Source organism: Christiangramia portivictoriae DSM 23547 (assembly GCF_000423045.1).
Lineage (GTDB): Bacteria > Bacteroidota > Bacteroidia > Flavobacteriales > Flavobacteriaceae > Christiangramia > Christiangramia portivictoriae.
Map to the genome: position 1 here is coordinate 57,672 of NZ_AUHF01000007.1, position 57,671 is coordinate 115,342.

General features: G+C 37.9%; 45 protein-coding genes, 1 tRNA gene and 1 pseudogene (1 of these 47 only partly in view). 26 read left to right on the top strand and 21 right to left on the bottom strand.

Annotated features, from left to right (window positions below; translation table 11 throughout):
- The 5 genes from G529_RS0105295 to G529_RS0105320 all read right to left on the bottom strand — a co-directional run.
- Positions 1-720, bottom strand: the 5' portion of a protein-coding gene (locus G529_RS0105295; protein WP_026914555.1) for a hemolysin family protein. It extends 567 nt beyond the left edge of the window; only the first 720 of its 1,287 coding nucleotides appear in the window; it begins with the start codon at positions 718-720; the stop codon falls past the left edge of the window.
- Positions 721-909: 189 nt separating this feature from the next.
- Complete coding sequence (gene lptC / locus G529_RS0105305) at positions 910-1,482, bottom strand: LPS export ABC transporter periplasmic protein LptC (protein WP_026914557.1); 573 nt, start codon at positions 1,480-1,482, stop codon at positions 910-912.
- Between the two features lies 1 nt (position 1,483).
- The gene (locus G529_RS0105310) at positions 1,484-2,851 is read right to left on the bottom strand and encodes a tetratricopeptide repeat protein (protein WP_026914558.1); all 1,368 of its coding nucleotides are present in this window, start codon (positions 2,849-2,851) and stop codon (positions 1,484-1,486) included.
- An 18-nt stretch (positions 2,852-2,869) separates the two neighbouring features.
- Positions 2,870-4,114 carry a BamG family beta-barrel-assembly machinery protein gene (gene bamG, locus G529_RS0105315; protein ID WP_026914559.1) on the bottom strand — a complete coding sequence of 415 codons (1,245 nt, stop codon included), beginning with the start codon at positions 4,112-4,114 and terminating at the stop codon, positions 2,870-2,872.
- Positions 4,111-4,842 carry a type III pantothenate kinase gene (locus G529_RS0105320; RefSeq protein ID WP_026914560.1) on the bottom strand — a complete coding sequence of 244 codons (732 nt, stop codon included), beginning with the start codon at positions 4,840-4,842 and terminating at the stop codon, positions 4,111-4,113. Before G529_RS0105320 ends, bamG begins: the two co-directional genes overlap by 4 nt.
- 104 nt (positions 4,843-4,946) lie before the next feature.
- Here G529_RS0105320 and G529_RS0105330 point away from each other — a divergent pair.
- Positions 4,947-5,019, top strand: a tRNA-Phe gene (locus G529_RS0105330).
- Between the two features lie 130 nt (positions 5,020-5,149).
- Here G529_RS0105330 and G529_RS16605 read toward each other — a convergent pair.
- The 4 genes from G529_RS16605 to era form a co-directional block, all read right to left on the bottom strand.
- Positions 5,150-5,299, bottom strand: coding sequence for a hypothetical protein (locus tag G529_RS16605; protein ID WP_169513781.1), 150 nt, complete (start codon positions 5,297-5,299; stop codon positions 5,150-5,152).
- Between the two features lie 158 nt (positions 5,300-5,457).
- Positions 5,458-8,199 carry an outer membrane beta-barrel protein gene (locus G529_RS0105340; protein WP_245566890.1) on the bottom strand — a complete coding sequence of 914 codons (2,742 nt, stop codon included), beginning with the start codon at positions 8,197-8,199 and terminating at the stop codon, positions 5,458-5,460.
- 108 nt (positions 8,200-8,307) lie between these two features.
- Positions 8,308-9,612, bottom strand: a complete 1,305-nt coding sequence (der, locus tag G529_RS0105345; protein WP_026914562.1) for a ribosome biogenesis GTPase Der — start codon at positions 9,610-9,612, stop codon at positions 8,308-8,310.
- Between the two features lie 77 nt (positions 9,613-9,689).
- The gene (era, locus tag G529_RS0105350) at positions 9,690-10,577 is read right to left on the bottom strand and encodes a GTPase Era (protein WP_026914563.1); all 888 of its coding nucleotides are present in this window, start codon (positions 10,575-10,577) and stop codon (positions 9,690-9,692) included.
- Positions 10,578-10,824: 247 nt separating this feature from the next.
- Between era and G529_RS0105355 the strand changes: the two genes are divergently transcribed.
- Positions 10,825-12,363, top strand: a complete 1,539-nt coding sequence (locus G529_RS0105355) for a SulP family inorganic anion transporter (RefSeq protein ID WP_026914564.1) — start codon at positions 10,825-10,827, stop codon at positions 12,361-12,363.
- On the opposite strand, the gene G529_RS0105360 is transcribed toward G529_RS0105355, so the two are convergent.
- Positions 12,360-12,806, bottom strand: a complete 447-nt coding sequence (locus G529_RS0105360; RefSeq protein WP_026914565.1) for a VOC family protein — start codon at positions 12,804-12,806, stop codon at positions 12,360-12,362. The genes G529_RS0105355 and G529_RS0105360 overlap by 4 nt on opposite strands.
- A gap of 173 nt (positions 12,807-12,979) precedes the next feature.
- On the opposite strand from G529_RS0105360, the gene G529_RS0105365 reads away from it, so the two are divergent.
- Positions 12,980-14,425, top strand: a complete 1,446-nt coding sequence (locus G529_RS0105365) for a hypothetical protein (protein ID WP_035695593.1) — start codon at positions 12,980-12,982, stop codon at positions 14,423-14,425.
- On the opposite strand, the gene G529_RS0105370 is transcribed toward G529_RS0105365, so the two are convergent.
- Positions 14,422-14,886 carry an RNA methyltransferase gene (locus G529_RS0105370; protein ID WP_026914567.1) on the bottom strand — a complete coding sequence of 155 codons (465 nt, stop codon included), beginning with the start codon at positions 14,884-14,886 and terminating at the stop codon, positions 14,422-14,424. The genes G529_RS0105365 and G529_RS0105370 overlap by 4 nt on opposite strands.
- 132 nt (positions 14,887-15,018) lie before the next feature.
- On the opposite strand from G529_RS0105370, the gene G529_RS0105375 reads away from it, so the two are divergent.
- The 3 genes from G529_RS0105375 to G529_RS0105385 all read left to right on the top strand — a co-directional run bounded on the left by G529_RS0105375 (position 15,019) and on the right by G529_RS0105385 (position 20,271).
- Positions 15,019-15,636: a hypothetical protein gene (locus G529_RS0105375; protein ID WP_026914568.1), complete on the top strand. Its 618-nt coding sequence runs from the start codon at positions 15,019-15,021 to the stop codon at positions 15,634-15,636.
- Positions 15,637-15,900: 264 nt separating this feature from the next.
- The gene (gene glgB / locus G529_RS0105380; RefSeq protein ID WP_026914569.1) at positions 15,901-17,808 is read left to right on the top strand and encodes a 1,4-alpha-glucan branching protein GlgB; all 1,908 of its coding nucleotides are present in this window, start codon (positions 15,901-15,903) and stop codon (positions 17,806-17,808) included.
- A gap of 63 nt (positions 17,809-17,871) precedes the next feature.
- Complete coding sequence (locus G529_RS0105385; RefSeq protein WP_026914570.1) at positions 17,872-20,271, top strand: glycoside hydrolase family 31 protein; 2,400 nt, start codon at positions 17,872-17,874, stop codon at positions 20,269-20,271.
- Between the two features lie 73 nt (positions 20,272-20,344).
- Here the strand turns inward: G529_RS0105385 and G529_RS0105390 are convergent, their stop codons facing one another.
- The 3 genes from G529_RS0105390 to G529_RS0105400 all read right to left on the bottom strand — a co-directional run bounded on the left by G529_RS0105390 (position 20,345) and on the right by G529_RS0105400 (position 25,606).
- Positions 20,345-24,175, bottom strand: a complete 3,831-nt coding sequence (locus G529_RS0105390) for a triple tyrosine motif-containing protein (protein ID WP_084509748.1) — start codon at positions 24,173-24,175, stop codon at positions 20,345-20,347.
- A 152-nt stretch (positions 24,176-24,327) separates the two neighbouring features.
- The gene (gene deoC, locus G529_RS0105395) at positions 24,328-24,972 is read right to left on the bottom strand and encodes a deoxyribose-phosphate aldolase (protein ID WP_026914572.1); all 645 of its coding nucleotides are present in this window, start codon (positions 24,970-24,972) and stop codon (positions 24,328-24,330) included.
- Between the two features lies 1 nt (position 24,973).
- The gene (locus tag G529_RS0105400) at positions 24,974-25,606 is read right to left on the bottom strand and encodes a DUF4403 family protein (RefSeq protein WP_157514555.1); all 633 of its coding nucleotides are present in this window, start codon (positions 25,604-25,606) and stop codon (positions 24,974-24,976) included.
- Positions 25,607-25,800: 194 nt separating this feature from the next.
- On the opposite strand from G529_RS0105400, the gene G529_RS0105405 reads away from it, so the two are divergent.
- The 3 genes from G529_RS0105405 to G529_RS0105415 all read left to right on the top strand — a co-directional run bounded on the left by G529_RS0105405 (position 25,801) and on the right by G529_RS0105415 (position 27,264).
- Complete coding sequence (locus G529_RS0105405; RefSeq protein WP_026914574.1) at positions 25,801-26,211, top strand: hypothetical protein; 411 nt, start codon at positions 25,801-25,803, stop codon at positions 26,209-26,211.
- Complete coding sequence (locus G529_RS0105410) at positions 26,208-26,402, top strand: helix-turn-helix transcriptional regulator (RefSeq protein WP_026914575.1); 195 nt, start codon at positions 26,208-26,210, stop codon at positions 26,400-26,402. Before G529_RS0105405 ends, G529_RS0105410 begins: the two co-directional genes overlap by 4 nt.
- Before the next feature lie 316 nt (positions 26,403-26,718).
- Positions 26,719-27,264 carry a lipid-binding SYLF domain-containing protein gene (locus G529_RS0105415; RefSeq protein WP_026914576.1) on the top strand — a complete coding sequence of 182 codons (546 nt, stop codon included), beginning with the start codon at positions 26,719-26,721 and terminating at the stop codon, positions 27,262-27,264.
- Positions 27,265-27,515: 251 nt separating this feature from the next.
- Here G529_RS0105415 and G529_RS16680 read toward each other — a convergent pair whose 3' ends face one another.
- From G529_RS16680 to G529_RS16690, 3 genes and pseudogenes are all read right to left on the bottom strand, one after another.
- Positions 27,516-27,884, bottom strand: coding sequence for a type 2 periplasmic-binding domain-containing protein (locus G529_RS16680; RefSeq protein WP_245566891.1), 369 nt, complete (start codon positions 27,882-27,884; stop codon positions 27,516-27,518).
- Positions 27,845-28,204, bottom strand: a complete 360-nt coding sequence (locus G529_RS16685; RefSeq protein WP_245566892.1) for a hypothetical protein — start codon at positions 28,202-28,204, stop codon at positions 27,845-27,847. The genes G529_RS16680 and G529_RS16685 overlap by 40 nt, the downstream gene beginning before the upstream one ends.
- Positions 28,205-28,240: 36 nt before the next feature.
- A pseudogene (locus tag G529_RS16690) lies at positions 28,241-28,294 on the bottom strand (hypothetical protein); the annotation flags it as partial.
- A gap of 298 nt (positions 28,295-28,592) precedes the next feature.
- On the opposite strand from G529_RS16690, the gene G529_RS15525 reads away from it, so the two are divergent.
- Positions 28,593-29,057 carry an NAD(P)H-dependent oxidoreductase gene (locus tag G529_RS15525; protein ID WP_340139876.1) on the top strand — a complete coding sequence of 155 codons (465 nt, stop codon included), beginning with the start codon at positions 28,593-28,595 and terminating at the stop codon, positions 29,055-29,057.
- Positions 29,058-29,290: 233 nt separating this feature from the next.
- Here G529_RS15525 and G529_RS16130 read toward each other — a convergent pair whose 3' ends face one another.
- The 3 genes from G529_RS16130 to G529_RS0105445 form a co-directional block, all read right to left on the bottom strand.
- Positions 29,291-29,854 carry a hypothetical protein gene (locus G529_RS16130; RefSeq protein ID WP_051201362.1) on the bottom strand — a complete coding sequence of 188 codons (564 nt, stop codon included), beginning with the start codon at positions 29,852-29,854 and terminating at the stop codon, positions 29,291-29,293.
- A gap of 93 nt (positions 29,855-29,947) precedes the next feature.
- On the bottom strand, positions 29,948-31,018 hold the full coding sequence (locus tag G529_RS16135; protein ID WP_051201363.1) for an AIPR family protein: 1,071 nt from the start codon (positions 31,016-31,018) through the stop codon (positions 29,948-29,950).
- 651 nt (positions 31,019-31,669) lie between these two features.
- Positions 31,670-32,269 carry a hypothetical protein gene (locus tag G529_RS0105445; protein ID WP_026914578.1) on the bottom strand — a complete coding sequence of 200 codons (600 nt, stop codon included), beginning with the start codon at positions 32,267-32,269 and terminating at the stop codon, positions 31,670-31,672.
- Positions 32,270-32,640: 371 nt separating this feature from the next.
- On the opposite strand from G529_RS0105445, the gene G529_RS0105450 reads away from it, so the two are divergent.
- From G529_RS0105450 to G529_RS0105460, 3 genes are all read left to right on the top strand, one after another.
- Positions 32,641-32,949 (top strand): hypothetical protein, encoded by a 309-nt coding sequence (locus G529_RS0105450; RefSeq protein WP_026914579.1) that lies wholly within the window; start codon positions 32,641-32,643, stop codon positions 32,947-32,949.
- Between the two features lie 205 nt (positions 32,950-33,154).
- Positions 33,155-33,802: a recombinase family protein gene (locus G529_RS0105455; protein WP_026914580.1), complete on the top strand. Its 648-nt coding sequence runs from the start codon at positions 33,155-33,157 to the stop codon at positions 33,800-33,802.
- Positions 33,803-33,920: 118 nt separating this feature from the next.
- Complete coding sequence (locus G529_RS0105460) at positions 33,921-35,897, top strand: ATP-binding protein (RefSeq protein ID WP_026914581.1); 1,977 nt, start codon at positions 33,921-33,923, stop codon at positions 35,895-35,897.
- A gap of 6 nt (positions 35,898-35,903) precedes the next feature.
- On the opposite strand, the gene G529_RS0105465 is transcribed toward G529_RS0105460, so the two are convergent.
- Complete coding sequence (locus G529_RS0105465; protein ID WP_026914582.1) at positions 35,904-40,775, bottom strand: DEAD/DEAH box helicase; 4,872 nt, start codon at positions 40,773-40,775, stop codon at positions 35,904-35,906.
- A gap of 558 nt (positions 40,776-41,333) precedes the next feature.
- Here G529_RS0105465 and G529_RS0105480 point away from each other — a divergent pair.
- The 13 genes from G529_RS0105480 to G529_RS0105540 all read left to right on the top strand — a co-directional run bounded on the left by G529_RS0105480 (position 41,334) and on the right by G529_RS0105540 (position 57,504).
- Complete coding sequence (locus tag G529_RS0105480; RefSeq protein ID WP_157514538.1) at positions 41,334-41,921, top strand: hypothetical protein; 588 nt, start codon at positions 41,334-41,336, stop codon at positions 41,919-41,921.
- Between the two features lie 490 nt (positions 41,922-42,411).
- Complete coding sequence (locus G529_RS0105490) at positions 42,412-44,070, top strand: recombinase family protein (RefSeq protein ID WP_026914585.1); 1,659 nt, start codon at positions 42,412-42,414, stop codon at positions 44,068-44,070.
- 162 nt (positions 44,071-44,232) lie between these two features.
- Positions 44,233-45,438, top strand: a complete 1,206-nt coding sequence (locus G529_RS0105495) for a site-specific integrase (RefSeq protein ID WP_026914586.1) — start codon at positions 44,233-44,235, stop codon at positions 45,436-45,438.
- Between the two features lie 52 nt (positions 45,439-45,490).
- Positions 45,491-45,814 (top strand): DUF6660 family protein, encoded by a 324-nt coding sequence (locus tag G529_RS16795; protein WP_084509749.1) that lies wholly within the window; start codon positions 45,491-45,493, stop codon positions 45,812-45,814.
- Between the two features lie 101 nt (positions 45,815-45,915).
- A complete protein-coding gene (locus tag G529_RS0105500) occupies positions 45,916-50,337 on the top strand; it encodes a CusA/CzcA family heavy metal efflux RND transporter (RefSeq protein ID WP_026914587.1) in 4,422 nt (1,473 codons plus the stop codon).
- Positions 50,338-50,342: 5 nt separating this feature from the next.
- Positions 50,343-51,539: an efflux RND transporter periplasmic adaptor subunit gene (locus tag G529_RS0105505; protein WP_026914588.1), complete on the top strand. Its 1,197-nt coding sequence runs from the start codon at positions 50,343-50,345 to the stop codon at positions 51,537-51,539.
- Between the two features lie 6 nt (positions 51,540-51,545).
- A complete protein-coding gene (locus G529_RS0105510; protein ID WP_026914589.1) occupies positions 51,546-52,187 on the top strand; it encodes a cation efflux transmembrane domain-containing protein in 642 nt (213 codons plus the stop codon).
- Positions 52,180-52,593, top strand: a complete 414-nt coding sequence (locus G529_RS0105515; protein ID WP_026914590.1) for a Fur family transcriptional regulator — start codon at positions 52,180-52,182, stop codon at positions 52,591-52,593. The genes G529_RS0105510 and G529_RS0105515 overlap by 8 nt, the downstream gene beginning before the upstream one ends.
- A gap of 56 nt (positions 52,594-52,649) precedes the next feature.
- Positions 52,650-53,006, top strand: coding sequence for a SpoIIAA family protein (locus G529_RS0105520; protein ID WP_026914591.1), 357 nt, complete (start codon positions 52,650-52,652; stop codon positions 53,004-53,006).
- 1 nt (position 53,007) lies between these two features.
- Positions 53,008-54,975: a heavy metal translocating P-type ATPase gene (locus G529_RS0105525; protein WP_026914592.1), complete on the top strand. Its 1,968-nt coding sequence runs from the start codon at positions 53,008-53,010 to the stop codon at positions 54,973-54,975.
- An 81-nt stretch (positions 54,976-55,056) separates the two neighbouring features.
- Entirely contained in the window at positions 55,057-55,542 is a 486-nt protein-coding gene (locus tag G529_RS0105530; protein WP_026914593.1) for an asparaginase domain-containing protein, read from the top strand.
- A gap of 2 nt (positions 55,543-55,544) precedes the next feature.
- A complete protein-coding gene (locus G529_RS0105535; protein ID WP_245566893.1) occupies positions 55,545-56,459 on the top strand; it encodes a LuxR C-terminal-related transcriptional regulator in 915 nt (304 codons plus the stop codon).
- A gap of 208 nt (positions 56,460-56,667) precedes the next feature.
- Positions 56,668-57,504, top strand: a complete 837-nt coding sequence (locus G529_RS0105540) for an RteC domain-containing protein (protein WP_026914595.1) — start codon at positions 56,668-56,670, stop codon at positions 57,502-57,504.
- Positions 57,505-57,671 lie beyond the last annotated feature (167 nt).

The window sequence follows — 57,671 nt, forward strand, 5'->3', positions numbered from 1 at the left end:
CAGGTCACTTGGCGCCTGGTTTTGATCTACCGCGATGATCTCGGTTCTTGGAATCATCACCTCTCTAGCCTTAATATCTGAAAATGACAAAGCATTCTGAAAGATCTGAATTTCACTATCCACATCCTCGTGCTCTTCAACAGTTTCCATTTGTTCACTAATGAAGTTGCCTAATTCCACTTTACTGAAGGCTAATTGAACTTCATCTCCATCGGTTTTGAAAAATCTCTTCAGAATAATATCTGAAATCCAGATAACAAAAGAAGACACAAAACTGAAGAGCAGGTAGAAAATATAGGCAGGTACGGCAAATAATTTTAACATGCTGTTGGCGTAGATCTGGAAAAATACCTTCGGAAGAAATTCCGCAGTAAGCAAAATTACGAGAGTAGATATAACTGTTTGAGTAAGCAGACTAAGATCCACAACGAGATAATTGATAATGCCATTCTGTGGATCGAGACCGCCTAACCAGTACATAAGCAGATCGCCCATGAAAAATCCATAAACCACCAGCGCTATGTTGTTTCCAACAAGCATGGTTGCGATGAATTTAGAAGGTTTTTTGGTAAGGCGTTTTAAAACGGTCGCCAGGAAATCATTTTGGCGCTTTTCTATCTCTATAAAGATCTTATTGGAAGAAACATAAGCGATTTCCATTCCTGAGAAAAACGCAGAAAGAATTAAAGAGCAAACTATGATAACTATCTCAACCTCCATTCAGGCTATTTATTGCGCTCTTCGTAGCGGCGCCTAAATCGCCGTTTGAAGAAGAACATGAATATTGCAATTGCCACAAAGAACAGAAATACGTAAGCCCGTTGCCGCTCATCATTCCAGATGCGCACTGCTTCAAAAAGAAAGAATGCTGCGAACATCAAGTATGCGTATTCAAAATATTTGAAAAATTTACTCATCTTCTTTTTCTTCTTCTACAATTTGGATTCCCGTATTGGTTCTTGAACGAAAATTACTGAAATCCTGATTAGAATCAAAACCAAGATCTTCGGTGTACGATCCATCCGGAAACCTGATCTTGTTTGGTTTATCTGTAAATACCCAGTTGCGATCCTGGTCCCAGAATAACTGACTCGCTTCCAGTTTGGTGCTATCTGCAGTTATGATAACAACATTACCCTGGAGGTCTACCAGCTTAGTTGCCTCATAAACGATCCCATAATCTGCAACTACGGTATTGCTTTCGTTCTTCTCATCAAAGAATTCCACTTCTACTCCATCGGGAAATTCCCGGTAAGGAAAGCTTTTATTGGTAAAATCCAGCATACGCGGACTCTTGAGTGTTGCTACCAGTCTGCCCGAATCTGTAAACTTTAAATTAATGCCCTCGGCAATGGCCTGCGGAGCATCTTCCTCCATGCTAAATGCACGGACCTCGCGAAGATTACCTTCGCATGAAAAAAGCATTGTCACGCCTAAGAGCGTGACAATGCCTGAAATAATATTGCTATATGTTAGCCTCATCTTATAGATTCGGTACTTTCACCGATGTCCCGATCCAACATCCAAAAGTGATGGACTGTCCTGGCTTGTAAGAAGACTGGAATACATCAGACTTCTGTGGAGCAAGACCTTTATAAGAAGCTGCTGCCTGATTTGCGTTAGAAGCGATCGATGGATCAACTCTTGCTGCTCTGGAAGCATAATCTGCCGCCAACCAGTACACTGCTCTTTTTGTAAAAGTATCTGTACCACAGCTATTTGCACTCTTAGCATACATATTTGCGATCTGTAGGTAAGCGCTACCAAGAGATGGCTTTGCAGCTATCGCTTTGTTGTAAAAGTTTCTGGCTTGACCGTACTGTCCTTTATCCTTATAGTTACCAGCGATTCTATAGTAGATCTTCGCCTGGTCAGACTTATTAGTTTCAAGCTCTGCTGCCTGGTTGTAATACTCCAACGCCTTTGAACCATTCCCATTAGCTTCAGCTAACTGCCCTAAAGAGTATGCAGACTTTGCAGATGGCTCTAACTTATGTAAAGCTTCAGAAACCTGGATGAACAATGGATCTTCAGTACAATCTTTAGCCGAAAGTCTAGCGTTTGCATTCTGTAACCATTTTACGTCCCCTTTCTTTTCCTCAAAATCTTTCTTGTATAAAGGGATAAGGTTACTACAATCTGCTCTTGCACCCAATTTCCCATTTAATGCATTTCTAACCATACTATAGTTCTTCAGGTTAATTTCAGCATTTTTGATCTTCTTTTCTTCCTTCGCAGTTAACTCTTCACCGTCTTCCTGCTTTTTAAGAAGTGGAGCCAGTGCCTCTGCAGCATCGTTCTCTTCTTTTTCGATCTTAGCATATACTTTATCGTATTGATCGAACACATTCTGAAGGTTTCTTTCTCCTGCATCCTGCATATCAACTACAAGGTCAAAATATGCATATAATGCCTTAGGGCTGGTGAAATTCTCTACATCTTCATTCCAGGCTTTGTCATAGGCCTTATAAAGCTCTTCCTTATCCCCAAGTTTGTTATCATACTTCAACTGAGCGATATCTGAATACACTTTTCCAGCCTTGGTTTTTTCAGGATACAATTCCAGTCTGGTTTCCCATACTTTGATAAGTTCCTTTACCAATTCACCTTTATCGCCTTCTTCGGCTTTATCAATTTTAGATTCGATAGCTCTTTCCAGGTACTGGTAAGTTGCAAGACTATATTTTGGACAGTCTTCCATCACTTCCATAAGTTTTGGATAAGCTGCCTCGTAATTTTTTGCTTTAGCAGCATCATAAGCCAAAGCTGCGGTAGTTGTACAATCCTGTGCACTAACAGCTCCAGTTCCTACCATGGCAACTGTCAAAAGTGCTAAGAAATTCTTTTTCATCGTTGTAGTTTATTGTGGTTAATCAAATTTTCTTTTCGTGAACCATTTGTCGTTTAAAGATAGTCCTACAGACAGTCTTAAAAACTTCTCCTGAACTAGTCCGGCATCTCTTGTACCTCTTTGTCCAAGCTCGATCCCGAAGTTTGCATTGGAGAACAATTGTCCAATCGGTAGTCCTAATCCAAAAGACATGCCAAACTCATTGATAGATTCACCATTGACGATAAGACCGGTTTCATCGTACCGGAATCCAGCACGGTAAACCACTCTTTCCAAATAACTTGTGAAAGAATTATAATCTGGCACATAAAAGCCTCCAAGACTAAATTGAGAAGCATCCTCATACTGCCCACCATCATTTCTAAAGCTAAAGCTATCCTGGTAAGAACCTGAACCAACGTTGGAATATTCAGCTCCCACGAACCATTTGTTCGTTTGTCCTATTCCTGCTCCAAGACTGTACTTAGACGGGAAGGCAAACTGGGTTTCGCTTAGATCCAGTTCCCTTTCATCCAGCGTTCTTCCTGTACCGCTGGCAAAATCTATCGTGGAAATAGTTCTGAAATTTTCAGAATCAAGATCCATTTCCGGTGCATAAGTAGTAGAAAGATGAAGATTAAGCTTCTCTGAAATCGGGCGTTGATAACTCGCTCCAAAATTGAAAGTGAAACCTTTAATGTCTGATCTGTTCACATCACTGGTTCCATATTGTAAACCTTCAGTATTGATACTTTGGGTATTCTGGAAGTTTCCAAAGTTATAATCGGCATCAACCCCTAAACTTAAATGCTCATTGACGGCATATCCGGCAGAAAGGAAAACTCTGTTCATCCCACCTCTACCAGTCAACAAACTAGAGGCGTCATCTTCAACATCCAAAATCTTGTATCCAACCGAGGTATAAGGCATTACTCCAAAACCAATCCCAACCTTATCACTAATTGGAAAGGCCAGCGCTAAATAATCAAGCGATGATATCTTGGAGTTATCTGATGCTCCGTCAGTTTCAAGTTTCACTCGATCGTGACTTGCACCAACAGTAAAATCTGTAAGCTTTAATCTACCATAACTGGCAGGGTTCTGCAAGTTTACATGGATGCTATCCATAAACACACTCAAACCTCCCATAGACCTGTTTTCAACAGTTCCCTGGAAGTTCGTCAAACCAATACCATAATATGAATAAGGCGAAGAAACATTTTCCTGAGCTTCAGCGATAAATCCTGTAAATAAAGCTACGATTACTATAAATCGTTTAATCATTGAGTCTTGTTAAATTCTAGAATGAAATTAAGTCCTTCTAACAAAAAATTTGAGTTGGCAAATATGCTATTTTTAGTTGGTATAGACAAAAGTTGACTATCTCCACCGGTAAATATTACTGTTAAATCTTCAAATTCAGAAGCATAGGTTTCCACAACCCCCTTTAATTCCATTTTTAGTCCGTTAATAATTCCGGATTGCATGCTGCTCTCGGTGGTATTACCTATGAGATCAACATCCGGCTTCGCAGATATTAACGGTAAATTTGCTGTAAACTTGTGCAGACTTTTAAATCTCATTTCCAATCCTGGTGAAATTGCTCCTCCAAGATACTTTTCCTCATCAGTCTTAAGATCGAATGTGATACAGGTACCAGCATCGATCACCAGTACATTTTTCTTCGGAAATTGGTGTACAGCCGCAGCCATTAACGCAATTCTATCCAATCCCAAAGTATGCGGAGTGGCATATTCATTCCTGAAAGAAACCGGTGTATCCTGGGATAACTGAAGAAAAACTGTGCGACTTTTTAATTCAGAAATGATCATTCCCTCGACTTTTGTGACTGCGGAAAGTATCGAATGAGTGATTTCAGGATAGTCGCTGAAAATTTTTTCTAATTCCTGAAAAAAAAATTCTTTTGGAAATACAACTTTATGCTGAAGTGTATCGTTTTGATAAACAGCTGCTTTTACTGACGTATTCCCTGCATCGAGTACTAAATTCATGCTTGATTTTGTTCAACTTCAAAAATACAAAAGCATTTTTTTAAAAATTCCTTTGCCAGTTCCTAAAAATGAAATTATATTTGCCACCGCTTAAACAAGCAACTGGTGCCTTAGCTCAGTTGGTAGAGCAAAGGACTGAAAATCCTTGTGTCCCTGGTTCGATTCCTGGAGGCACCACCTTTAAAAACCCGATTCTTCTGAATCGGGTTTTTTTATGCATATAATTGACTATGATATTGAATACAAAAAGCCGGAATTGACATTCCGGCTTTTTGCATGATAACCTGATTCCTCAGAAAAAGTGTTATCAAACTGTGTGAAGTACTACGTTTATAACTGCACCAACTATGGCTGCAAAAATAAACATCAGGGTAAGCGCGACCAGTATCTTTGCGATAATATTGAGGCCATGAATACTCATCTTGTAGTTATCCACAAATTCAGTAAAGATTTCCATACGCCTATTTTTTAATGATTCATACTTAACTACCTATAATATAGACAATTAAGTCGTGTAATCCTAATCTTTTCGGCTAGGTCGTATTTTAATCGTTGAATGGACAACTTCGGCGAAATTTCTGAAATTTTGTATCTAAATACCTACTATTCTTCGAGTTACATACGTATCATTCTTCCCCCTCTTCTGCCAGGTGCTTTACCACCTCCAAAACTGCTTAGCTTATAGGTGAAGCTTAGCATCGCATATCGCTGCAAAACCAGGTTATTTACGTCCTGAATGTAATCGTCGCCTACAAGCCTACGTGTATCCACATTTTGATCCAGTAAGTCATACACTTTAACTTTTACCGTTGCATTGTCTTTGAGAAACTGGTAGCCTAAACTCATATTCCACAACAGGCTCGTACTGTCAAATCCCGGAGCAACATTACCAAATTTGTTATATGAAATATCATTTCCAAAAACTACATTCTTTGGCCAGTAAGTAGTGGTCTCCAGAGACAGGCTGTGATTTACATAGTTTTGATCTCTCCCGCTGTTTATATTATACTGAATATCATTGAAGGTTGCCGAATAGCCTGGTTCAATTTCAAACACCTCATCGATAGCGTACGTAAGTCTCAAGGTTGGAGTTACCGTAAATTGATCAGACTCGTATTGCACGGCATTAATGAAGCCAACATTTCTATTATAGCCACCATTCGCTCCAATTCGATACCTGAATTCTGTAGCATCCTTTTTGTAACTTTTACTGTAAGATGCGCCCAGGTTACCATTCACCACGCCATCTACGTTAGTATAGGTAGTAGTTCTTACAAAATTATCCACGCTACTGGTTGCTGCAACCTGATTATTGGTAAAGTTAAAATACGCATAAGCAAAAATCCCGCTCCTGGAAGCAAAATCGAAGTTTCTATAATTAAGATTTACTCGTTGATTAAAAGTTGGTTCCAGTTCAGGATTACCTACAATGATATTAGTAGGGTTGGTTCTATCCACTACAGGCTGCAACTGTCTCACTGAAGGTACATCGGCATTTGTACTGTATCCAATACTTATACTTTTAGACCGCTCTGGAGAATATCGAAGATCTGCATCTACATAAATATTATTGAAGGTATTGTCAAAGCGAATGTCCTCCATAAAGTTTTCGGTCTTCAAAGTAGTACTAAGCAATCCAACCTCAGAACTAACCCGCCATTTTTCGCCTTCATAATTCAGCCCAGCATTTGGAGTATGCTTGTAACTACGAAACTCAAAATCATTACTCAGCAGTTGATTGAAACTGGTATACTCACCATCAACCGCATCGAAAACACTTCTGGTATTACTGCTCTTTTGAGTATCAAATTCATAATTGATATCCAGAAAGAACTTCTCTGCCAGTACACTTCTTTTTGAAGCGCCTACACTAAAAGAATTCGAATTCTCATCCTGATCTATAAATTGATCCTGCACTATATCATTCTCGGGATTATTGATAAAATTACTTTCAGAGAAATAAATATTCTCATTATCCTGTTTGCTGTGGGCGTGATCCAGATCCAGCTGAAGATAAGAGCCTCGGCTTCCAAAACGTTTGATGAAATTTATATCGTTACTAAAGTCCAGACTGGTAAGATCTTCGGTTTCGTCGATACGTGTAGTGTTTTGAACCTGCATGTTTTCATCAAGATTTTCTTCAAATCTATCCCGGTAAGACGTTCCTATGTTTGCATTAAATCGTGGTGCGATGGAAAGCCTGGTAAGGGTATCAAATTCCACTTCATAACGTAGTGTAGCTCTATGGCTGTCATTCAGCAAATTACTGGAGCTGGTGGAATTAGTGAAATACCTGGAGTCTGGCAGGATGTTTTCTCTTTCAATCCTGGTTCGTGTTTCGGTATCAGAACCTCCGTAGAAATAATCTGCAGTGAGTTCCATACCATTGTCCCATTCATTTACAAAATTAAAACCTGCGGTTTCAGATTTAGTGATCCCGTTGTTGGATCCAAAACCATTGCCGTTGATACTGAAACTACCATTACCATTAATCCGCACACTTCTGGCATTTCCACCCATCATATCAAAAACCTCATCAAAACTAAATCCGCTGCTGTTTATATTGTTGGAACTCGCAAGAGCACTAACCCTCAGGTCATCCTTGAAATAGTTGGCGATACCACTAAGCTCGTAGCGGTCATCTGTCCCGCCTCCAGCCGTCACCCTTGAAAAGTAACCTTTGTTCTTGTCCTCCTTCAGCTCAATGTTGATGGTTTTATTTTCTGAATCTCCCGCCTTCCCGGTAAATTCCTCGCTTCTCGTTTTGGTATCTACAACCTGGATTTTATCTATTATTTCTTTCGGAAGGTTTTTGGTAGCGATTTTGGGATCATTTCCGAAGAATTCTTTACCATTAACAAGAATCCTGGAAACAGGCTTTCCATTCACGGTAATATTACCATCACTGTCTACTTCTACTCCTGGCAGCTTTTTCATAAGCTCTTCCAGATTCGCATCCTGCCTGGTATTGAAGGAATTCGCGTTAAATTCCAAAGTATCCTGCTTAACGGAAATTGGAGCCCTTGTTGCTGTTAAAGTAACCTCGTCCAGTGCGTTGTCCAGAACCTCCAGTGAAATTGCTCCCAGATCCTGTTTTTTGGTAATATTGATCTGCTTACGGTAGGGCTTAAAACCGGCGTAGCTTACGAAGAGGTTTACCGCCTCACTTTCAGTATTCCCTTTAAGCAGGAAACTACCATCTTTTTCAGAAATCGTGTAGGTGACCAGACTGCTATCAGCGATCTTTTCAACGTAAACAGTGGCAGATTCAAGGGGTTTGGATTCTGTATCAACGATCTTTCCGGATACTTCGAATTCCTGGGCAGAGCTTAATGCACTTACTAAAAGTAGCAGCAAGCTGAAATAATTTCGCATAAGGATAGTATAAAAATTTGAACCAATGCTCACAACAAGCATTGGTTTGAGGTTTAGACTACCTAGAACGTTAAAAGTTTAAGTTTTCTTTTACTTTTTTCTAAAAAAGATACTAATAGGCACTCCCTGGAAATCAAACTCCTGCCTTAACTTGTTCTCTAAGAAACGTTTATAAGGATCTCGCACGTACTGAGGCAGGTTGCAGAAAAATGCAAACTGAGGATGCGGCGTTGGTAACTGCGTACAGAATTTGATCTTTACAAATTTTCCTTTATAAGCCGGTGGCGGATTCTTTTCGATGATCTCCAGCATGACATCATTTAATAAACGAGTCTTAATCTTTTTACTGCGGTTTTCAAAAACCTTAACCGCAGTTTCGATAGCTTTAAATACTCGTTGTTTGGTGAGCACAGAAATGAACACGATTGGCACATCTGTAAAAGGTTCGATCTCGCGGCGAATCATCGCTTCGTATTCTTTCAGGGTGTTAGTCTCTTTATCCAGCAGATCCCATTTGTTTACCAGGATCACGATTCCTTTTGAATTCCTTTGCGCTAGCCAGAAGATATTCTGAACCTGACCATCAAATCCACGGGTGGCATCCAGTACAAGTAAACATACATCACAATTTTCGATCGCGCGTACAGAACGCATTACCGAGTAAAATTCGAGGTTTTCCTTTACCTTGGATTTTCTCCTAATTCCTGCAGTATCTACCAGGTTAAATTCAAATCCAAACCTGTTATACCTGGTGTCGATGGAGTCACGGGTGGTTCCCGCGATATCGGTAACAATATACCGGTCTTCTCCAATCAGGGAATTAATAAAAGAAGATTTTCCTGCATTTGGACGACCAACAACAGCAAATCTTGGTAATTCTGTATCTTCCTCTTCTTCAATTTCTGGTAATGCTTTTACCAGTGCATCCAGAAGATCACCGGTTCCACTACCATTAGTGCTGGCAATTGGAAAATAATCCCCCAGACCCAGCGAATAGAATTCTACTGCATTGGCAAGACGTTTATTGTTGTCCACCTTATTAACTGCGAGCAATACGGGTTTTTCCACCCGGCGAAGTAGGTTGGCTACTTCTTCATCCATGGAAGTCACACCTGTTTCAACATCCACCATAAAAATGATCGCATCTGCTTCTTCGATGGCAAGTTCAACCTGCTTATCAATTTCAGCCTCAAAAATATCATCGCTCCCCTTCACATATCCACCGGTATCAATGAGGGAGAATTTTTGACCATTCCAGTCAGACTTTCCATAATGCCTGTCCCTGGTTACCCCACTAACAGAATCGATGATGGCTTCTCTACGCTGTATAAGCCTGTTAAAAAAGGTAGATTTACCAACGTTTGGTCTCCCTACAATGGCGACAATATTGCCCATAATATGATGTTGTTTCAGGAAACAAAATTAATGTTTTTAAGCTAACTGCCTTCGCTTCCTGTATTCTTGAAATGTAATTACTTCTTATCTGTATAACCGAATCGCTTCAGCTGCCTGGCATCACTTCTCCAGTTCTTGTTCACTTTCACATAGAGTTCCAGATGCACCTGTTTTCCGAAGAATTTCTCCAGGTCCTGTCTTGCCTCCACACCTACTCTTTTTAATGCGGCACCCTTATGTCCTATAATGATCCCTTTCTGGGTATCTCTTTCCACCATGATCACACTGCGCATCCTGATGATCTTGTCTTCTTCAAAGAATTCACCGGTTTCGATCTCTACGCTATATGGAATTTCCTTTTTGTAATGCATAAGAATCTTCTCACGTATAATCTCATTCACGAAGAATCGTTCAGGTTTATCTGTAAGCGTATCTTTCGGATAAAAAGCCGGGGATTCCGGTAGTAATTCAATGATCCTGTTAAATACTTCAGCGACATTGAAGCCTTCCAGTGCTGAAATAGGATGGATTTCAGCCGTTGGAACTTTTTCGCTCCAGTACTTTACCTGTTCTTCCAGTTGCCCCTGGTTGGATTTATCAATCTTATTCAGCAATAGTAAAACCGGAACTTCAGAATTTTCGATCTTTTTAAAGAACGCCTCATCTTTTAAACCCTGTTCTCCTATTTCCACAATATAAATTAGTACATCTGCATCCTCAAAAGCAGATTTTACAAAATCCATCATGGAAGCCTGTAACTCGTAAGCAGGTTTAATGATCCCGGGAGTATCGCTTAAGATCACCTGAAAATCTTCTCCATTCACAATCCCCAGAATCCTGTGACGGGTTGTTTGTGCTTTGGAAGTGATGATTGAAAGCCTTTCTCCTACGAAAGCATTCATTAAAGTGGATTTCCCAACATTTGGGTTACCTATAATATTTACGAAGCCGGCCTTATGTGCCATAATGAAAATTTTTGCAAAGGTATTTCATTTGTAAACTGTTACCTAATGTTTGTTCAATTTCTAACATTCGGCGTTCAGCCCACTACAATCTGCTATTTAGCGCACCTTTCTATTATGATATTATGAATATAATCATTTGATAATCAAAATTTAGTAAAAATATCAATCAAAAAATTGATAAGGTTGCGCTTCTGTTTTTAATGACTATTTTTGCCGCTTCTTAAAATTAAGCTGAAAACGCCTTCTTATGAAAAAAGTTTTGAACCTCTTCGATTTCAAACAACAGGTTAATTATAAAACTGAAGTACTCGCAGGATTGACGGTGGCCATGACCATGATTCCCGAGTCACTTTCTTTCGCTATTCTGGCTGGTTTTCCTCCGCTTATGGGACTTTACGCTTCATTTATTGCCGGTTTGGTCACTGCCATCTTTGGTGGAAGACCAGGAATGATCTCTGGAGGAGCCGGAGCAACGGTGATAGTTCTAATAGCTTTAATGAAATCAAACGGACTCGAATATGTCCTGGCGGCAGTAGCGCTGGCGGGAGTTTTCCAGATCATTATTGGTGTTTTCAAACTTGGTAAATTTATTCGACTGGTACCTCATCCCGTCATGTTCGGTTTTGTGAATGGATTGGCCATTGTGATCTTTATGTCCCAACTGGATCAATTTAAAACTGTGGTAAATGGAGATGTGGAGTGGTTGTCTGGAACTGCGCTCTATATCATGGGCGGCCTTGTTGCTTTGACCATTGCTATTGTGGTGCTGTTGCCAAGGTTTACCAAAGCGGTCCCTTCTTCACTGGTGGCTATCATTGTCGTGTTTCTGCTGGTCTATTTCTTCGGAATTGACACCAAAACGGTAAAGGATATCGCTTCTGTTAGCGGTGGTTTTCCTCCATTTCATATTCCGCAGATTCCTTTGACCTGGGAAACGATAGAATTGATCGCTCCATATTCCATGATCATGGCAGCAGTTGGTTTAACTGAAGGCTTATTGACCCTTAACCTGGTTGATGAGATCACTGAAACCAAAGGAAACGGCAATAGGGAATGTATCGCGCAGGGTGGCTCCAATATCCTGAATGGGTTTTTCTTTGGAATGGGTGGTTGCCCTATGATCGCTCAAACCCTGGTAAATCTTTCTGCCGGTTCAAGAGCCCGACTTTCTGGTATCATTGCAGCGATTACAATTTTAGCCATCATCTTATTTGGCGCCCCTATCATCGAAAAATTACCTATGGCGGCGCTGGTTGGAGTGATGATCATGGTGGCTATTGGAACTTTTGAATGGGTAAGTTTGAAGATCTTCAATAAAGTACCAAAGAAAGATATTTTCCTGGTGATCATCGTTGCGTTGATTACCGTATTCCTGCACAACCTTGCCCTGGCCGTTTTGGTTGGAGTGATTCTTTCTGCCTTATTCTTCGCCTGGGAAAGCGCTAAACGTATTAGAGCCAGGAAACATATTGATGAAAATGGGGTGAAACATTATGAGATCTATGGTCCGTTATTCTTTGCGTCCACCACGAATTTTGCTGAAAAATTTGACGTGGCGAACGATCCTGACGAAATTATCATTGATTTTAAAGACAGCCGGGTTTCAGACATGTCTGCAATTGAAGCACTTAGTGCAATCACCCAACGTTACAGCAAGGTGGGCAAAAAAGTGCATTTGCGACATTTAAGCAATGACTGTCGCAGGTTACTCAAAAATGCCGATGCCCTGATTGAAGTGAATATTTTAGAAGATCCTACCTATAAAGTAGCTGCAGATAAGCACTAAAGCTGGTGATCGTTGATCTCAATCCAGTATCCATCTGGATCCTGCAGGTAAATTTGTTTGACTCCATCCGGGCGTGTATTTGTAATGCTACTTTCGCCCGGCCAGTTTTCAAAAGGAATTTGCTTTTCTTGTAAAAATTTCATCATAGCTTCCAGTTGTGAAGTATGAAGGCTCATGTGTACTCCTTTGTGACTCGCCGGGACTTCCTCACTTTCGATTAAGTGAATCTGTACGAGATCATTTAGCTGAAACCACCTGATACTGCTAGCCAGTCCTCCATTATCTATTTCTTCCAGGCCTAATACTTCGGAATAAAAAGCTGCCGAACGATTTACATCCCTTACCAGCAAGGCGTCATGATCTTTACTCAGACTGAAGGGATGAGTCTGAGCATTACAATTATAAGTTGCGAGTGCAAAAAGAGCAATAATGAGTTTTTTCATGACTGAAGGATTTAAAGCTCAAGTTACTGAATTTTAAAAGGATTAATTTCAGAATAAACCGGATAGCTTCAGGCCAGCCTAATCGAGTTAAATTCTTTTAAACATTACTTAAAACAAGCAGTGAGTTATTTTAATATTCCTAACTTTCAGCAACCAACCAAAACAATCTGCAAATGGCCGAATTAAGCGAGGATGAATTCCAAAACATACTTTCCGTAGAGAATAAGTGCACACGACTTAATCTCAACGAAAACATCTATGGAACTTTCGCTGAAATTGGAGCGGGACAGGAAACTGTTCGCCATTTCTTTAGAGCACGAAATCCAAAAGGGACGATCGCGAAAACGCTAAGTGCCTACGATAAGGATTTTAGTGACGCGATCTATGGACTTGACCCTCAAAACCGCTATGTAACCGAGGCTCGTTTAAAAAGAATGATCGATTACGAAGCAGAATTGATCGAAAAAAGACTTTCAAGAAAAAAATACCCGGATAAATTATTCTTTAGTTATGCCAATACGGTAGCGACCATAGACTGGGCGAAGAAATATAAAGGCCACGGGTGGCTTGGAATCAAATTCCAGCGGGAACCAAAGCAGGAATACAGCGAAATCATTTTACATGTTCAGTTTCATGAAAACAACGCTTCCCAGCAACAAATTAGCCTGGGAATTATGGGTGTAAACCTTATATATGCTGCATTTTACCAAAGTAACGACCCTAAAGTTCTCATTAAAAAACTATACGATCATTTAAGTACAGATAAGATCGAAATTGACTCGATTAACTTTCGAGGACCTGTTTTTAAAGATGTTGATAACCGACTCATGAGTCTGGAGCTTGTAAAGGATGGAATTACAGACGCAGTGATGTTCTCCAAAGATGGCAACAATATCCTGCCGGCCAATGTTCTTTATAAGAAAAATATCCTGACACTAAGAGGTAGTTTCCGGCCAGTAACCAATTTGAACCTGAACATGTACATGACCTCAAGAAAGCTCTTTCTGGAGCAGGAAGAGGTTGATCCTGAAAATACAGTCACGATCTTTGAAATGACCCTGAACAATCTGAAAGCAGAAGGGGAAATTGACGAGAAGGATTTTCTCGATCGGGCAGACCTGCTCTGTGCTTCTGGACAAACCGTGATGATCTCCAATTTCCAGGAATATTATAAGGTCGTGGAATATTTTGCGCAGCATACTAAAAAAGAACTCGGGCTGGCCATGGGAGCAGATAACCTGGTAGATATTTTCAATGAAAAGTATTACCGACATCTAAGCGGCGGAATACTGGAGGCTTTCGGTAAACTTTTCTTTAAAAGTCTGAAGGTATATCTTTATCCAATGCTCGACGAAAATACCGGCGAGATCATAGACAGTACAAACCTGAAAGTGCACCCGAGAATGCGCGAACTGTACAACTTTTTCATAGACAATAAAAAGGTGATTGATATCACTGAATATGACAAGGAGTCATTGGAAATTCATCCCAGAAAAGTGTACGAAATGATTCGGGAAGGAAATCCTGAATGGGAAGAAATGGTTCCCGGCCTTACCGCTAAAATGATCAAAGAGAAAAATCTGTTCAGTAAAAAACGAGCTTCTGAAAAAGAAGCTTAGGTAGAGAATTCAGTTTTCATCCCGCGATCATACATCACGATACTTCCAGCCACAGAAACGTTCAGGCTCAGGGTAGAACTAAATTTCACCAGATGATGCGATTTTTCGATCGCTTCGTTGGACAGCCCATGATCCTCGGCACCAAGCAAATAGACGCAGCGCCGGGGATGTTTGAAAGTTTCCAGAGGCACCGCGCTTTCAGCTAGTTCCACACCTACCAGCATTGCACCTTTTGGTAGATGTTTGTAAAACTCCTCAAAGCTTTCATAGTGAAAATATGGCATTGCACCTACAGCCTTGTGTGTATCGCAAGCCTGCTTGGCGTACCGGTTGCCGATGGTAAAAATAAAGCTTGCCCCCATGTTCTGAGCAGAACGCCATAGCACCCCGAGATTTTCAGGCGTTTTCCCATTTTGAATTCCGATTCCAAAAAATCCCTGTTCAAGGTTATTTGTAGTCATTTCACAAAGATAGTATTAGCAGGCAAAATCACAGAAAAACTTCACAATCCAACCCACGTCATATCACTACAATTGGTGATAATAAAAATTTTTATTTATTTTAATGACTGATAATCAACTAACTACAAACTTATGAAAAATAGAAACTTTTCATTTCAGGGTATGATGAATGTAGGATTTCTCGCTATTACAATCGTACTTATTTCCTGCCAGGACAAAAAGGAATATGCTGAAATTCCTGACGAATCCCTCAGTCTACAGGACAGCATTTCTCATGGTGAATACCTGGTAAACACTATAGGCTGTCATGATTGCCATTCCCCAAAAAGGATGACAGAAAGAGGACCGCAGGTGATACCAGAGCTGGCGCTTTCAGGACATCAGTCTAGTGATAGTCTTCCTGCATTTTCAAAAGAAGCGATCCAGAACGGCTGGATTCAAATGAGTGGTGATCTAACCATGGCCATTGGTCCATGGGGAATCAGTTATGCTTCGAATCTGACCTCCAGTGATACGGGACTTGGTAACTGGAACATGCAAAGATTTAAAACAGCGATTAGAGAGGGAAAATTAAAGGGAGATTCTGGCGGAAGGATGATCCTGCCACCAATGCCATGGCAAAATTACAGCGAACTAACCGATAAAGATCTCGAGTCAATATTTCATTACTTAAAATCAACCAAGCCGGTTGAGAATGCTGTTCCCGCACCGGTAGCGCCTAATAAAATCGATAGTCTTCAGGCTACCTGATTAAATCGGTTCGTGTCATTTGCAATTCTGCAATAAACATGCTGTTTAAAGCTTTAAACTCAGTAATTTATAGACAAATATGCATTTTTAATATAAACTTGTCAATTAATACTTAAAATGTGAAACAACTTTAGAATTGGCGGTATTTTTAAATATCAGTTTGTTATTTTTATTTCTTGATCGGTAATTTCCGGAAAAAGATCAGGGTTCATTTCAACCCTATTTTCAGAAATAAATGATTGCAAAAAATTTTAAAAACGACGCATGAAACAGGAAGTACAGGTTTACTCATTATTTACAGATTTTGACATTTCACTATTTAAATCGGGTAAGCATTACAGACTGTATGAAAAGTTTGGCGCTCATTTAATTACTCATAATGGACAGGATGGAGTATACTTTTCTGTCTGGGCACCGTCGGCAAAGTCGGTTTCTGTCATTGGAGATTTTAATTACTGGAATGCAGAAGATCATGTTCTCCATGTGCGTTGGGATGAAAGTGGCATCTGGGAAGGTTTTATTCCCGGCGTAAAGAAAGGTGATAAATATAAATTCAGAATAGTATCTAATAACAACGGAGAAATCCTTGAAAAAGCAGATCCTTATGCTCTGAAATGTGAACATCCGCCAAACACAGCTTCCATTGTATGGGATCTTGATTACAAATGGAACGACGGGAAATTCATGAAAAATCGCGAAGCAGTGAACGCGCTGGACAAACCTTACGCGGTTTATGAAGTACACCTGGGTTCCTGGCGAAAAAACACTCTTGAAAACCGCTCCCTTACATATATTGAAATGGCAAATGAGCTGGTGAGTTATGTAAAGGAAATGGAGTTTACGCATGTGGAATTCATGCCAATCATGGAATTTCCTTATGACCCGAGCTGGGGTTATCAATTAACCGGTTACTTCGCTCCAACCTCCAGGTTTGGAGATCCCCAGGAATTCATGCAATTACTGGATGCTTTTCATAAAGCCGGTATCGGCGTCATTCTGGACTGGGTGCCCTCACATTTTCCTGAAGATAAACATGGTCTTGGTAATTTTGATGGCTCGCATTTATACGAACACCCAGATCCTAGAAAAGGCTATCACCAGGACTGGAAAAGCCTTATTTTCAATTATGGACGCAATGAAGTACGTTCCTTCCTGATTAGCAATGCCGTTTTCTGGCTGGACAAATATCATATTGACGGGCTTCGTGTAGATGCCGTAGCCAGCATGCTGTACCTGGATTATTCAAGGGAAGACGGCCAGTGGGAACCGAATGCTGAAGGCGGAAGAGAAAACCTGGAAGCCATAAGCTTTTTAAAAGATTTAAATTCTGAAGTTTACTGCAGTTTCCAGGGAGTACAAACGATTGCTGAAGAATCCACTTCCTTTCCTAAAGTTTCCAGGCCGGTAAGTCATGGAGGTCTGGGTTTTGGAATGAAATGGATGATGGGCTGGATGCACGACACCCTCGAATATTTTAAAAAAGATCCTATCCATCGCAGGTATCACCAAAATGATATCACCTTCAGTATGACTTATACATTTACAGAAAATTTTGTATTGCCGCTAAGTCATGATGAAGTGGTCTACGGGAAAAAATCCCTGCTTGGCAGAATGCCAGGTGACGACTGGCAGCGTTTTGCAAATTTAAGATTGATGTATAGCTATATGTACACACATCCCGGAGCGAAGCTTCTGTTTATGGGAGCTGAACTGGGCCAGTACACCGAATGGAATTACAACACTAGCCTGGACTGGCATCTACTGGAACAGGATTCACACAAAGGAATCCAGAAAGCACTGACAGACCTCAACCTGTTATATAAAAAACAACCTGCTTTATATGACAATCAATTCAGTGAAGAAGGGTTTGAATGGATCTCGTATGACGACGATCAAAACTCTGTAATTAGTTATTTAAGAAAGGGAACTTCAGAAAAAGAGTTGCTGGCAGTGGTATGTAATTTCACACCCACCGTCCTGAAGGAATATAGTATTGGTCTTCCGAAGAAAGGGAAATTAAAAGAAATCTATAACTCAGATGCTACTCAATATGGAGGATCGGGCGTGACAAATAAGACTATTAAAGTTGAAAATTCAGCCTTTCACGGAAAGCAATTTTCTGCTAAAATCACCATTCCTCCACTCGCAACGGTGGTATTCAAACTCGCATAATATCAAAACATTATACTCTGGCCTCCATTTTTTGGTCGCCAGAATCATTAGAAGCTAAGAAAAATGATTACAAATACTGAACTTGAACACAAAGGGAATTTATACCCTTCCAGCCTGATATCATATGAGCATGATCAGGATACGGTTTATTTCATGACCAAGAATGGAGTAAGGTTGCAATTAACCATCCTTCGGGACAATATGATGCGCTTTCGATATAGTACCAATGGTATTTTCGAAAATGATTTTTCGTATGCGGTAGATCAAAACCATCCTCACGGGTTCAATCACCTGGAAATTTCAGAAGACGACACGCACGTGATTGTAAAGACTGAAAAGTTCATTTGCAAGGTCGCTAAGGACGATCTGCGTGTAGGCATGTATGAACATGGCGGGAAGATCATTCTGGAGGATGAACTTGGATTCCATTGGGAAGAAAGCTTTGAATTTGGCGGGAACTTTGTGAAAATGAGTAAATCTTCAAAAGACCAGGAAAGTTTTTTTGGCCTTGGAGACAAGCCCACCAACTTTAACCTAAAAGGAAAAAGACTGAGCCTTTGGAATACAGATCAATATGCCTATGGAAAAGATACGAACGAGCTCTATAAAGCAGTTCCTTTCTACATGGGACTTCAACAGAATATTTCCTACGGAATTTTCTTTGACAACACCTTTAAAACACATTTTGATTTTTGTAGTGAACGAAGAAATGTAACCAGCTTCTGGGCAGATGGAGGGGAAATGAATTATTATTTTATTTATGGCCCCCAAATGACCGATGTTCTTACCACATATACAGATCTTACCGGCAAACCAGAATTGCCACCCATGTGGGCGCTTGGATTTCACCAGTGTAAGTGGAGCTATTATCCGGAAAGTAAGGTCAAGGAGATCACTTCAAAATTTAGGGAATTGAATTTTCCCTGTGATGCAATTTACCTGGACATTGATTATATGGAAGGTTTCCGTTGCTTTACATGGAACAAAGAATTTTTTCCTGATCCAAAACGAATGGTTAGCGAACTGGAAGAAGATGGCTTCAAAACGGTTGCTATCATCGACCCTGGAATCAAGATAGACCTTAGCTACGATGTGTTTAAGGAAGCTTTGGAAAAGGATTATTTCTGCCGTCGCGCAGATGGACCATATATGCGCGGTAAGGTCTGGCCCGGGGAATGTTATTTCCCAGATTTCACCAATCCTGAGGTGCGTGAATGGTGGAGTGGCCTGTACAGAGAACTTATTGGAGAAATTGGAGTTAAAGGTGTGTGGAATGACATGAACGAACCAGCAGTGATGGAGGTTCCCGGTAAAACCTTTCCTCTGGATGTTAGACACGATTATGATGGCCATGCCTGTAGCCATAGAAAAGCTCATAATATCTACGGAATGCAGATGGCGAGAGCTACCTATGAGGGTGTGAAAAAATTCAATTTCCCGAAACGTCCATTTATTATTACCCGCGCGAATTATTCCGGAGGACAACGCTATACATCCACCTGGACCGGTGACAATGTCGCTACCTGGGAACATTTATGGCTGGCAAATGTCCAGATCCAGAGACTGTGCATGAGCGGAATGAGCTTCGCGGGATCTGATATTGGTGGTTTCGCAGAACAGCCTTCCGGAGAACTTTATACCAGATGGATTCAGCTAGGGATCTTCCACCCATTCTGCCGCGTTCATTCCTCGGGAGATCATGGCGAACAGGAACCCTGGTTCTTTGGAGAGGATGTACTGGATATTAGCAGGAAGTTTGTAGAATTGCGTTATCAATTGCTGCCATATCTTTACACTGCATTCTATTACTACGTTCAGGAAGGACAGCCAATCCTAAAACCTCTGGTATACTTCGACCAGGAGGATGTACAAACCCATTACAGGGCAGATGAGTTTATCTTCGGAAACCAGATCCTGGTATGCCCGATTCAGGAACCAAATGTACAGGGACGAAGAATGTACATCCCAAGAGGCCAGTGGTACAACTACTGGAGCAATGACTTACTGCAGGGAGGAAAAGAAATATGGGTAGATGCGCCACTGGATATCGTACCTATATTCATCAAAGCAGGAGCCATTATTCCGAAATATCCTGTTCAGCAATATGTAGATGAGGTGGAGATCGACCAAATGACCCTTGATGTTTACTACAAATTAGGGAAAGAGAACTCAGAATTTTATGAAGATGCACATGATGGGTACGAATACCGACAAAATATTTACAGTCTTCGCACCTTCAAGCTCACAGGGAAAGAGGATGAAGTGATCATACAGCAGCACAAAAGCGGAAAGTTTTCAGCTACTTACGACACCTTTAAGATCAATCTACATGGGCTTCCATTTGAAATTAGAAGAGTATTTTACGAAAACGAAGAAGTGCCTTTAGAAGCTCTACACTATAATGCTGAGGAGAAAAGCATGATAATCAGGAAGGATTTCAGTGAACTTCAGCTGGTAGGATAAAACCATCATATTAGTAATTAGTAACAAAAAAGCCTGTTCATTAAGAACAGGCTTTTTTTATTACCTAATAAATTTAATCCTTTGTGATAGAGATATAGTCCTTTCCGTAGAATTTCTTCAGACTGTCCTTAAAGTGTTTAGGACTGGAATAGCCTGCTTTAAAAGCGATCTCCATCATATTATAATCTCCATCATTCAGCAGTTCTCTACCGTATTCCGCACGTATGAACTCCATAAAATCCTGCGGTGAAAGATTTACCAGACTTTTAAGCTTCATGAATAAGGCGTTGCTGGAAAGTCCCAATGAAGCGCTAAGATCATGCACTGTAAAATTATCCTTTTCAATAGCATCAAGAATGATCTGCTTTGATAGCTGAAGGAATTTTCTATCCCGGTCTGACCTATATGCGATTTCTCCGGATTGTAAATGATCTTTAATAAAATCTTCACGGAACTCCTGTCGTTCTTTTAAGGTTAAAGCAACTGTTTCCATCAAAATGGTCATATTCAGTGGCTCCCTGATAATTTCTGCGATATCCTTTAACTGTTCAGGATCAAAATGCTGATCCTCTTCCGTAATCATAAAAACAGGAGTATGGTTTAGACTCGGATTACGTCCTAGCATTTTGGAAAGCTGGATCGTGTTCATATCTGGGAGCATGCTCGTGGCAATGATGATATCTGGAAAGATCATTCCTGCCTTTTCCATTCCTTCTTCTGCGCTTGCCGCTTGAAATACCTGGCAGTACTGTCCTACCAATTTTGCCAGCTGTTCCCTGGAAGAAGCCTGAGCATCTATGATCAATATTTTGCTAGCACTAATTTTCTCAATTTCCGCTGGAAGAGATTCAGCAATAGCTTTTTTAACAGTGTTCGCCTGGAGGATATCCGCAGCCCGTTGTGGCACTCTGCGATAATCTTCGTGCCTGTTCTTTAAAACAGCAGTATAAGTGGAACCTTCATTCTTCTGAGTTTCAAAATTAAAGCTTCCCCCAGCCTTTTGAATAAGTTCCATAGCCTTCAGGATATAACGGAGTCCGCTCTTATCCCTGAATTTCATGCGTTGATCCAGACCACGTTTCTTTTCAAGCACCCTTATATCCTGTGAAGGAATACCCTTGCCTGTATCTGTGATCTGAACCTTGAGATCTCCAACTCCGGTTCGAATGAGGTTGAGGATGATCTTTCCATTTTTAAATGAATACCCGGCACTTCCCGATATTAAGCTGAAAAAGATCTTATCCAGCATTTCAAGGTTATAATAAAATGGTTCTTCTCCCCAATGGTCGTTCACAATCACCTCCAGATCTTTCATCTTATAAACAGGTTCGATCTCTCTGATGACCTGTGGAAGATGTGCTTCTAAATTAATACTTGAAATTTCGTAGACAGATTCTTCATAATTGAAATTAAGAATCTGGTTAAAGAGATCATCGAACCTTGCGGCAAACCTCTTTAAATCCTCCTGATTTTCGGCGTTGTTAGAGGTGGAGATCTTGCTTAGGGATTGCACGGCACTTTCTACTGGTTTCTGAAACTCCTGCTGCAATTTTGCTCTAAGCTCCTCCTTGGCCTGTCTGTCGGCATTTCTGGATCGTAACACAAAAACGTAAGCGAAAATGATTACGGCCGCAATGATGCCAATTCCCATAAACAGATACACTACGCCTATGCCTCCTGATACGGCCGAGACTTCCACCGGAATTTGTTTGACTTGAGACCAACCCGAATCTGGTAGTTTTGATCTGACTTCAAAAGTATAACTGCCCGGAGGCAAACTGGCGTAACTTGCAGAATTCACTTTTGACGGCTTAGACCAATCACTATCTATACCTGGTATTCTCCAGCTATACAATAATTCCTCTGGAGACCAGAATGATAATCCCTGGAAAGTTACCTGGAAACCAGAATTTTCCTGTACGTCTATGATCGAACCTCTTAGCAACGAAACCCTTCTTTGTTTTTTATCACGTACAGAGGCCTGCATTAGAGTTCTAAACTCCACTTCAGGTTTAATTTCCTGCTGGGCCAGCATACTTTTCGGCTTGAAAACATTTACGCCATTGGCAGTGCCTAAAACGAGTGACCCATCGGTCATTTTTGTGAATCCTGTTGTTAGTTCAGAGCTCGTGAGCCCATTTAATTCGCTGAAGACCCTTAGGTTCTTTTCCTCCGGGCTATAACTGGCGAGACCATCTTCTGTAGAGATCCAGTAATAGTCATCCTCTACGATCACTCCCTGCACGTTATTGGATGGCAGGCCAAAATCTTCATCAAACAGTTGCAATGCTTCAGTTTCGAAGTTATAAGCGATCAAACCTGTACCCTCTGTAGCGAAAAGTCCCAGGCCTTGCTGAGTAATATACAGTTGGTTGATTGCATAATAATGCATGGTTTCACTGGCAGTGAGCTTATCGATATCACTAATTCGACCACTAACGGGATCTATGGAGTGCACACGGGTTCTGGTTGCCACTATCAATTTTCTAGGACCCAGTTCTGCAATGGCCTGTACTTCTTTCACAGGAAAAGTTTTGATATCATTGGATGCGCTGATCCTGGTCAAATATCCATTTTCACCTCCAACCCAGGTATTTGTGGAAGAGTCGATAAATAAAGTATTCGCTTGCTCAATGCCAGTTTTGTAAAGCGCAGTAGGTGCGTAATGTGCTCTGAGGAGCGTGTTGATATTGATCTTATAAACTCCGTCCTCCAGGGTTGCCACCCATACATACTGGCCGGTTGCAGCAATAGAAGTTATTTTATCTGGACTTTGTCTCGCCTTTTTATAGTTAAGGTTCTTTATGTGGCTATACCGGTTGGTTTCTGGATTCCAGATACTCAATCCTTCACTGGTTCCAAACCAAACGTAGCCACGAGAATCTGTAGCCATGGCGCTAAGGCGGTCTCCCGCCAGACTTGAGTATTTAGCAGGATCATGATGCAGTTGCCATATCGCTTCTGAAGATAGATTTTTCAGATATAATCCATCGTTGCCAACAAGCCAAAGTAAATTATTATCGTTGAGCTGAGCTGCGAATAATTGCTGCGGAAAGCTTTCCTCCTTTTTGATAAATGTAAGTTGTTCATCAAATTTATAAACCCCATTATCCCTGGTCAGCGCTATGATCTTTTCATTGGAATGCAGCAGGCCTGTAACATGTCCCCTGGTAAGATCGAAGGGCAGCCTGTAGATTTTCTGGAATCTATCCAGTTGCGCATCGAATTCGAACATTCCCTGTTTATTGGTAGCCAGCAGTAACTTATTGGAGACTGGCAACAAGGCAGTGAAATCCAGATTTTCGTAATATGAGGTCTTTAGTCGTCTAAACTTCCCTGATCTTCTATTGATGGCTAGCACAACATTAGGCCCCGCAAAAATGACTTCATTATTAAAAATGGTGGATGCAGTGGCTTGTGTATTTTCAGATAGAAATCTTGAAAGTCCGAAATCCCTGGCATCTGAATCGACGTTCAGCTTAAAAACTCCGTTTTCTGCAGCGAGCCAAAGTTGACCCGCCGGATCTTCCAGCATCTCAAAAACCTTCCCGGTCATCGAGCTTACAAATCTAAAATCCTCTTTTCCGTTATCAAGTACAGCCAGTCCCTTCTCTCCGGTAAGCCATACCTGCCCCTTAGAATCTGTTAAAGTAGATCGATATTGTTTCCCGATTTCAGCTGGTATTCCGCGAAATCTATTGAAATCCTCTACTTCCGCAGAGTTGTATCTAATGACTTTTAGCGGAGTAGTGATCCAGAGTTCATCACCGTTAGCCTGCTGTATATGCACATTTTCAGCATTGGTAAAACTATTGATCATACTAACTTCCTGCAAAGACTTATGCACCTGCGCCGAAGCGTTCATGATCATCCCCAGACAACAAACAAGAATTATCCGAAACATTGAATTAGATTGTCTCAAACCACCAGTAATTAAAAGTTAAGCAGGAATAAATTAGTTAAAAATTGACGTAATAACCTTCTGTAAACAAATACTTTAGAGTGCAGTTATTAAGACGATATCAACAAAATGAAGTAAGAAAAGTCCTATTTTTTCTAGGCCTCAGAAACTATCTGAATTCCGGAGGAGGTACCAATTCGATCTGCACCGGCCTGGATATATTTTATAGCTGTTTCCTTATCACGAATTCCTCCCGAGGCTTTGACTTTTATCTTTTTTCCAACACTTTGCTTCATCAACTTGACATGTTCGATACTTGCCCCGGCAGTTCCGAAACCTGTAGATGTTTTGACGAACCCGGCCCCGGCTTTTTCCGAAATTTCGCAGGCTTTTTTTATTTCTGAATCATTCAGGTAGCAGGTTTCCAGTATGACTTTTAGGGTTTTACCTCCTATCCCAGCTTTTACAGCCCTTATTTCCTGCTCTACCTCATCAGTCAAACCGGCTTTGAGATAACCTATATTCAGCACCATATCGATCTCATCTGCTCCCTGATCTATGGCGATAGCTGCCTCTTGTGCTTTAGCTTCCGAAGAAGAAGTCCCCAATGGAAATCCAACTGTAACGGCAAGCTTTACATCTGTTCCTTTAAGGAGCCTGGAGGCCAGACGGGTGTAGCAACTGGAAACACAAACGGCGTAAAACCCTTGTTGGATCGCTTCCTGGCAAAGCTTCTCAATCGCGCCGGGACTCGCATCTGGTTTCAAGAGAGTATGATCGATGTATGGATGCAATTGCATGTTAAGGAAGTTTTATCTTGTTGATTTCCACCACACCATTAGCCTTTAAACGCATCGAGATCCAGAGGTCATTTTCTTCTGCCATGAATTGCGCAACTTCGAGGTCTTCCAGGAATCCAATGAGATTGACTCCTTCTTTAGCTTCTATCTTGTTTTCCAGTTTATTGTTCAGGGAATTCATTTGCTCTTCCAGGTGAGGCATAAAATTAAAATTCATCTTCTCCTTCAGTTTCGCATACAGCCATTTATTGACCACAGTTTCCAGGGCCTGATCTATCAACCAGTTATTGTTCCTACCATCAACCTCATAATTTGCAAGTTCGATTTTTTGCAATTCCCTGTCCAGGTGCAAACTGGCATAGAACAAAAATTTAACCTGTTTGTTCTTGAACAAGCTGGTAAGCGTTTGTACAGTTACCGGCAAACAAAGATCGTATTCAGGAAGATCGCTCTTTTCCATGGTGATATCCAGGATTTGAGCGTAATTAGATTTTTCACCTTCCTCATTTTCCTTACTGATGATCTCCCCAACCAGTTTTTGTTTTAGAAACTCATTGAGTGCATCATACCCAATCTTCACCGGAATGGTTATATCAAAGTCGGCTTCAGAAATTTTTCGATCTGTATTCATCATCATAAAAGAATTTGAGTGCTTCGAAGATATTGAAAACTTAGTTTCCAATCGTGAAAGCAGCTTAGTTTAGCAAAATCTTATCAGCTTTTCATCTACACTATAGAGCAAATATGTAAAGTTTTATTTACTTTTTGTAAAATAAACCATTCTGAATCAAAATCTTTTTTATATTTGTGTCAAATAAACTTGACATTATGAAATATTCATCAGTAAACAAAAGAAGCTCAGCTGGCCGAACCAGACTTCTGGCCATATGGACCGCACTTTGGGTAGCATCGCTGGCCCTGCTAGTATTTGGTAACATTTTTCTCTGGGAAGGCAACACAACGATCACAGCAGTGTTACTAATCATTAATTTTCTTCTTGGAATCGGCATGATCGTGGCGAACATCAAGCATCTCGAAAGCCTGGATGAGTTACAGAGAAAGATTCACCTGGAAGCTATGGGAATTTCCTTAGGTATAGCGCTTGTTCTAGGTATTAGTTACTCGACTATGGACGTGACCAATCTTATAACTTTTGATGCTGAAATCTCACATCTTGTCATTGTAATTGGGATAAGTTATTTCGCCGGAGTAGTCATTGGTCAATACAGATATCGATGAAGAACCGCATTAAAATCCTACGCGCAGAACATGACCTGACCCAGGGAGAACTCGCCAAGCAACTGGATGTATCCAGGCAAACCATAAATGCTATTGAAAAAGGAAAATTCGATCCCAGTTTACCACTGGCTTTTAAATTAGCCAGATTATTTGAAAAAACTATCGAAGAGATCTTTGAAGCTGAAGAATAAATAAAATAAAAGGGGCCGATTCCCTACAAGTCGAGCCCCTAATATTTAACTAAATTCAAGCGCTAATGTATTTAGAAACTAAAGTACACTTTAACTCAATAGGTTTTATTATTAGCTCAAAACGATAACAGAATTACGTAAACGACTATATCATAAACATTTAGGTTGTAACTAATATAACGCCTTTTTACCGCGAACGAACCATAATTCTTAACAGTTTTTAGAATGTACCATTAAGAGATTCCCAAATAACGTACACTTAACAGAAGCTGAACCTACTATAAATTAGCTTTGTAACACCAAAAAAACAAGAATTATGAAAAATTTGAATGTTTACTTAAGAAAGACCGGATTGCTACTGCTATTTGTAGGAATTGTTAGTTGCGGTTCTACGAAGACTGGAGATATGACCGATCTTAAAGCTGATGCCACGGAAGCTAAAGCGGCAATGACTGCAGCAGAACCTAATTTAGCTGAACTATTTGCAGGTTCAGCAGGATATGCAATTTTTCCGAATGTTGGAAAAGGAGCTTATATCATAGGCGGAGCCTCGGGTAACGGAATTGTTTACGAAAACGGAGCAATGGTAGGTTATGCGAATTTAAAGCAGGTTGATGTTGGATTACAGGTTGGTGGAAAAGCTTACCGAGAAGTGATCTTTTTTGAAAACCAGGAAGATCTCGACAAATTCAAGGCGGGTGATTACGAGCTTTCTGGAAATGCCAGTGCGGTAATTCTGGAAAAAGGAAAATCAAGAACAATTAAGTTTACTAACGGTACAGCGGTAGCTACGATGCCAAAGGCTGGAGCTATGGTTGGAGTATCTGTCGCCGGACAAAGATTTGGATATACTGCGATGTAATTTTCAGAACAAATGAATAAAAACCGACCTATTGGTCGGTTTTTTTGTTTCTAAAGCTTTGCTGATTTGTATGTTCTTTTTCAAATGCGCTGCTATCTTCAAATTTTATTACAGTACTTTGGAAAGGCTAAAAAAAGGTTTATCTACAATTTCTGAAGAGCTATAGTCTGTCTTACTAATTCACAACTGTAATGAGCTTACCTAAGATCTTTCATTTTCCTTCGGAAAATATTCTTTATTACTTCGGTTTCCTATTTGTATTTGAGGTCTTTGCGCGTAGCGAAATATAGAATATTACTCACTTCCTTAACTCCTGCCCACACAAGTTGAATTTTTCCAGCCTGCAAAGATTCCTGAGCCAGGAAATCTGGCACTATGGCGAATCCGTCATTGTTCTTGATAGACCTTAAAATAGATCCAATATTAGGTAGAATATAATTCGGTTTAAAATCGGCTCTTCTTTTAAAATTCTCAAACCAGAATCTTCTGAAATGATCCATATCATTAGAGGCGCTATACCAGGTGTTCTTTATAAGTGCTTTCTCCAGTTCTACAAGTTCATCTCTTGCAATGAGATCTTCTATTTCGGATAGATAGGTTTCTTTCCCAGCGACCAGCACAATATGTTCTTTCGTAAATGCATCAAAAGTGGCAAGAGATTTTTTTTGCCATTTATAGGAGTAATAACCAGGTCCAGGATCTCATTGTGCAGATCTTTGATTTGAGCCTGATGTTCCCCAAACTTTGCCATAAGATTAAATTCTAATGCTGGAATTTCAGGTTCCAGTATGGCTTGAAAGGTTTCTGTGCACATCCCTATATTGATGGCAGCAACTGCTTCCTTTGAAGTTTTTTTAAAATGCTGTTCAGCTTTTTCCAGTTTTTTCACTGCATCCAGAACAAAATTATAGAGTTGCTTACCATCTTCTGTCGGGATCATTTTTCGGGACGTCCTTTCAAAAAGTTTTCTCCCAACGTAGGATTCAAGTGCATTTAAGTGTACACTTACACCGGGTTGACTCGTAAACAGTGATTCCGCTGCCCTGGTTAACGTATTCTTCTCATATAGCTATAAATGTGCGATACCATTCCAGATTTACCATCTATTATGATATTTATAAAAAGGTATGATTTATACTATTTTTATGACAGTACTATCAACACTACTTTTGTTCGGGATTGATAAGCCATACATGATGAAGAACATTTTTATAATTAATGGAGGACATGAATTCGCACATTCTCCAGGCCGTTTTAATCAAACATTACTCAGTAATAGCAAGGACTATTTTGCTAATTAGGCAAACTATGAGGTAAGAGCAACTGAGATGGGAAAGCCATACGATGTAGAGAGAGAGGTACAGAACTTCAAGTGGGCTGATATTATAATTTATCACACTCCAATCTGGTGGTTCCAGCTACCCTTTAAATTTAAAGAATACATCGACAAAGTTTTCACAGCCGGTCATCAAAAAGGAATTTACAGAAGCGACGGGAGGAGCAGTAAAAATCCATCAGTAAATTATGGAACCGGCGGAAGTCTGCATGGTAAAAAGTATATCCTTACTACCAGCTGGAATGCCCCAGAAGATGCTTTTAAGCTTGAAGGTGAGTTTTTTGAGCAGAAAACTGTTGATGAAGGGCCGCTCTATCCTTTTCACAGAATGAGCAAATTTATTGGTCTGGAATTCAAGGCGTCCATACATTTTCACGATATGGAAAAGACTGCAGATGTTCCAAAAGAGCTTGAAAAATATGATCAATTTCTGAGCAGGCTTTTTGAAAATGAATAGAACTAATTCTAAAAAATTGAGAATAAAAAAAGCCATTCGTTTGAATGGCTTTTGGCTTAGTAGCGGGAACTGGGAACGAAAAAGCTATTTTTATACATTTTTTCAATTTACAGGTCGCTTATTTTTAGCTGCTTACAAAATTTCAATAACACGAATTTGGCCCAATTTTGACCCGGACCTAAGTTACGTAAACAATCAATAATTAATATTCTATAAAATTATTTATAAAGATTTTAGTCACAAATCTCTTCAGCAAATGTTTCAAAAGTGTCAGAATTAGCCGCTTTAATAGCCGTAACTAACTGTTTAAACTGATTTATAGCCAGGTCAATTTTTTGATCATTTTTTATTCCATCGGATAATCCTAGATTCAGGGTATCACTAAAGGCAGATAAAATTTTTACTATTGGGTTCCATTTCTCAATTCCTTTCTCAACAGTCATATCCTTACAGAACTTTAATTTAAATGAATTGCTAATTTGTCTATCTAGTATTTCTTCCATACAAGATGAAATAGCCGTAACAAACAATACAATTGACCCCCTTGACCTGAGAAATTTTAATAGATTTGATTGATTCGAGGTTGGATTAGGCAGCTTCATAAGATCAAACTTCATCTCCTCAATTGTTCTCTGTAAGGTGTAAATAAAGAAAATATGTTTCGCTGTTGTATTTTCATTGAAAAACTTTGGATATAAATGATCTGATTCCCAAATTTTACTTTTTTGGTTATAAGCAGTACTTGGTTCTTGATGAAAAGCAGCTAAAACTTGTCCAGCAGTTACCGATGGAATCACATTAGGATTTCTCCTAATTATATCAATTGATCCGCCGCGTCTTGAAGAGTAGTCAACGTTCTTTAAATTTTCAAACTCGAGCGTTAAACGTTTTTAAATTTGGTCATTGCTTCTGAAATCGGGAGCATTTACCTTATTTTGACTATTATTAAATTTAACAATCGATGTGATAATTTCCTCATCTTGACATTTAATAAATCTTATAGGAACTTTTACATTTTCGTCAATTCCATGATCTAATGAACCTAAAGCCCCAGTAGTCTGAGCCCCATTCACAATTGATATTCCCTTAATTTTAAGTTCAGTTTCTCCTTCATTAAAATCATTCACCAAGGCTGTTACTCCATTATTATAAACATAAAAATTCTCCGGATTATTCTCAGCAGAATCCTTTATCCCATTATTGATATTTGAATCAGATTTTCTAGATCCTAGATAATCACGAACATTAGCTGAAAATAAATCAGTACCATGCTCATCATATAGCTCCTTTAGTTTGCTTGCAGGAATAATTGTAGAATAAGCTTTCCATTTATCCTCTTCAATTTCAAATCCTGATATATCCTTTAATACAATATCGTCTGTAACTAAAATTGGAGTGGTTAATCCTAAATACCAGTTTTCTAAAGTTTCTAAACCAACTTCTATTGAAGTAGCTTCTACCTTCGTATTTTTATAATTAGAAGTTAGGATGGATTTCAATGTATTTTCAGCAGACGTTAGTTCATCTTGTACATTTTGAGATTGAGGTAAATTATGAGAATACCAAAGAGTAATTGTGTCAATTTCGTTATCATTAATTCTTTTCCTTAATTCGGTCGCTGCAGATTGAAGCCTTTCAGGAATTTCATCAATTTTTCTTGTCAAAAGCCAAGAGACTGAAGTGTTTAAATCAGAAGCCTTATTAGATGGTGCAGACTTTCTATCCTTTACAGAAAAATAGCCTTGCCCTATTACAGCTTCCTTTCTTTCAGTATCTATATAGACTATATCCGTTTTTTTATCATCACTTCCATCAACCAGAGCTGTTGCTGCAACTTCAATAATATCTTCAATCCCATATTTAATCTGAAGCGAATAAAGCAATAATGCATTATCATCAAACTGTTCTAGATCTTGTCTGGATTTGAAATTCTGATAGAAACTATAATCTTCTTGCTTCATAACATCTTGATTTATTATTAAACACCAGGGACAAACAATTGAAAAACAGCTTTTTTATTAAATTTAAGTAGCGGGAAACAATCCCTTTCAAAATTAAATTCCAAGGCGGCAAAAAAAACAAACATCTGTTTTTCAACCTAATAGCATTCCACAATTATTCTTCGGAAATCAAACTTGACCCAATTTTGGCCCAGCTAACTTTTTTCCATAAAAAAACCCTTGATTTTCAAGGGTTTATATACTTAGTAGCGAGCAAAATTGAAATATCGAACCAATTTGTTGATGATATAGTCTCAATAGCGAAACTTGAACTTTAAGTATAATTACGCAATTATATAATTTTCAAATTGTTTCTGTACGTTGAGCTTCCACAAGAACAACTTGAGAAAGAACACCTTCGACATGTGTGTGCTCCACAATTCGCGCATTCTTTAACGATATCCCCTGATTTATTATTTCCACATGCACACTCTGAAATCTTATTCATAATTAGTTAGTTTGCTGGTTTAACACTACCCGTTCTATAATTTGGATTCATTTCCTTTGCCAACTTTATAGCGGCGCCTTGATTGGCTGCAAATATTCTAGTTTTAGTGGGAAGACCTCCACTCTTGTTATATAAATCAACTATCCATTCTCTCATATTACCAATTATATGTTGTATTTTGATTTTATGTCATTTATTTTAGCTACGGAATCGTTAATTCGATTTTCTTGCATGACTAATTCACGTTCCTCAGCCTGTCTATGAAGTTTGGAGTCATGTTCTCGAATCGCCTTCAGCAATTCTATCATCTCATTCAAATCATCCATGAAAAATTCGTTATCTGAAATATCATTTTTATTTTTATCATCAAAAATCATTATATCTTCAGCACCTTCTGCCCATTCAACGGCAGATTTGTAAGCTTTTCGTAAAGCTTCATCTGCGTGAGTATATTTGTGTGTGATATAAAATTTTGGGAATAATTTTGGATTAATTTCTTTAAAAAGTTCTAAGAAAGATTTCACCGCCTCTTGGTTCTTCCAATCACAATTTTTAAAATCTTGAAGGAAAGTTTCTAAGTGTTTCGAAGAATAAGTCACATCGTGGAAACACTCTTTTGAGATTAAAATATATTCCTTCTGATTGTGGTGAAGTTTATACTCGAATATTTCAATCTTTCCAAAACGATTTTTAAGTTTTAATGTCCAAGGTAGATTCTGCAGTATGAATGAATCTTCCACTTTAGTTCTGGTGTAATTAGGCATAATTAAATGTTAGTTAGAATTTAGATATGTCTTGTAGGGAAGATACTGGTTGAAAATAGGTAAAAAATTCAAAACTTAAAAATATAACGGTCCTATTTGTTAAATTAGGTAATAATCAAATCTTGACGTAGTTAATGAATCGAAGTGCTTTGATTGAATTCAGATTGTGAATTATATAAGCCATCTATTGAATTAAAATGTTAAATAAGCAAGAAAACCTCATTAGGTCAACAATAAACCTCACTTATAAGTGACTAGCAAACAACATGTTATATCTGTTGAAATTTGTAAAATTGTTGAAATCGCCTTGTCTCTTACTTATTTATCATATAGTATTGTAGAAATATTATTTAGTAAAACATAAACAAGAAATGAAGAAATTAATTAAAAAATCGATTGTAGGTAATTGGAAGATTACAGAAAAAAAAATTACCTACATCAAAAATGTTAAACCAACACAAGAAATATATTTAGAAGACCTAAGTAGTAAACTAGAAACACGAAACGGCACTGCTTATTCATGGCCAATATTTATCGGTGGCATGGATTGGTGTAGTTTCGAAGATGCCATCAATTTATTGAAAGTAATAGGTTTGATGACCTGTAGTTATGACAATAATATTGGAAAGAATACTATCAATGAAATTTATTGGGTGCACCAGGACAAGTTGGCTGGTTAGCTAGTTGAGTTTTCTATTTACTTATTATAAATATCCCGTTTCGGGCGGTAGTTTTAAAAACCTACCGCTTTTGTGTTTTACTTTATAACCGTGTTACTTTTTTCTTGAATCATTGCTGTAAAACCACAACTTTCTGTATTAGTTTTTTCCTTTGGATTAAATTGCATTAATCGCTATATTGCGATATAACGATAATACCCATTTTATGAATGTAGCAATCTTAACTAGAGTTAGCAAGGAATCACAATCTTTTGAAAGACAAATCAGTGACCTCAGAGCACATGCATTTAAAAACAACTATAATGTTATTGGTGAATTTAACGAGAAAATTACGGGTGCAGCTAAAAATTATGACCGAAAAGCATGGATGGACCTAATGTCATTAATCGAAACTGATAATGTTGACAAAGTCCTTGTTTGGGAGCTTTCTCGTTTGGGTAGAAACACCCTTGAGGTTTTGAAAACAGTAGATGCTTTACATAAAAAAAGTGTTTCTCTTTATGTTCAGAACTATCATATTGAAACTCTAAATTCAGATGGTACTCTCAACCCAATGTCACAACTTATGATAACTCTTCTGGCCGAATTCAGCAGGACAGAAAGAGCATTAATTCAACAAAGGCTTGAAAGTGGTTACCGAAAGCATATTAAAAATGGAGGCAAAGTTGGGAGAAAAATAGGGGTTAGCATGTCTAACAGTGAATATCTAAATAAACACCATCTAGTGGTGAAGTACTTAAATAAAGGAAGGTCTATTCGGGAAACGGCGCTACTTTCTTCTAAATCAACTAGGACTGTACAGAAGGTGAAGAATATATTGGGTCTAAATGTAATTACTACATCCGAGACGTGAAAATTTTCTCAAAAAATATCTAGATTTCGGGTATCTTGTACCTTAAGTAATTTTTATAACTTCGGTCTTAAGAAAATCTATCTTTATTCTTTAAACCGTACACTTCATCCACCAACCTATGTCTAAGAAAATCAATTTAGGAGTAGAGAAAGACCATATTGAATCTTTAACAAGAGCTAATGGTATAACAGCTTTAACAGAATTGCTATGGAATTCACTTGATGCTGATTCTACACTAGTTGAAGTTGAATATTCAAAAAATAAATTAGGTAGCATAGAAGAAATCACGATAAAGGATGATGGTGTGGGTATTGATTATCAGAAAGCACAAAGAGTTTTCGGTGCACTGGGAGGTTCCGATAAAAAATCTTCAAATATTAGTCCTGGTGGTCGTTACTATCATGGTAAAGAAGGCAAGGGTCGCTATAAGGCCCTAGCGCTAGGGGATTTGGTTACTTTTACAAGCATTTATAAAGATGGTGAAAAATTTAAAACCTTTAATATAGTACTTGACCGAAATCATTTATCATATTCAGATTTAGGTGATGTAAAGCCTTTACCCAAAGGCGAACATAAAACTGGTTTTAAAGTATTAATTCAAAATATAAATGATGAAAATTCCAGTTATGCTTTAAATTCAAAAAACCGTAAAGAAATTGAACAAAAATTTGCCTCATATTGGATTAACTATCCTGATTTTACAATTTCTTTTAACGGCAATAAATTAGAATTTGAATCACTGATTAAGAACACTGACTCAACTGACCTTTTAATTGAAGATGGTGAACTTTCCTATCGCTTCGTATTAAAAGTGATTGAGTGGAGCTTCGATATTCCCAAGAAAACATATCTCTGTAATACTAAAGGCGTTCCTTTTAAAGAAATCAATCTTGGTATTCGGTCTACGATACCTATTTCTATTTTCATCCAATCGATTTATATTGAAAAATTACATCGTGAAAACAGAATCGACATTCAAGATTTAGACTCCATGATTCAGGATGCTTATAATGAAGCAAAGAAATTTGCCAGAAGTTACGTGAGGGACCGTTTACATCATTATTCAGGAGAATTCATAAGGAACCTGAAGTCAAAAGGATTGTATCCTTATAAGGATAATGCTGAAGGCGTTGTTGAGCATAGTAAAAGACAAGTCTTCGACATAGTGGCGTTGCAGGTTAATGAATATTTACCTGATTTCGAAAATCAAGATGACAAAACGAAAAAATTTACTTTATCTCTGATTAAAGAAGCTCTCGAAAAAGATTCTTCTTCTCTACGTAAAATTTTGGCAGAAGTTATTGAACTACCTGAAGAGAAAAGGGATGAGCTAGTAGAGATTCTAGAAGATACTTCGCTTTCAGGAATAATCGACACCATGACCGAGATTAAAAACAGATTGAGATTCCTAAATGGGTTAGAAGAGCTTATTTACAATTCTGAATTGAATAAAAACGTTTTAGAAAGAAAACATCTGCATAAAATTATTGTAAATGAAACATGGCTATTTGGTGATGAATACGCTTATGGTGTTGATGATGTAACACTGAAAAATGTTCTTCAGGCGTATATCAAAAATTTAGGTCGAGATGATTTTGAGGAAGTAGTTAACCAGGAACCTAATGATGACCTTCAAATTATACCTGATGTTTGTTTGTGGAAGCAATTCCCACAAGGTAGTCCAGGACATAAAACGAATTTAGTTATTGAGTTAAAGAAACCTCGTGTTGACGCTGGTGTAAATGAATTAGGTCAAATTAAGCTTTATGCCTCCAGGGTAAGTAAAGATAGGAGATTTCCAAAAGAGAAAACAAAATGGAAGTTTCTTCTGGTTACAAAAGATGTTAAAGCTGATATAGAATATGAACTCGAACAAATTGATAGAAAATATGGTCATGTCACTTCTACAGACCTTGTTGATGTCCACGTATTAACATGGGGCCATATTATTAATGAAGCAAGAACCAGGTATGAATATATTCAGGAAAAACTAAATATTAACCTGATGGATAATAACAAGAACCTTGATTATTTAAGGACTAAATACAATGAATATTTACCAGAAGATTTGACTGTATCACTATCATCAAATTAATGTAGTTTACTCAAAATCTATTTTAGGGAGTCCTTCAACAATATCCACGGTCTTCACACTCACTGTAACCAAGCTTAAAATCAGGTCCAAAATATATCGTGGATTCTCTACTTCTCTACTCCAATCATTAGGGTCATTCTTGATTCCAGATTTCTTATCTACTTTGACCTGGTATCTGTCCATCACCCATTCAATAGCAGACTTACCATTGACCACATACTCATAAGCTTTTTCGGGAATATTGATGATGTTTATTTTACTGTTATAAATTATTGTGTGCTTTTCAGTTTTCTTCGGGAATTTAAGTTTGTTCACCCTGTAAAACTCGTAATCATCGGACTCCTTTTTATCAGATGTTTTAATAACATCAACAGCATCGTAAGGGTCAACCTTTTCATAATTGATATGCAAATCAGCTAATTCTCTACCAGCTCTGCTAAACGACCAGAAATCTTTTGGTTTATCTACCAAAGGTATTCGAGGGAGCATTTTTTTAAGGTCATTTTTAAACGTCTCTCGATAATCTGGACTATGTAGAATTCCATACACATAATAGAAGATATCTTCTTTACTTACTGATTTACCATATTGCTTTTTAGCTCGTTCAAAAATGAACTCGCTTACACCGTCTCTACGAATATATCTTGATTCTGAAGTAGCATCAAATAGATTACCTTGAGATTGCTCCTTCTCTTCATAATAATAAATAGGAAAACACTGTTCATTAGACAGTGTTTGCATATCAACCAAAGAATTTGTCATAAGTACAGAAAAACCTTTATTACTACCCTTTCCTGAAATATTTATTAATAAATTTTCCGCAGTTCTATTCGGAAATACAGAAGGCATTTGATATAGATATTCATTCAAATCCCTGTCAAAATAATTATGTAATTTGGTAAAGGGTCTGTAAATTACGGTTCTATCCAATGTGGAATCAAAATTTATATCAACTTTCCTAACGAGTGATTTCTTTAAACCTCTTGACCAACTTATTTTCTTCGGATTATTCTCGATTAGCTGATTCACATTGGATTTGTCTAAATCCTCTATTGTCAACTGTTCATCATAAGTTTTAATTAGTTTATTAATATTATGATTTAAAGATTTTTTCGAGAAATTGTAAACCCAAACATCCCTATTACTTCCAATTCCAAGAGTCATCAGATTAAAAAACTGTTGCTTTTCTGTTTTTCCTTTTTCTCTAATTGGTATGAAGGTATTAAAACTACCCTTACGCTGATTAATCCAGTCACCATGCTCATTGGGTTTCAATTTTTTCCATCCTAAATTTTTAATGGATTTAAAATCTGAAATTATATCCAACTTTTCCTTTTGACTAAGGTAATCGCCAATATCATGATAGTGTATTTGAGCTTTTTCGGAATTATTAGGTTTTTTTACTAATAACGTGATTGCTATTGGAGTACGGGAACCTGACCCAAAAATTTTACCGCCTTCTTTTCTTGATAGTTCTCCAGAAGTACGTTGATTTCCTCTTAAATTAAAAACATAAATAGTAGAAAATTCTTTTTCCAGCGATTTGCGGAATCCATCGGTGCTATTACCATCTAGCCATGCGCCATTACTCACATAAGCAATCACACCTCCGTTTTCAGGGTCCAACCTATCAGTACCCCAGCGAAATGCTTTTATATAAGCATCATAGAGTGATTTAGAATTTATTGAACTTGTGTCGGAGGCATAAGTTTTGGATATTCGAGAATCTAATATTTGATACTCTTGATTTCCAGCATTGTCATTAGCAGATTTTTGTCCGATTGAATATGGTGGATTACCCATAATTACTCTTAAAGGTGCTTTTTGTTGCGCCTGCACCCTTTTAGAGTTCTGAGGAAACATATCCGAGAACAATTTTTCACCGTGGTCCGTTTCTCCTAATTGAAATGTATCGGTCAATACAATTCCATCAAATGGTATATATTTCTCTTTACCAATTCCATCATCTGGGTCTGGAGTTTGGTCATGAAAAGCATTTTCGATATTGACTGCAGCGATATAATATGCTAATAAAACAATTTCGTTAGCGTGCAGTTCTTGAGTGTATTTACGTTCCAAATCTTTTTCTTTAATCAACCCACTTTGTAGTAAACGGGTAATAAAGGTACCTGTACCTGTAAAGGGGTCTAGGATATGAACATTTTCATCTGAAACGGTGCGGTCAAATTCTTTTTTAAGTACATCATTTACCGAATGGATAATAAAATCGACCACCTCAATTGGAGTATAAACGATACCTAGCTGTTCTACCATTTTAGGGAAGGCGGTCTTGAAGAATTTATCGTAAAGCTCAATAATGATTCGCTGTTTTCCCTCAGCATTATCAATACCTTCAGCACGCATCTTCACTTTTTGGTAGAACTTATCTAAGGTTTCGGTCTCTTTACCTATTGCCTGTCCTTCAAGCACATCTAACATAGACTGCATTGCTGAAGAAATTGCATTATTCTTTACAAAACTGTATCCTTCAAATAATGCTTCAAATACTGGTTTTGTGATGATATGCTGAGATAACATATCGATAGCCTGACTTTCAGAAATAGAAGGATTTATATTCTTTCTCAACCCATTTAAAAATTTCTCAAATGCAGCTCTATGACTCTCATCACGTTTAATCAAATTATTGATACGGTCAATCTGATTCTCAGCAATTTGTGCGACATCCTTTGCCCATTTTTCCCAGTAAACACGGTCACCAACTTTCTGAACCATTTTAGCATAAACTACACTTTGAAGCTCTTCAAATTGTAATGCCATTTGCTCATTGATATCACCGTATTTCTTCTTTGGTTCCTCTACTCCTTCAGGAGCATCGTCGGTGCCATAACCTGGAACGCCACCAACTAAAATCTGGCTTGGTTTACTCTTATTTAAGTTGATTTTATTAATAGTTGCGTTAAATCTATCATCGTGTGCTCTAAGAGCATTCAATACGGTCCATACGACCCTAAATCTTTCATTATCATTTAATGCTTCTGCAGGTTCGATATTGGAAGGTATAACAACTGGTATAATGATATATCCGTACTGCTTACCTGGAGCTCTTCGCATTACCCTTCCTACTGACTGTACAACATCCACTTCTGAATTTCTAGCCGATAAAAACAGAACTGCATCCAACGATGGTACATCTACCCCCTCGCTCAAACAACGAACATTGGTTAAAACTCTGCATTCATTGGAGTCCGCGGATTGTGATTTTAACCACCCCAGTAGTTCATCACGTTGAGGTGCGTTCATGCTCCCATCAATATGATTTGAAGACACATTTACAAGTTTCTCCCGATGCTTAGGTTTTACTGAATCAAGATATATTTCTGAAGTATCATTAAAAGTGCCAGTGATTCTTTTCGAAACCTTAATATTTTGACAGAATGCCACTGCTCGTTTCATTGGTTCAGGGTCTACATCTTTAATTAGACCATTATCACCTAGAACCTGCTTTGACATCGCATTTAAACAACCAATAAGTTTAGACGCATCATCTGATGTAATTTCATTAGATGGGTTTGACACCATTTTCTGAACAGATTGCGGAATATCATTTTCGCTGAGAGTCAAAACCAAAACTTTGTAATCGGTAAGTAAACCTCTATCCACAGCTTCACCAAAACCAATCCGATAAATTTCCTTACCGTATTTAGATTCATCATCCATTGAACAAAGTTCTGTTTCATTTAGTGCAGCTTTAGATTTGGAGTCATCACTATACAATCTCGGTGTAGCGGTCATATATAATCGCTTACTAGCCTTTATAAATTCATTATTGTGAACTTTCACAAAAGCAGATTCATCGTTACCAGACAACGTTACACCAGTAGTTCTATGAGCCTCATCACAAATAATTAAGTCAAAAACAGCATTTCCATTGTCTTCATTCAATAAATGTCTTTGGGCATTAGCAATAACTTCAATAGATTGATAGGTTGAAAAAACGACGGTCATACCGTCCTCATCATTCTTATTGATATTCCGAAATTGCTTAATTACACTTTTTACATCTGTAGAAGCTGGAAACGCTAAATCAACTTCACTTAAATCTTCAGAATCACTATTGTTGCCTCTTTGCTTTGTAATCCTTGAATCAGAACATATTGCGATGGGTTTAATCGGCTTTTCAGCATCGGACGACCATTCCCTTAATGTTTGACCTAATAACGCAATAGAAGGCACTAAAAACAACACTAGACCTTTGTTCCTAGTTTCGTTTTCAGCAATTCTTAGCGATGTAAAAGTTTTTCCTGTGCCACAAGCCATAATAAGCTTGCCACGGTCATTTTCATTGAAGTAGTCCTGTGTTTTTTCAAGAGCTTCTGTTTGGTGCAGTCTAAGAACTTTCTTTTCAGTCCTAGCCAAGTCACCAGTAATTCCTTTTTGCAACAATTCCCAATCTACTGGTGATTGCTCAAGCTCAGAAAGATTAATTCGTGTAACAGGAGGATTCTGATTTCTTAAAGTTTCTTCAGCATTATTACTCCAATTGTTAGTGGTAGATACCCATAGCCGTCTTGAGAAACCTATAGATTCAAACTTTTCATTTTTAAAATGACGACTAGATGTTGATAGAAAGGAATCAACTTCAGCTTTATCAATTCGAGCCTTTTCAGCATAACACTTGCATTGAATCGCCCAAAAATCACCCTCATAAGTTAGAGCGACCAAGTCAATTCCAGTGTCTTTACCTCCAAAATCTGATTTACTTGGAAACTCATTCCACATCCAAACATATTTTAGTATTCCAGAATATGCTGGGTCTGTTTGTAAGTAAGCATGTACTAATTTTTCAAATCTCTCTCCCTTATCTCGTTCTGAAAATGAAAATTCACGGTAATGTTCGAGGATGGTCTTGAAACTCATAGGTATGCGGTTAGTTTAATGAAATGCCTAAGGGGATAGGGCTCTAAGCTCGCACAATTTATAAAATTTGATTTTAATTGAAGATAATTTTTATACTGAAGAGTGAACAGGAAAATATTCGAATAAGTGGCTGCAATATTGGTGGTAAAACGACAAATAACAGCTATTTATATGTACTATTGAGGCCGTATGTTACGGTATAGGGGGTGGGTATATCTATCGTGGTACACTAAAATAATAAAAATATATCACCAGTCCTCCCCCCGTAATCTCTGACCCAGGACCTACTGCGTAACCCCGTTTACATATGTTTTTACACCCTACCCCCATCATGTAATCGATGTTCCATTCGAATTTTTTTTTAAAATTTTTGTTCAAACTTCTATAAAGTGTCCCATTCATGAGACACCAAAAAAAATTAAAAAAAGTATTCCATAACCTGTACTATTTGATTTCTGGCCATAAAATGTATCAGATAATGGCGGGGATTTTCCTTTATATCCCCTCTGTGTTTAATAGAAATCAGAAAATATGAAGTACTTAAAATTAAAGAATTTTATGAAGGTAGCAGACACTTCCAAAAGTAGTGTTTACCGATTGATTAATAAATATCCTCATCTAAAGAAACAAACTAAACTTGTTAGTAATCGCAAGTTAATTCCATTAGTTTTTAGAAAATACTTCAATATGGATTTGATGATAGAAGATGAAAAAAGACTTTTGGATGATTCAAATGATAAAAAGCAACTAATCGATTTGATTTTGGAAAATCCGAATAAGGCTAATTTTTTTTGGAAAATGGATTGGGATTTATTTGTAACAGTTAGTTATAAAAATGAAATGACTTCGCTAGCTTGTCATAACAAAATGACTAAACTTTTTCATAACCTTCAGCATTACAATGAACATGAATCCAGTTTAAGAATGTTATTTACTACTGAAGAATATGGTGTGAGAGATGGAAGGCATAACCATTTTGTGCTTCATAGCACTAACAAATCAATTATTCCAGCAATTGAATTATATATTAAAGAGCAATTTTCATTCGACCACGTTTATATCGACGATTATAACAAATATAAACCTGGAGTTCATTACATCTGTAAGGATGGATTGCAGGGTGATTCCTGGGATTACCTTCATTAAAATTAATTCCCAATTACAAATAATCACATCAATACCTGCACCGTATTGAGGTTTTTTTATACCATTATTCAATAGTCATAAATAAGTGACCATCAATTGTTTATGGTGTTTTTTATTTTAAAACACCTTGTTTTTAAAAATCTAACCCAGTAGTTTTGAAGTAGAAATTTTAAAAGAGCTCTTAGTAAATTTCATATAGACCCACTTACGTGGTGGTCATGACAGCGTAGCCTGTGGACCTTAAAAGAATAACCCTTTATAGGGATTTCTCTTCCGCCTTGTAAAAAATTAAAGGAGATACCAAAGCGGAGATTATCGATATGTCAAATGATGACGATAATAACTTTGAATTATCAAGGTTATCACTAGCAGAATTGCGTAAAATAGATAAATATAATGATGTTAGTGATGAAGACGGTGAGGCCATATTAGATGACGCCTTGGCAATAGCCAGAATGATTCTAGAATGTATAATTTAAAATTAAGTAATATGAATTTAAATAATTTCCAGAAATACAAGAAAAACGGAAAGGTGCAAGAAATGAAACTTAAACACAAAACCTTATGGGGTTACACCAGGGTTAGCAGTAAGGACCAAACTTTGAATTCCAGCATTCAGGAACAGAGAAAAAGTATCGAAGAGTTTGCAAAAAATAATGGTTACACTATTTCAAAGTTTCATGGTGGAACTTACGAAAGTGCGAAAGGCGATATGACTAGAAAAGAGTTCAAAGCCTTAATCGATAGCGTGGTCGAAGCTAAAATCAAACCTAATTATATAGCAACAAAATTCATAAGCAGGTTCTCAAGGTCAGGAGGTGAAGCAATTGGTTTAGTGCACAAACTCGTTCATAAAGTTGGAGTTCACCTAATTGAAACAAGCTCTGGTGTAAGTACGGAAACGGAAGAAGGAGAAATGATAATTTTCGACAAGCTTCTTGAAAGCAGACGAGAAAATATGAGAAGATTAGAAAGAACCATACCTGGCATGAAGTCCTTTCTTATGGAAGGTAATTGGTTGGGTAAACCACCTCGTGGATACACCACGTATGGCGAACGCGTTTCCAATTTCAATAATCGTAAACAAGGTCAGGAAATAAGAATTAATGATGATGGTCAAATCCTAAAAAAAGCATGGAAATGGAAAGCTGAAGGCATGACAGATGCGAATATAAGACGTAATCTGGACGACCAATATCACCTTCAAATTACCAAGCAAGGTATATCTGAAATGTGGAGAAAACCATTTTACGTTGGTGTAAATACTAATGCGATGTTAGATGTACCAGTAAAAGGTAATTGGCGACCACTAGTTTCGGAAGAAATTTGGGACCAAGTCCAAAAACGTTTGGAAGAAAATATAAGAAAATCAGGATATGAAAAAGCTCCTGTGAGCGAACATAGACCTTTAACTGGATTTATATATTGTGCTAATTGCGGTACACCAATTACCAGCTATATAGCAAAGAAAAAACAGATTCACTATTATAAATGTCAGAGCTGCAAAGGTGGTAATATGAATGCTTTCACCACCCCAAGGAGTATTAAACCAGGTGTGAATGATACTTTCGTTGAGTTTCTCAAACAATTTGAAGTTGATGAAGATGATAAAATTCTGATATCTAAACACATCGAAAAGGTTTTGAATGAAGTTAAATCTTCATCTTCAAATCAACGCGATATTCTTAACAATGAACTAGGTAAAGTTGAAAAAAAATTAAGTGTTTTGAGAAAAAATCATTTGTTGAGTTATGACCAAGATGAAGAAACTTTTCAGGCTCTTAAACAAGAATTCTCTCAACAGATTCTTTCTATTCAAGAAAAAATTTCTGAAATACCTGAAAATTTATCGAACCAGTCAGATTTAGTTAATCAAGCTCTAGATTTTTGCAAGAACCTCAGTAAACGATGGGTCTCAGGAGACATCAATAAAAAGCTTAAAATTCAAAATACCTTGTTCCCTGATGGTTTAATTATAGTTCCTGAAAAAAGACATTATCGAACCAAAAAAATGAATCAGTTAATATCTGTAATCAAAGACTCAGCAAGGGGTTCAGAGAATAGTGAGAATAAAAAAAGCCACCGTAAAGGTGGCTTGTCTTGCTTAGTAGCGGGAACTGGACTCGAACCAGTGACCTTCGGGTTATGAGTTTTTGATACTAATATAATAAACTAGCACAATACCTTTGTATATCAATGTTTTATAGGATATATAATTAAATTTCATAACATTTAATATCAAACAAAGTCAATAAATGTTGTACCTATGTTGTACCTAAAATGAGTATATTTATAATCAAAATATTTTGTGATGGCAACAGTTCGAGTAGTATTAAGAAAGAAGAAAAACAAATCTGGATTACTTCCAATTGCAATTAGGATTACAAAAGACCGCAAAAGCTCTTATCTAAACACAGGTCAATACATCGAAGAAAAATATTGGGATGAAAAAAATCGTAATATTAGGAAATCACATCCTAATTCCAGTATACTGAACAATTTTATTGCGACTAAAGTTGCAGAAGCAAACGATAAGGTCATAAAGTCTGAAATGAACCCTGAATATCAGACGGTTTCAGAAATAAAAAATAAAATTATAGTTACTAAAGGTCTTGATTTTTTTGCTGTAGCAGAAATGCATCTTCAAAATCTTAAGAATAGAAACAAACACCATCAATATGACACTGAATTAGGCAGACTTAAAAAATTCAAGGAATTTCTCGGTAAGGATTCACTTCCGTTCAATAAACTTAATGTTACTGTTCTTAAAAAATTTGAAACCTATCTCTTACATCAAAAAAGCCTTTCGCCCAGAACGGTAGTTAATTATCTTATACTTATTAGAACGGTCTTTAATTTAGCTATTTCAGAATCCATTACCGACAGAGGTTTATACCCTTTTGGGAAAGGCAAAATGACCATCAGAATACCTGAATCTCAAAAAATAGGTTTTTCCGAAGCAGAAATTCAAAAACTGGAAAATGCTAAAGGAATAACCGAAGCTCAGCAAAAAGCAATTCATATTTGGCTTGTGAGTTTTTACTTTGCAGGAATAAGAGTAGGTGATGTTCTTAAACTAAAATGGTCAGATTTTAATGACGGGCGATTACTCTATCGAATGAACAAAAACAGCAAGTTAGTTTCTCTAAAAGTTCCAGATAAGGCTATAGATATTTTTAATCTATATAGAGAAAGCTCATCTTATGATGATCTTATATTTCCGCAATTAAAAAGTATAGATCTTAGGGATTCTGAAGAAGTAACAAGGCGTACACAATCGATAACGAGAAATCTGAACAGAAGATTAAAGATTGCTGCCAAGCAATTAGGTATAAAAAAGAATATAAGTATGCACATTGCTAAACATAGCTTTGGAAATATCTCTGGGGATAAAATACCGATTCAAATGTTGCAAAAATTATATCGCCATTCCTCGGTGACAACAACTATTCGGTATCAAGCCAATTTCATACATAAAGATGCTGATGACGCATTGGATAGCGTGGTCAATTTCTAAACCATCCTAATTTTGCAACACAGTTGCATCTAAATCTTTTTACCTTTGTTTCGTGAAAATATTTACAATCATACTATCCTTATACTTTTTGGTGCTCAATTTTGCGCCTTGTAGCGATACCGTTCCTGATAGCGATGATACACAACTTGAATTTTCACAAACAGCAGATGCAGATCACAACGATAGCGACCTATGTTCACCGTTCTGTCAATGTCATTGCTGTCACGTACATACTATCGACTTTGAGCTAATGGCGTTTGAGCCGTTTCAAGATCCAATCTCAAATATGATCCTTACTTCTTTTCAACACCACGGCAAGGATTTCCACACTTCCCTTTTTCAGCCTCCACGGCATAATTCAGTTTTCATAGGATAGCTCTATCCTGTTTTGAAGTTTTTCTAATTGAAAAACTTTATGATGTTTTCGCTTTCGCGAAAGCGTACACCTAATTTTTAACTGAATTAATTCCCTAATCTATGATTAACAAAATCATTGATTTTTCGATCAATAATAAATTTATTATTGGCCTGTTTACGTTGACTCTTATAGGAGTTGGTATCTGGTCAATGGCAACCGTAAACCTTGGCTCAGTGCCAGATATTACTAATAATCAGGTACAGGTCATTACGCAATCGCCTAATCTGGGAACGGAAGATATTGAACAGTTCGTAACATATCCGGTAGAATTGTCTATGGGTAATTTGCCAGGCGTTACCGAAATAAGATCTATCTCACGCTTTGGACTTTCTGTAGTAACGATTGTTTTTGAAGACAATATGGGCACATATCTTCCTCGACAGTTGGTACAGGAAAAACTCAATGAATTGGACGAATCCATACCTGAAAAATTTGGAAGTCCATCTATGGGGCCTATTTCTACTGGTTTAGGTCAGATTTATGAATATACTATAAAACCACAGGAAGGTTTTGATAACAAGTATTCACCTATGGAACTGCGCACAGTGCAGGATTGGATTATCAAACGACAACTCACCTTACTGGAAGGCGTGGTAGAGGTCAACTCTTTTGGAGGCAGTATTAAACAGTACGAGGTTGCTGTAAATCCAGAGAAGTTGAACAGTATGGGTATCAGTATTTCACAAGTTTATGAGGCTCTCGCTCGAAACAACGTGAATACTGGTGGCGCTTATATAGAGAAAAATAAAATGTCAAATTTTATAAGAGGCGAAGGGCTTATTCGCTCTTTGGAAGACATTAAAGATATTTCAATTATTAACGAGAACAACGTTCCTGTAACTATTGGAGATGTAGCAACACGTATCCATTTCGGGAATCAAGTGCGTTATGGTGCTTTTACACAAGACGGCAAGGAAGCTGTGGGCGGTATGATAATGATGCTTAAGGGTTCTAATCCAAATGCTGTTATTCAGAATGTCAAGGATCGTATGGCAGAAATTGAAAAATCCCTGCCAGAAGGTCTGACAATCGCCCCGATAATTGATCGTAGTGAGCTAATTGCGAGAACTACCGATACCGTTAAAACCAATTTACTGGAAGGTGCCTTAATTGTGATTTTTGCCCTTGTCTTACTATTGGGTAGTTTAAGAGGTGGAATCATAACGGCCACTACTATACCGTTGTCCTTGCTTTTTGCCTTTATCCTAATGAAGCAATTTAATGTATGGGCAAACTTAATGAGTTTAGGCGCTATCGACTTTGGGATTATTATAGATGGTGCGGTAATTATTATAGAAGGAACGGTGTATGAGATCCAAAAAAGAATCAGGTCTGGCAAGCTAAAATTCAATCAAGCCGTGATGGATAAAGTTGCCTATGATGCCGGAAGCACGATGATGAGTTCTGCTTTTTTTGGGCAAATCATTATTCTCATTGTTTTCACGCCTATACTTTTTCTTACAGGTGTTGAAGGTAAAATGTTTAAACCTATGGCATACACCTTTGGGTTTGCAATGATAGGTGCTATCATTTTGTGCCTTACATATGTCCCAATGATGTCTGCACTCTTTATGAAACCAGTACAGAATACCAAAAATTGGTTTGGCAGATTTGAGCGCTGGCTTGAAAAGGTAAGTGATAAAATCATAGGTGCTATACACAGTGCTTATATGCCTTTATTAAAAGGAGCTCTTAAGCTGAAGCTTATCGTTTTATCATCTGCCGCTTTTCTACTTTTAATCGCAGGTTTTATCTTTTCTAATATGGGAGGAGAATTTGTACCGCAGCTCGATGAAGGAGATATAGCAATGCAGGCGTTTATAAGGCCTGGAAGTTCGCTAACAGAATCCATTGAAGTTTCAAAGAAAATTGAAACTATTCTATTAGAAAATTTCCCAGAAATAAAAACGGTCACAGGCCGCATAGGAGTTGCAGATATCCCTACAGACCCTATGCCTATGGACATTGCAGATATGTACATCATCCTTAATAAAGATATGGATGACTGGACGACAGCCACTACTAAAGAAGGCTTGATTGATGCCATTAGGGACAAACTGGATGATGAACTATTAGGTGTTAATTTATCATTTACCCAACCGGTCGAGTTGAGATTCAACGAACTTTTAGAAGGTGTAAGAGAAGATATTGCCGTGAAGCTTTATGGCGAAGATTTAGAGGTTTTATCAAATAAGGTTCAAGAAATGGCAGCTATTATACAGACCGTTCCTGGTGCGGGTGATGTGAGTGCAGAACGTACAGCTGGATTACCACAGATGACTGTAAAATTTAAACGCGATAAAATGGCGCAATATGGACTGGATATTCAAAAAGTTAATGACTATATAAGTACTGCTTTTGCTGGTGGTACCGCAGGCGTTATCTTTGAAGGCGAGAAGCGATTTGATCTCGTGGTGCGATTTGATGAAAGTCATAGAAAAAGTATTGATGACCTGCGCAATATGTACATTGATCTCAAGGATGGAAGTCAGGTCCCCATTATTGAAATAGCTGAGATTGAATACGTGCCTGGACCTATGCAAATCTCACGTGACAATACATATAGAAGAACGTATGTAGGTGTAAATGCACGAGGCAGAGATGTAGAATCTGTCGTAAAGGATATACAACAAAAATTAGATAAAGAACTGGACTTACCATCAGGGTATTATATTACCTATGGTGGAGAGTTTGAAAACTTGCAAAGCGCAAAGGATCGTTTGATAATAGTTGTACCCATCGCCCTGTTCTTGATATTTATACTGTTATACTTTGCATTAAAATCCTTTTCACAATCCATAATGATTTACATCGCAATACCCTTGGCAGCCATCGGTGGTGTATTTGCCTTATGGCTTCGCGATATGCCATTTAGTATTTCCGCAGGTGTAGGATTTATTGTGCTATTTGGTGTCGCAGTTCTTAATGGGCTGGTACTTATTAACCGATTTAATTCTTTAAAGGAAGAAGGTGTTACAAGCATAAAGGATAGAATATTTCAAGGGACTAAAGAACGTATTCGCCCCATAATGCTCACAGCCACTACCGATATTTTCGGTTTTTTACCTATGGCATTTTCTACATCAGCCGGGGCAGAGGTACAACAACCGCTTGCTACAGTGGTTATTGGTGGGATGCTTACTGCCACGCTGCTTACGCTGGTCGTTCTTCCTGTACTCTATACGCTCATAGAAAAGAGACGCGAGCGCAAAGAGCAGAATAAGATCGGTGCTTTTAATCCGCAAGCCTTGACTACGATTTTGATACTTGGTTTTATGTTAGGTGGTACCGCTTTTGCGAAAGCTCAACAAATTCAAGCACCTGTGCAACATAACATTGTTCAGGACAGTATCACACCCATCACGTTATCACAAGCCGTAGAAATTGCCAAAGAGAATTATCCTGCACTTAAAGCGAGCCAGCTCGAAATCGAAAGACAGAACACCCTAACGGGCAATGCTTATGACTTTGGTAATACACAGGTATTTACAGGTGGTGAAGAATTGGCAGATGGTCAGGGCATTTATACCTTAATCGGCATCGGCCAACAGAATATCGATCTTCTGGGAATAGGTGCCAAAAAACATTTGCAACAACAACGCATCGAGTTAGCACAAACCGCTTTAAATCTTTCTGAAATTCAGATAGAACTGGAAGTAAAAAAAGCATGGTCAGAAACTTTTCAGTCAAAAAAGAAGTTTGTTTTATACCGAGAATTGGACAGTATTTACGGTCAGTTTGCACAATCTGTAGAACTCAATTATGAAGTCGAAGCCATTTCAAGACTGGAATATGGCGCCGCACGTAATCAGGCTTTACAAATCAATAATAAATTTCAGCAAGCAGAGACAGATTATTTCATTGCATTACAAAAACTCAATCTTTGGTTGACGCCAGATACGATGTACACCGTAACTGATGAATTGGAAGCTGCCGAAATTTCGATTTTAGAGACCGATGATACATTGAATGAACATCCCGAGTTATCAATTTCAAGAAAGCGTATAGACGAAGCACAGGCAAGCTATGATGCGGCAAGAGCAAACTTGCTGCCCAAGTTCAACCTACAAGGTGGCTTGCAGCGTGTAAATGGTGATAGCGGTTTCTACACTTATCAAGCAGGGATTTCCATACCGCTGCTATCGGGTCCAGACCGCAGTCGTGCAAAAGCTGCAAAACTGGATGCACAGATTGCAGAAACCAATGCAGCCTTTAAAGAACGTGAGTTGCAATCACAATTTGTGCAGGCTCAACAAGAGTATGTACGATGGCGGGATACATGGTTTTTTTATAAAACCGAAGCCCTGCCACTTGCCATAGACCAGCGCAAGGGCGCATTGCTCGCATACAAGGAAGGTGCGCTGGATTATGCAGCATTCACACAAATTATACGTGACGCCATACAAACCGAAATGGATGCACTCGACGCACTCAATAATTATTTAGACGCCTTGTTTGAACTACAATATTTCCAAAACTAAAAAAGATGAATACGATAAAATATATGCCGATTGCTGCAATACTAATAGCATTTACATTGACCAGTTGTGGTGACTCAAAAACGGAAGATAGCCAGGTTGAAGCGACCAATTCTCAATTAGAAGATAACCATTCTGAGGGGGAGGCTAAAGAAGTAATGCTCACGGCACAGCAGTTTGAAGCTTTGCAAATGCAAATAGACACACTTGCGCAACGCAATATGAGTGGTTATGTAGAAGCAAACGGTACGCTGGAAGTACCACCACAAAACGAAGCAATTATTACCGCGCTAGCGGGAGCAAATGTTGCATCCATAGAAGTAATTGAAGGCGACGAAGTCAAAAAAAATCAAACGGTTGCCTATATGTCTCATCCCAGTATTATACAGATACAGAGTGATTACCTAAATGCGTACAGCAACAGTCGGTTTTTAAAACAAGAGTATGAACGTCAAAAAAGGCTTTATGAAGCTGGCGTGGCATCCGGTATGAATTATCAAAAAGCCACGGCAGATTATCAGTCATCTACCGCAATGGTAAATGGGTTGGAAGCTCAATTGCGACAATATAACATCAATGTAAATAGGGTGCGAAACGGTACTATTTACCAGCGTGTTGCATTGCACAGTCCCATTGCAGGTATTGTAGAAAAAGTATTTATAAAAACTGGACAATATGTAGAGCCTCAAACAAACTTAATGGAGATAGTAGATACTGACCACGTACACGCAGATTTGATGGTTTTTGAAAAAGATGTTGATAGGGTAAAGAAAGGTCAACAAGTACGATTTAGCGTTGAATCGAAACCAGGTAAAGAGCTAGAAGCCGAAATTTATTCGGTTAGCCAGACTTTCGAGCAAGATCCCAAGGCGGTTCACGTACACGCTGAAATTGAGAACAAAGATAATGGCCTAATCCCAGGAATGTATATTCGAGGTAAGATTGAAGTTGATAACAAGCAGACTACTGCACTACCTGAAAGCGCTATTGTTACAGAAGCTGGTAAGGATTATGTGTTTAAAGCGAAAAGGGATGACAACGCATGGAGTTTTACGCCAGTAGAAGTTACAACAGGCGAGAAAGATGGTGACTGGATAGCCATACGTTTTTTTGAAACCCCAGATCATAATTCGCGTTTTGCCTACAATAATGCTTATTATCTTATGGGAGAGATGAATAAAGGCGATGCAGAACACTCACATTAAAATGATATGAAAGAGACAAGAAAGAAAAATTTAAAAGAAGCCAGAATCTTACAGATTTGGAACGTGATATATGATGTTATTGAGGTAGTGGTATCTCTTATTGCGGGATTTACGGCAAACAGTTCGGCACTAATTGGCTGGGGACTGGACAGCACCATAGAAGTTATAAGTGCGGGAACGTTGGGCTGGCGATTACACGGCGAGATCAAGGGCATAGATGAAGAAAAGGTGAAAAGAAGACAAAAAATAACGCTATATGTGATTGCAATTTCCTTTACCCTCATCTGTATTTTCATTTCTTATGATTCTATATCAAAGCTAATCAACCAAGAAACCGCAAACTGGAGCACTATGGGACTAGTCATATTATTAGTCTCGCTAGTCGTGAACCCTATCTTGATTTATTTCAAAAGAAAATATGGAAAGAAGCTTGACAGTCCTGCCTTACTGGCCGATGCTAAGGACACCTTTATTTGTCTGTACCAGACCGTTGTAGTACTTATAGGATTACTCTTGGTCAACTGGCTGGGCTGGTGGTGGGCGGACCCTGTAGCGGCATTACTAATCGTCCCGTATGCTGCCAAAGAAGGCTGGGAAGCCTATAATAAGGCTAAGAGTATCAACTATAACATCACACAAAATGACTGAAATAGAAAAAAAATTAAACGATCACAGCGTGCGTCCCACTGCTATGCGCATATTGATCTATAAATATCTTGCTGAACAAAAGATTGCTCTGGCATTGCTTGATATTGAAACTGCGTTCACTAAAGCGGATAGAACCACCCTATACCGAACTCTTAAAACCTTTGAGGAAAAAGGTATTGTGCACCAAATAGAAGATGGTACCGGAATCACAAAATATGCGCTCTGTGAGCCAGGTTGCAATTGTGAGATTGAACAAGATTTGCACCTGCATTTTCGCTGTAACAATTGTAACGAAACCGTATGTCTGACAGAGCATAAAATACCACACATTAACTTGCCGGATGGCTATGTCGCTGAAGATGTAAACCTGGTCGTGACAGGTATCTGTGAAAAATGCAGTAACTGACTTTGCACAGCAGTTGCGCAAACATTTCAGTAAATTGTGATGACTAAAAAGAAAAAATGATACAGCTACTAAATTCAGAAAAAGACAATTTGATTTCCGCGAAAATCAGCGGTAAAATTTCACGAGATGAAGTTGAAAAGTTGCATCCGCTCATTCACGATATAATTAAAAAAGGAAAAAAGGTCGATTTCTTTTTTGAAATGGAAGATTTTGAAGGATATACCTTAAAAGGATTTTGGGAAGATATTAAATTGGACACGGCACATATTTCAGACTATGGTAAAATGGTGTTTGTGGGTGAAAGGAAATGGCAGGAATGGGCTGCAAAAGCAACCGATTTCTTTACAAAATCGGAAATTAAATTTTTTGAAATGGATAACAAGGAAGATGCTAAACAATGGATCAATGCATAATATGAAAAAGAAAAAAGTAAACTTGCGTGATTTAGAACCAAAAGAAGCCCAGGGCGAGCACAGTCATGACGATGGCCATAACCACGATCACGGAGATGGAAGTTCATTTAAAACATATATTCCTGCTCTCGTAAGCTTTGTTATGCTTATCGTTGGGATAGCGGTAGATTATTTTGATGCCATTCCCCAATTTCAAGGATGGATTCGCATTCTATGGTATACCATAGCTTACTTACCTGTTGGTTTTCCAGTTATTAAGGAAGGTTGGAAAAGCATATTACGTGGCGATGTATTCACAGAATTTTTCTTGATGTCTATTGCTACTATTGGTGCATTTGCCATTGGCGAATATCCTGAAGGTGTAGCCGTAATGCTATTTTATGCCGTGGGTGAACTGTTCCAAAATGCAGCCGTTAACCGTGCAAAAGGAAATATTAAAGCTTTACTCGACGTAAGGCCGAATGAAGCTTTGGTTTATCGTGACGACGATTTTATTTCAGTAAATCCCGAGTCTGTTGAGATTGGTGAAAAAATACAGGTACGTGTAGGCGAAAAAGTTCCGCTCGATGGTATTCTGCTTTCTGAGAAGGGTTCTTTTAATACTGCTGCCTTGACAGGCGAAAGCAAACCTGATACTATTGCTAAAGGCGATACTGTCTTTGCAGGAAGCATCAACCTCGATGGGGTAATTGAGGTTGAAACCACTAAGGAATTTAAGGATAGTTCTATTGCAAGAATTCTGGATATGGTACAGAATGCAACTGCCAGAAAATCAAAGACGGAATTATTTATTAGAAAATTTGCACGAATTTATACACCCATAGTTGTATTCCTCGCTATCGGACTTACGCTCCTACCCTACTTTTTTGTGGAGGACTATGTTTTTAGGGATTGGCTGTATCGAGCATTGATATTCCTCGTGATTTCGTGCCCCTGCGCCTTGGTCATTTCTATTCCTCTGGGCTATTTTGGAGGTTTAGGTGCGGCATCAAGAAACGGTATTCTATTCAAGGGTGCATCCTTTCTCGATGCAATGACGCAAGTAAACACGGTTGTAATGGACAAAACAGGAACTGTTACCAAAGGTGTTTTCAAAATCAAGGAAATCAATGCCATCACATTTGAGGAAACCGAGCTTATGAAGTACCTGATGGCAATGGAAGAACAATCCACTCATCCCATTGCTAAGGCGATTCTTGAATATAAAGCGGACGGTTCAGATTATCAAGCGACTAATGTTTCAGAGGTTGCCGGAAGAGGTTTAAAAGGAACGGTCAATGGGAAAACCGTGCTGGTAGGCAATAAAGCTTTGCTTACTTCAAATGGTATAAAGGTCCCCACAGAAACAGATGGTGTTGTAGAATCGATTGTTATGGTGTCCATAGATGGAACATTTGCAGGTTATGTAACCATTGCAGATGAGCTGAAGGATGATGCGCACCAGGCCATTGAACAAATTCGAAATTCAGGAATTTCAAAAATTATAATGCTATCAGGCGACAAGGACTCTATTACACAACAAGTGGCAAAAGAGTTAAATATTGATTGGGCAAAAGGCGGGTTGTTACCTGAAGATAAGTTGAATGAGGTTGAAAAGCTTAAAGAGCAATCCGATATAAGAGTAGCTTTTATAGGTGATGGCATTAACGATGCGCCCGTATTGGCAGCGAGTGGTGTGGGTATTGCTATGGGAGGTTTGGGTAGCGATGTAGCCATCGAAACGGCCGATGTCATTATCCAGACCGACCAACCGAGCAAGATTGCAAGAGCGATTAAAATTGGTCGTTCAACGCGACGTATTGTATGGCAGAATATCGGGCTTGCATTTGGAGTCAAGGTTATAGTCCTCATTCTCGGTGCAGGTGGGCTTGCAACTATGTGGGAAGCTGTTTTTGCCGATGTAGGTGTTGCTTTGCTTGCTATTCTTAATGCCATTAGATTGCAGAAAATGAAGTGGCAGGATTCTTAGACCGCCAATTTTGACTGAGCAAATTAAAGTAGTTTCAAAAAAATTAACGCTATCTTTATAAGTAGAGAAAGTCCTTAATTTATGATTCAGATATTCACAACTGGCGGTACAATCGAAGGATTGGATTATACGGATGATGGTGGTATTACTTCCTCTGATGTAGGGATTATGGATTTTTTGGACAAAGCAAATATCGATTTTGAATACACTATCGAAGGTGTTTTCAAGAAAGACAGCCGTGCCATTACAGAGAATGACAGAAAGCTCTTGGTGGAAAAGATAAAAGCTACTAATACAAATAAAATTTTAGTAACTCACGGTACTTATACTATGGAAGACACCGCAAAATATATTGGAAACCGTAGTCTTAATAAAACTATAATTCTGGTGGGAGCATTCATTTTGGGTACATCAAAAGATACAGACGCACCTTTTAATTTAGGTTACGCAATTTGTGCTTTACAATTTCTGAAGTCTGATGTTTATATCGCCATGAACGGAAAACTGTTCCATTGGAATGATGTTACTAAAAATTTAGATACAAATAAATTCGAGTCTAATGAATAAGCATGATGTTTGGTACCTCAATACACTGGACAACATTTTTCTATCTATTAATCGATACGATAATAGTGATTCTTGCATTAATTCAAAATCCGAAAATAAAGCAACTTAGTCTTAGAAGATATATAATTCTTGGATGTTTATTTGTTCTTTATAATCTAACCGGCGGTTTTCTACCAGACCATAGTTTTCTCAAACCCTTGATACTTCAATACATAATAACTTATGGGGTAGCAATCGCGTTATGTGTTTACCTCATATATTATCTCTACAAAGATTATGACATTATATTTTTAAAGCGGTATTTCAGCATTAAAAATATTGGAATCACGTTAATTGTGGGGTTTATCATATTATTTTTAATTCCCTATTTGATAACGGGTTCTTTAGATTCAGCCAGAATACTTTTTACCCTTCCTACTTCAGTTCTAGGTTTTATATTTTTGGGATTGTTTTATAGAAGGATCTCTGAAATAAAAAATCAAAACTCTTTCTTTTCCAAAAGAAAAAAATTATCTACTACCAGTATTGGTTGTATAGTACTCTTACCCATTCTAACGGTAATTGGAGATTATCAATGGTTAACTTTTACCGTAATGAATCTTGCCTTTTACACAATAACAGCCTTAGAAATATACAGATACATCTATTTAATCAAAAATCAAGGCAAACTTTATAAAGTATTGAATTTTAATGAGGAATCTGATCAAAATTTGGTTAAGAACAAGATAATATTTCAGAATTTAACCAGAAGAGAATTCGAAATTGCACTTTTTATTTTATCAAAAAGTTCATACAAAAAAATCGCAAAACAACTATTTATTGCAGAAAACACCGTCTCCAAACATGCTTCTAACATTTTTAGAAAAACAGGCACCAATAATAGAAAAGAATTTCTAGATCGATTTCTAAAAAATTAAATGAGAAAATTTCTTATAAGTAACTGTCTATAGTAAAAATACCCTTTATAATTCGATCCGTACAAAAATACGGAATTCATATATTGAAATACGGTATGTAATTTAGTAGTTTTTATAGAACACACTTATATTTATTACTCACTATTGGAAGATTGTTTTCAAGGTTAACGGTTCAAAAATTTTTTTTTAAAATGTAAATTGATGGGTGATGGACTTACAATTAGAATCAGAATTATTCTCAAAAGATTTGAAAAATATACAGCTTCAAAATGAGGAAATTTTGAAGCAAGCCTATCACTCTATTCAATTATGTCGTACAACCCTTTACAAGTTTAAAAAGAAAATTATTTCTAAAGGTTTTGATTCAATGGAATCTGAAATCAATTTTTTTAAGATTATTAAGCAAATACCTTTAGTTCAATTGATATATTATTCAGAAATACATTCGTTTGAGATTCAACTGCCAAAGGGCGATAAAGATGCCCAACTAAAATCGATTAAGAAAAAAATCAACAAGCTCAATCGCTTCTTTTCGTACAATATCGATTTTGGACGTTATGTAAATTCCGGTACTACCCTTTTCGACAAGGAATACTATACCAGAGATTACCTCGAAACATTCCATATCACAACTTCCAAATTCTATTTTCAAGACCCAGAGTTTTGCACGCCAAGGGATATGCTGCTTGGCAAATACAAAGCTTATGATTTATTAGTGATTTACTTGAATGAAAAAAAGCATCGTATACGGAAAGGATTGAATGACAAATTAAATGGTGTTAAACCATTGGAAAAGCTACGTTGGCCATTTTCAAATACAGATTATGTAGAAATGGTATATGCGCTATGCTCAAAGGGATTGGGTAAACAGGATAATCAAAGCATAATGCAGGTTTCCAAAAAATTGCAACAGCTGTTCGATATAGAACCAAAAGACATCTACAAAACCTTTCAGGACATAAAAAACCGCAAGAATAGCAGGACAATTTTTCTTGATGATCTTTCTACCTCGCTACTTATAGAAATGGATAAAAGTGAGGAATAAGAGGCATCTTATTTCTCTTAAAAAAAGACAGTAGTACGGTTGACCTACGGTTCTATGTTTTTGGAAGAATTCTTTATATAATCTAATGTAGTTTGATACATTATTTCCAATCTAGAACCATTAAAACACCACAACATCCATCAAATTCCAAGAAGTTAAATTTTGAC

Bases quoted from the DNA above. Each gene is read 5' to 3' on its own strand.
- G529_RS16135 (WP_051201363.1), bottom strand. From the start codon at position 31,018: ATGAAGCAAGAAGATTATAGTTTCTATCAGAATTTCAAATCCAGACAA.
- G529_RS0105495 (WP_026914586.1), top strand. From the start codon at position 44,233: ATGGCAACAGTTCGAGTAGTATTAAGAAAGAAGAAAAACAAATCTGGA.
- G529_RS0105505 (WP_026914588.1), top strand. From the start codon at position 50,343: ATGAATACGATAAAATATATGCCGATTGCTGCAATACTAATAGCATTT.
- G529_RS0105415 (WP_026914576.1), top strand. From the start codon at position 26,719: ATGAAAAATTTGAATGTTTACTTAAGAAAGACCGGATTGCTACTGCTA.
- G529_RS0105460 (WP_026914581.1), top strand. From the start codon at position 33,921: ATGTCTAAGAAAATCAATTTAGGAGTAGAGAAAGACCATATTGAATCT.
- G529_RS0105455 (WP_026914580.1), top strand. From the start codon at position 33,155: ATGAATGTAGCAATCTTAACTAGAGTTAGCAAGGAATCACAATCTTTT.
- G529_RS0105365 (WP_035695593.1), top strand. From the start codon at position 12,980: ATGGCCGAATTAAGCGAGGATGAATTCCAAAACATACTTTCCGTAGAG.
- glgB (WP_026914569.1), top strand. From the start codon at position 15,901: ATGAAACAGGAAGTACAGGTTTACTCATTATTTACAGATTTTGACATT.
- deoC (WP_026914572.1), bottom strand. From the start codon at position 24,972: ATGCAATTGCATCCATACATCGATCATACTCTCTTGAAACCAGATGCG.
- G529_RS0105525 (WP_026914592.1), top strand. From the start codon at position 53,008: ATGAAAAAGAAAAAAGTAAACTTGCGTGATTTAGAACCAAAAGAAGCC.
- G529_RS0105410 (WP_026914575.1), top strand. From the start codon at position 26,208: ATGAAGAACCGCATTAAAATCCTACGCGCAGAACATGACCTGACCCAG.
- G529_RS0105535 (WP_245566893.1), top strand. From the start codon at position 55,545: ATGATGTTTGGTACCTCAATACACTGGACAACATTTTTCTATCTATTA.
- G529_RS0105405 (WP_026914574.1), top strand. From the start codon at position 25,801: ATGAAATATTCATCAGTAAACAAAAGAAGCTCAGCTGGCCGAACCAGA.
- G529_RS0105385 (WP_026914570.1), top strand. From the start codon at position 17,872: ATGATTACAAATACTGAACTTGAACACAAAGGGAATTTATACCCTTCC.
- bamG (WP_026914559.1), bottom strand. From the start codon at position 4,114: ATGATTAAACGATTTATAGTAATCGTAGCTTTATTTACAGGATTTATC.
- G529_RS0105370 (WP_026914567.1), bottom strand. From the start codon at position 14,886: ATGACTACAAATAACCTTGAACAGGGATTTTTTGGAATCGGAATTCAA.
- G529_RS0105500 (WP_026914587.1), top strand. From the start codon at position 45,916: ATGATTAACAAAATCATTGATTTTTCGATCAATAATAAATTTATTATT.
- G529_RS0105320 (WP_026914560.1), bottom strand. From the start codon at position 4,842: ATGAATTTAGTACTCGATGCAGGGAATACGTCAGTAAAAGCAGCTGTT.
- G529_RS0105445 (WP_026914578.1), bottom strand. From the start codon at position 32,269: ATGCCTAATTACACCAGAACTAAAGTGGAAGATTCATTCATACTGCAG.
- G529_RS0105310 (WP_026914558.1), bottom strand. From the start codon at position 2,851: ATGAAAAAGAATTTCTTAGCACTTTTGACAGTTGCCATGGTAGGAACT.
- G529_RS0105400 (WP_157514555.1), bottom strand. From the start codon at position 25,606: ATGATGAATACAGATCGAAAAATTTCTGAAGCCGACTTTGATATAACC.
- G529_RS0105490 (WP_026914585.1), top strand. From the start codon at position 42,412: ATGAATTTAAATAATTTCCAGAAATACAAGAAAAACGGAAAGGTGCAA.
- G529_RS0105480 (WP_157514538.1), top strand. From the start codon at position 41,334: ATGAAGGTAGCAGACACTTCCAAAAGTAGTGTTTACCGATTGATTAAT.
- der (WP_026914562.1), bottom strand. From the start codon at position 9,612: ATGGGCAATATTGTCGCCATTGTAGGGAGACCAAACGTTGGTAAATCT.
- G529_RS0105360 (WP_026914565.1), bottom strand. From the start codon at position 12,806: ATGAAAAAACTCATTATTGCTCTTTTTGCACTCGCAACTTATAATTGT.
- lptC (WP_026914557.1), bottom strand. From the start codon at position 1,482: ATGAGGCTAACATATAGCAATATTATTTCAGGCATTGTCACGCTCTTA.
- era (WP_026914563.1), bottom strand. From the start codon at position 10,577: ATGGCACATAAGGCCGGCTTCGTAAATATTATAGGTAACCCAAATGTT.
- G529_RS0105355 (WP_026914564.1), top strand. From the start codon at position 10,825: ATGAAAAAAGTTTTGAACCTCTTCGATTTCAAACAACAGGTTAATTAT.
- G529_RS16685 (WP_245566892.1), bottom strand. From the start codon at position 28,204: ATGATCCCGACAGAAGATGGTAAGCAACTCTATAATTTTGTTCTGGAT.
- G529_RS0105530 (WP_026914593.1), top strand. From the start codon at position 55,057: ATGATTCAGATATTCACAACTGGCGGTACAATCGAAGGATTGGATTAT.
- G529_RS0105515 (WP_026914590.1), top strand. From the start codon at position 52,180: ATGACTGAAATAGAAAAAAAATTAAACGATCACAGCGTGCGTCCCACT.
- G529_RS16605 (WP_169513781.1), bottom strand. From the start codon at position 5,299: ATGGAAATCTTTACTGAATTTGTGGATAACTACAAGATGAGTATTCAT.
- G529_RS0105540 (WP_026914595.1), top strand. From the start codon at position 56,668: ATGGACTTACAATTAGAATCAGAATTATTCTCAAAAGATTTGAAAAAT.
- G529_RS0105520 (WP_026914591.1), top strand. From the start codon at position 52,650: ATGATACAGCTACTAAATTCAGAAAAAGACAATTTGATTTCCGCGAAA.
- G529_RS0105375 (WP_026914568.1), top strand. From the start codon at position 15,019: ATGAAAAATAGAAACTTTTCATTTCAGGGTATGATGAATGTAGGATTT.
- G529_RS15525 (WP_340139876.1), top strand. From the start codon at position 28,593: ATGGGAAAGCCATACGATGTAGAGAGAGAGGTACAGAACTTCAAGTGG.
- G529_RS0105390 (WP_084509748.1), bottom strand. From the start codon at position 24,175: ATGTTTCGGATAATTCTTGTTTGTTGTCTGGGGATGATCATGAACGCT.
- G529_RS0105510 (WP_026914589.1), top strand. From the start codon at position 51,546: ATGAAAGAGACAAGAAAGAAAAATTTAAAAGAAGCCAGAATCTTACAG.
- G529_RS0105450 (WP_026914579.1), top strand. From the start codon at position 32,641: ATGAAGAAATTAATTAAAAAATCGATTGTAGGTAATTGGAAGATTACA.
- G529_RS0105465 (WP_026914582.1), bottom strand. From the start codon at position 40,775: ATGAGTTTCAAGACCATCCTCGAACATTACCGTGAATTTTCATTTTCA.